General features: G+C 56.9%; 44 protein-coding genes, 1 other RNA gene and 3 pseudogenes (2 of these 48 only partly in view). 21 read left to right on the forward strand and 27 right to left on the reverse strand.

Features of this window, described 5'->3' with window-relative positions:
• A protein-coding gene (locus PSH65_RS27915) for a sodium-dependent transporter (RefSeq protein ID WP_305423631.1) crosses the window boundary here: on the reverse strand, positions 1-309 show its beginning. 1,095 nt of this gene lie to the left of the window's left edge; 309 of the gene's 1,404 nt are visible here — the first part of the coding sequence; the start codon lies at positions 307-309; its stop codon lies off the left edge, out of view.
• Positions 310-427: 118 nt separating this feature from the next.
• Between PSH65_RS27915 and smpB the strand changes: the two genes are divergently transcribed.
• Positions 428-910, forward strand: a complete 483-nt coding sequence (gene smpB / locus PSH65_RS27920; RefSeq protein ID WP_007900551.1) for an SsrA-binding protein SmpB — start codon at positions 428-430, stop codon at positions 908-910.
• Between the two features lie 146 nt (positions 911-1,056).
• Here the strand turns inward: smpB and PSH65_RS27925 are convergent, their stop codons facing one another.
• On the reverse strand, positions 1,057-1,824 hold the full coding sequence (locus tag PSH65_RS27925; protein ID WP_305423632.1) for a GntR family transcriptional regulator: 768 nt from the start codon (positions 1,822-1,824) through the stop codon (positions 1,057-1,059).
• 262 nt (positions 1,825-2,086) lie between these two features.
• On the opposite strand from PSH65_RS27925, the gene PSH65_RS27930 reads away from it, so the two are divergent.
• The 9 genes from PSH65_RS27930 to PSH65_RS27970 all read left to right on the forward strand — a co-directional run bounded on the left by PSH65_RS27930 (position 2,087) and on the right by PSH65_RS27970 (position 12,475).
• On the forward strand, positions 2,087-3,778 hold the full coding sequence (locus PSH65_RS27930; protein WP_305423633.1) for a lactate permease LctP family transporter: 1,692 nt from the start codon (positions 2,087-2,089) through the stop codon (positions 3,776-3,778).
• Between the two features lie 151 nt (positions 3,779-3,929).
• Complete coding sequence (locus tag PSH65_RS27935; RefSeq protein ID WP_018929467.1) at positions 3,930-4,754, forward strand: (Fe-S)-binding protein; 825 nt, start codon at positions 3,930-3,932, stop codon at positions 4,752-4,754.
• Entirely contained in the window at positions 4,751-6,205 is a 1,455-nt protein-coding gene (locus PSH65_RS27940) for a LutB/LldF family L-lactate oxidation iron-sulfur protein (RefSeq protein WP_305423635.1), read from the forward strand. The genes PSH65_RS27935 and PSH65_RS27940 overlap by 4 nt, the downstream gene beginning before the upstream one ends.
• Complete coding sequence (locus PSH65_RS27945) at positions 6,205-6,876, forward strand: lactate utilization protein C (RefSeq protein ID WP_305423636.1); 672 nt, start codon at positions 6,205-6,207, stop codon at positions 6,874-6,876. The genes PSH65_RS27940 and PSH65_RS27945 overlap by 1 nt, the downstream gene beginning before the upstream one ends.
• Positions 6,873-9,683, forward strand: a complete 2,811-nt coding sequence (locus tag PSH65_RS27950; RefSeq protein ID WP_305423638.1) for an FAD-binding and (Fe-S)-binding domain-containing protein — start codon at positions 6,873-6,875, stop codon at positions 9,681-9,683. The genes PSH65_RS27945 and PSH65_RS27950 overlap by 4 nt, the downstream gene beginning before the upstream one ends.
• A 128-nt stretch (positions 9,684-9,811) precedes the next feature.
• Positions 9,812-10,093 (forward strand): hypothetical protein, encoded by a 282-nt coding sequence (locus PSH65_RS27955; protein ID WP_305423639.1) that lies wholly within the window; start codon positions 9,812-9,814, stop codon positions 10,091-10,093.
• Positions 10,094-10,264: 171 nt separating this feature from the next.
• Complete coding sequence (locus PSH65_RS27960; protein ID WP_305423641.1) at positions 10,265-10,540, forward strand: hypothetical protein; 276 nt, start codon at positions 10,265-10,267, stop codon at positions 10,538-10,540.
• A gap of 97 nt (positions 10,541-10,637) precedes the next feature.
• Positions 10,638-11,031: a transfer-messenger RNA gene (gene ssrA / locus PSH65_RS27965) on the forward strand.
• Positions 11,032-11,218: 187 nt separating this feature from the next.
• Positions 11,219-12,475, forward strand: a complete 1,257-nt coding sequence (locus PSH65_RS27970; protein WP_305423642.1) for an integrase domain-containing protein — start codon at positions 11,219-11,221, stop codon at positions 12,473-12,475.
• A 640-nt stretch (positions 12,476-13,115) separates the two neighbouring features.
• Here PSH65_RS27970 and PSH65_RS27975 read toward each other — a convergent pair.
• Together PSH65_RS27975 and PSH65_RS27980 are read right to left on the reverse strand one after the other, a co-directional pair.
• Complete coding sequence (locus PSH65_RS27975) at positions 13,116-13,919, reverse strand: endonuclease NucS domain-containing protein (protein WP_122559349.1); 804 nt, start codon at positions 13,917-13,919, stop codon at positions 13,116-13,118.
• A 247-nt stretch (positions 13,920-14,166) separates the two neighbouring features.
• On the reverse strand, positions 14,167-14,901 hold the full coding sequence (locus PSH65_RS27980) for an HNH endonuclease (protein WP_192346364.1): 735 nt from the start codon (positions 14,899-14,901) through the stop codon (positions 14,167-14,169).
• A 12-nt stretch (positions 14,902-14,913) separates the two neighbouring features.
• On the opposite strand from PSH65_RS27980, the pseudogene PSH65_RS27985 reads away from it, so the two are divergent.
• Positions 14,914-15,093 (forward strand): annotated as a pseudogene (locus tag PSH65_RS27985) (transposase); the annotation flags it as partial.
• A 172-nt stretch (positions 15,094-15,265) separates the two neighbouring features.
• Here PSH65_RS27985 and PSH65_RS27990 read toward each other — a convergent pair.
• On the reverse strand, positions 15,266-16,279 hold the full coding sequence (locus PSH65_RS27990; protein WP_305423643.1) for an EcsC family protein: 1,014 nt from the start codon (positions 16,277-16,279) through the stop codon (positions 15,266-15,268).
• Between the two features lie 998 nt (positions 16,280-17,277).
• On the opposite strand from PSH65_RS27990, the gene PSH65_RS27995 reads away from it, so the two are divergent.
• From PSH65_RS27995 to PSH65_RS28010, 4 genes are read left to right on the forward strand one after another with little or no spacing between them, the layout of a single operon-like run.
• Positions 17,278-18,678 carry a YfjI family protein gene (locus PSH65_RS27995; RefSeq protein WP_305423644.1) on the forward strand — a complete coding sequence of 467 codons (1,401 nt, stop codon included), beginning with the start codon at positions 17,278-17,280 and terminating at the stop codon, positions 18,676-18,678.
• Complete coding sequence (locus PSH65_RS28000) at positions 18,662-19,018, forward strand: hypothetical protein (protein WP_305423645.1); 357 nt, start codon at positions 18,662-18,664, stop codon at positions 19,016-19,018. Before PSH65_RS27995 ends, PSH65_RS28000 begins: the two co-directional genes overlap by 17 nt.
• Positions 18,996-19,976, forward strand: a complete 981-nt coding sequence (locus PSH65_RS28005; RefSeq protein ID WP_305427061.1) for an integrase domain-containing protein — start codon at positions 18,996-18,998, stop codon at positions 19,974-19,976. Before PSH65_RS28000 ends, PSH65_RS28005 begins: the two co-directional genes overlap by 23 nt.
• Positions 19,973-20,248: a hypothetical protein gene (locus tag PSH65_RS28010; protein WP_305423646.1), complete on the forward strand. Its 276-nt coding sequence runs from the start codon at positions 19,973-19,975 to the stop codon at positions 20,246-20,248. The genes PSH65_RS28005 and PSH65_RS28010 overlap by 4 nt, the downstream gene beginning before the upstream one ends.
• A 58-nt stretch (positions 20,249-20,306) precedes the next feature.
• Here the strand turns inward: PSH65_RS28010 and PSH65_RS28015 are convergent, their stop codons facing one another.
• The 10 genes and pseudogenes from PSH65_RS28015 to zorA1 form a co-directional block, all read right to left on the reverse strand.
• Positions 20,307-21,023 (reverse strand): M48 family metallopeptidase, encoded by a 717-nt coding sequence (locus tag PSH65_RS28015; RefSeq protein WP_068935182.1) that lies wholly within the window; start codon positions 21,021-21,023, stop codon positions 20,307-20,309.
• Entirely contained in the window at positions 21,023-24,175 is a 3,153-nt protein-coding gene (locus PSH65_RS28020) for a type I restriction endonuclease subunit R (RefSeq protein WP_305423648.1), read from the reverse strand. The genes PSH65_RS28015 and PSH65_RS28020 overlap by 1 nt, the downstream gene beginning before the upstream one ends.
• A 19-nt stretch (positions 24,176-24,194) precedes the next feature.
• Positions 24,195-26,168 (reverse strand): DUF262 domain-containing protein, encoded by a 1,974-nt coding sequence (locus PSH65_RS28025; RefSeq protein WP_305423649.1) that lies wholly within the window; start codon positions 26,166-26,168, stop codon positions 24,195-24,197.
• Positions 26,161-27,555 carry a DUF262 domain-containing protein gene (locus PSH65_RS28030; protein ID WP_305423651.1) on the reverse strand — a complete coding sequence of 465 codons (1,395 nt, stop codon included), beginning with the start codon at positions 27,553-27,555 and terminating at the stop codon, positions 26,161-26,163. Before PSH65_RS28030 ends, PSH65_RS28025 begins: the two co-directional genes overlap by 8 nt.
• An 11-nt stretch (positions 27,556-27,566) precedes the next feature.
• Positions 27,567-28,550, reverse strand: a complete 984-nt coding sequence (locus tag PSH65_RS28035; protein ID WP_305423652.1) for a restriction endonuclease subunit S — start codon at positions 28,548-28,550, stop codon at positions 27,567-27,569.
• Between the two features lie 231 nt (positions 28,551-28,781).
• Positions 28,782-31,256 (reverse strand): type I restriction-modification system subunit M, encoded by a 2,475-nt coding sequence (locus PSH65_RS28040; RefSeq protein ID WP_305423654.1) that lies wholly within the window; start codon positions 31,254-31,256, stop codon positions 28,782-28,784.
• Between the two features lie 458 nt (positions 31,257-31,714).
• Positions 31,715-34,963, reverse strand: a complete 3,249-nt coding sequence (gene zorD / locus PSH65_RS28045) for a type I Zorya anti-phage system protein ZorD (protein ID WP_305423655.1) — start codon at positions 34,961-34,963, stop codon at positions 31,715-31,717.
• Positions 34,963-36,591 carry a type I Zorya anti-phage system protein ZorC gene (gene zorC, locus PSH65_RS28050; protein WP_169858932.1) on the reverse strand — a complete coding sequence of 543 codons (1,629 nt, stop codon included), beginning with the start codon at positions 36,589-36,591 and terminating at the stop codon, positions 34,963-34,965. The genes zorD and zorC overlap by 1 nt, the downstream gene beginning before the upstream one ends.
• Positions 36,588-37,331, reverse strand: a complete 744-nt coding sequence (zorB1, locus tag PSH65_RS28055) for a type I Zorya anti-phage system protein ZorB1 (protein ID WP_056741006.1) — start codon at positions 37,329-37,331, stop codon at positions 36,588-36,590. The genes zorC and zorB1 overlap by 4 nt, the downstream gene beginning before the upstream one ends.
• A 13-nt stretch (positions 37,332-37,344) precedes the next feature.
• A pseudogene (gene zorA1 / locus PSH65_RS28060) lies at positions 37,345-39,535 on the reverse strand (type I Zorya anti-phage system protein ZorA1).
• 763 nt (positions 39,536-40,298) lie between these two features.
• On the opposite strand from zorA1, the pseudogene PSH65_RS28065 reads away from it, so the two are divergent.
• Positions 40,299-41,622 (forward strand): annotated as a pseudogene (locus PSH65_RS28065) (IS4 family transposase).
• Between the two features lie 154 nt (positions 41,623-41,776).
• Here the strand turns inward: PSH65_RS28065 and PSH65_RS28070 are convergent.
• From PSH65_RS28070 to PSH65_RS28080, 3 genes are read right to left on the reverse strand one after another with little or no spacing between them, the layout of a single operon-like run.
• Entirely contained in the window at positions 41,777-42,064 is a 288-nt protein-coding gene (locus PSH65_RS28070; RefSeq protein ID WP_305423658.1) for a hypothetical protein, read from the reverse strand.
• A complete protein-coding gene (locus PSH65_RS28075; protein ID WP_305423659.1) occupies positions 42,061-42,783 on the reverse strand; it encodes an N-acetylmuramoyl-L-alanine amidase in 723 nt (240 codons plus the stop codon). The genes PSH65_RS28070 and PSH65_RS28075 overlap by 4 nt, the downstream gene beginning before the upstream one ends.
• A complete protein-coding gene (locus tag PSH65_RS28080; protein ID WP_305423660.1) occupies positions 42,783-43,322 on the reverse strand; it encodes a PAAR domain-containing protein in 540 nt (179 codons plus the stop codon). Before PSH65_RS28080 ends, PSH65_RS28075 begins: the two co-directional genes overlap by 1 nt.
• 389 nt (positions 43,323-43,711) lie before the next feature.
• Here PSH65_RS28080 and PSH65_RS28085 point away from each other — a divergent pair, with 389 nt between their 5' ends.
• The 3 genes from PSH65_RS28085 to PSH65_RS28095 all read left to right on the forward strand — a co-directional run bounded on the left by PSH65_RS28085 (position 43,712) and on the right by PSH65_RS28095 (position 45,170).
• Positions 43,712-44,086, forward strand: a complete 375-nt coding sequence (locus PSH65_RS28085) for a DUF6124 family protein (protein WP_305423662.1) — start codon at positions 43,712-43,714, stop codon at positions 44,084-44,086.
• 35 nt (positions 44,087-44,121) lie between these two features.
• Entirely contained in the window at positions 44,122-44,379 is a 258-nt protein-coding gene (locus tag PSH65_RS28090; RefSeq protein ID WP_305423664.1) for a hypothetical protein, read from the forward strand.
• A 422-nt stretch (positions 44,380-44,801) separates the two neighbouring features.
• Complete coding sequence (locus tag PSH65_RS28095; RefSeq protein WP_305423666.1) at positions 44,802-45,170, forward strand: DUF6124 family protein; 369 nt, start codon at positions 44,802-44,804, stop codon at positions 45,168-45,170.
• 385 nt (positions 45,171-45,555) lie between these two features.
• Here PSH65_RS28095 and PSH65_RS28100 read toward each other — a convergent pair whose 3' ends face one another.
• Positions 45,556-45,804, reverse strand: a complete 249-nt coding sequence (locus tag PSH65_RS28100; RefSeq protein ID WP_305423667.1) for a helix-turn-helix transcriptional regulator — start codon at positions 45,802-45,804, stop codon at positions 45,556-45,558.
• A 434-nt stretch (positions 45,805-46,238) separates the two neighbouring features.
• Here PSH65_RS28100 and PSH65_RS28105 point away from each other — a divergent pair, with 434 nt between their 5' ends.
• Positions 46,239-47,678 carry a glycosyltransferase family 39 protein gene (locus tag PSH65_RS28105; RefSeq protein WP_305423669.1) on the forward strand — a complete coding sequence of 480 codons (1,440 nt, stop codon included), beginning with the start codon at positions 46,239-46,241 and terminating at the stop codon, positions 47,676-47,678.
• On the opposite strand, the gene PSH65_RS28110 is transcribed toward PSH65_RS28105, so the two are convergent.
• Both PSH65_RS28110 and PSH65_RS28115 read right to left on the reverse strand, forming a co-directional pair.
• Positions 47,629-48,492, reverse strand: a complete 864-nt coding sequence (locus PSH65_RS28110) for a phosphatase PAP2 family protein (protein WP_305423671.1) — start codon at positions 48,490-48,492, stop codon at positions 47,629-47,631. The genes PSH65_RS28105 and PSH65_RS28110 overlap by 50 nt on opposite strands.
• A 31-nt stretch (positions 48,493-48,523) precedes the next feature.
• A complete protein-coding gene (locus PSH65_RS28115; protein ID WP_305423672.1) occupies positions 48,524-49,195 on the reverse strand; it encodes a histidine phosphatase family protein in 672 nt (223 codons plus the stop codon).
• A gap of 260 nt (positions 49,196-49,455) precedes the next feature.
• Between PSH65_RS28115 and PSH65_RS28120 the strand changes: the two genes are divergently transcribed.
• Complete coding sequence (locus tag PSH65_RS28120; protein WP_305423673.1) at positions 49,456-51,375, forward strand: methyl-accepting chemotaxis protein; 1,920 nt, start codon at positions 49,456-49,458, stop codon at positions 51,373-51,375.
• Positions 51,376-51,482: 107 nt separating this feature from the next.
• On the opposite strand, the gene PSH65_RS28125 is transcribed toward PSH65_RS28120, so the two are convergent.
• The 6 genes from PSH65_RS28125 to PSH65_RS28150 form a co-directional block, all read right to left on the reverse strand.
• Complete coding sequence (locus tag PSH65_RS28125) at positions 51,483-51,851, reverse strand: glyoxalase superfamily protein (RefSeq protein ID WP_305423675.1); 369 nt, start codon at positions 51,849-51,851, stop codon at positions 51,483-51,485.
• A gap of 167 nt (positions 51,852-52,018) precedes the next feature.
• Positions 52,019-53,476 carry an amidohydrolase family protein gene (locus tag PSH65_RS28130; RefSeq protein WP_305423676.1) on the reverse strand — a complete coding sequence of 486 codons (1,458 nt, stop codon included), beginning with the start codon at positions 53,474-53,476 and terminating at the stop codon, positions 52,019-52,021.
• Position 53,477: 1 nt separating this feature from the next.
• Positions 53,478-54,338, reverse strand: coding sequence for a MurR/RpiR family transcriptional regulator (locus PSH65_RS28135; RefSeq protein WP_305423677.1), 861 nt, complete (start codon positions 54,336-54,338; stop codon positions 53,478-53,480).
• A gap of 15 nt (positions 54,339-54,353) precedes the next feature.
• Entirely contained in the window at positions 54,354-55,703 is a 1,350-nt protein-coding gene (locus tag PSH65_RS28140; RefSeq protein WP_305423678.1) for a gluconate:H+ symporter, read from the reverse strand.
• Positions 55,704-55,919: 216 nt separating this feature from the next.
• Positions 55,920-57,365 carry a SulP family inorganic anion transporter gene (locus tag PSH65_RS28145; RefSeq protein ID WP_305423679.1) on the reverse strand — a complete coding sequence of 482 codons (1,446 nt, stop codon included), beginning with the start codon at positions 57,363-57,365 and terminating at the stop codon, positions 55,920-55,922.
• A 205-nt stretch (positions 57,366-57,570) separates the two neighbouring features.
• Positions 57,571-57,671 carry the 3' portion of a LysR family transcriptional regulator gene (locus PSH65_RS28150; protein ID WP_305423680.1) on the reverse strand. The gene runs 811 nt beyond the window's last position, so the window shows 101 of its 912 coding nt (coding positions 812-912); its start codon lies beyond the right edge, outside the window; the stop codon is at positions 57,571-57,573.

Raw genomic sequence — 57,671 nt, forward strand, 5'->3', positions numbered from 1 at the left:
GATCATCCCGGCAAATGCGCCCCAGGACCATTTCGCCGAATGCCCCGCTTCCAGCGCCAGGACCTTCAAGGCATTCGCCGGGCTCTGCCGTGCGCGCCGACCGATCAGGGTTTCGGCCAGCATCACGGGTACACCGATCAGCGCGATACAGGCCAGGAACATCAGCACAAAGGCTCCGCCACCGTAGACGCCGACCATGTAAGGGAATTTCCAAATACTACCCAGCCCCACGGCCGAACCGGTCGCGGCGAGTATGAAGACCCAGCGGCTAGCCCAACTGCCGTGGACAGAAACCTTGTCTGTCGACATCGTTATCACGCCCAAGCGTTCAAAAAAGAGGCCGCATTGTCCGGGATTCAATCAACCTGCTCAAGCACGTAGCGATACCGTAGCCGACTCGCTTGCAACTCCCTATAATGCCGCCCCTATGGCTAAACAGAAGAAACACCCAACAGGGACCATCGCGCAGAACAAAAAGGCGCGACACGATTACTTCATCGAGCATAAGTTCGAGGCTGGTCTGGTCCTGGCCGGCTGGGAAGTAAAAAGTTTGCGGGCAAGCAAGCTACAACTGGTTGACAGTTACGTACTGCTCAAGGATGGCGAAGCCTGGCTGCTCGGCAGCCACATTACGCCGCTGATGACTGCCAGCACCCACGTCATCGCTGATCCGACCCGCACCCGAAAATTGCTGCTCAACCGGCGCGAGCTGGAAAAGCTGGCCGCTGCCGTGCAGCAAAAAGGTTACGCCTGCGTGTGCCTCTCCTGGTACTGGAGCAAGCACATGGTCAAGTGCGAGATCGCTCTGGGCAAGGGCAAGAAGGAATACGACAAGCGCGATACCGAACGCGAGCGCGACGCCGGTCGTGAATTGCAGCGTGCGGTGCGAAACAAGGGCAAGGAAGATTAATTTTCCTGCTTGATCGCGGCTTTTGTGGCGAGGGAGCTTGCTCCCGCCCGGCTGCGAAGCAGTCGTAAACGATCTGCTTAACGGTCCTGGCCCAGGGGCCGCTTCGCGCCCCAGCGGGAGCAAGCTCCCTCATCACAGTGAATTGACTACATCCCCTTGCGCCGCTCCGCCCGAGCCACGCGCTGCACTTCCTGACGCACCTCTTCCAGCACTTCCTGCACATACAAAATGTGCCGGCTGGAAACCTCCCGCGCCTGCTCCGCCCTTCCTTCGATAATCGCCAGATACAATTCTCTGTGCTGCGCGATCAACATGTCGCGGGTTTCGGAACGCTGTTTGTACATGCCGCCGATGTTGGTCACCACGTTGCGCTTGAGCAGGTCGAACAAACCACGAATGGTGTGCAGTAATACCGCGTTATGACTGGCCTCGGCGATCGCCAAGTGAAAATTTGCGTCCGCCGTGCCCTCTTCCGCCCGACTCACTTCGTCATGGCGCGAATAGCAGTCCTGCAATTCATCGAAGGCTGCAGTCAGCCGCTCACGATCCACGTCCGTGGCGCGCAGTGCCGCGTAGTAAGCGCAGGATGCTTCCAGCGTATGACGAAACTCCAGCAAATCACGCTGGGCTTCGGGGTTGCTTTCCAGCAGATGCAGCAGCGGATCGCTGAACGTCGAGCCCAGGGATTCCACCACATAGTTACCGCCGCCCTGACGGCTGACCAGCAATCCTTTAGCGGCCAATTTCTGAATCGCTTCGCGCAACGAAGGGCGTGACACGCCGAACTGCTCGGCCAACGCACGCTCTGCCGGCAGGCGTTCGCCAGCCTTCAAGGTGCCCTCGAGAATCATCCCTTCGAGTTGCTCGACAATATCGTCAGACAAACGGCGCTGCCGAATCTGATCAAACCCCATCACTCAATTCTCCACGATCCCGGCGGCTCGCCGGGCTCTCTATTCTGGCCTATCGGCGCTGCGCCAGCACCTACCAGGCGACGTTTGATCGAACAGATCAGATGCGTTCTGCACCGCTCATTCGACAAAAGTTTTAGGGCGGCAAATTGACACACCGCATACAAGGCTTTTACCCTAGCCAACAGCGATTGTAAATTGGTATTACCAATTATCCAAGAACGCTGACCAGTGCCTGACCAACAACAATTAGGGGCCACCCCATATGCAAACCTGGCAACAGCTCTACAGCCCGCTCGGCAGTCTCGGCGTGTCCGCACTCGCGGCCGTCATCCCCATCGTATTTTTCTTCCTGGCCTTGGCCGTATTCCGCCTCAAAGGCCATGTGGCCGGCAGCATTACCCTCGCGCTGTCGATTGCCGTGGCAATCTTCGCGTTCCAGATGCCGGTCGATATGGCCTTCGCGGCAGCCGGATATGGCTTCGCCTACGGCTTGTGGCCGATTGCGTGGATCATCGTGGCAGCGGTATTCCTCTACAAACTGACGGTCAAAAGTGGCCAGTTCGAAGTGATCCGCAGCTCAGTGCTGTCGATTACCGATGACCAACGCCTGCAAGTACTGCTGATCGGTTTCTGCTTCGGCGCGTTCCTGGAAGGTGCCGCCGGTTTCGGCGCACCGGTAGCGATTACCGCCGCGCTGCTGGTGGGACTGGGCTTCAACCCGCTGTACGCCGCGGGCCTGTGCCTGATCGCCAACACCGCACCGGTGGCTTTCGGCGCACTGGGAATTCCGATCATCGTCGCCGGGCAAGTCACCGGCATCGACGCGTTCAAGATCGGCGCCATGACCGGTCGCCAGTTGCCATTGCTGTCGCTGTTCGTGCCGTTCTGGCTGGTATTCATGATGGATGGCCTGCGCGGCGTTCGGGAAACATGGCCGGCTGCATTGGTGGCCGGTTTGAGTTTCGCCATCACCCAGTACTTCACCTCGAACTTCATCGGCCCGGAACTGCCGGACATCACCTCGGCGCTGGCCAGCCTGGTTTCTCTGACGCTATTCCTGAAAATCTGGCAGCCAAAACGCGCCGCTGGAGCCCACATCGTCGGCGCGGTCTCGGCTTCCGTGGTGGCCAGCGCCGGTGGTTTCGGTCAACCGCGCACCACCGTGGCTTCGCCCTACAGCCTGGGGGAAATTTTCAAAGCCTGGTCGCCGTTCCTGATCCTCACCGTACTGGTCACCATCTGGACGCTGAAACCGTTCAAGGCGATGTTCGCTGCCGGCGGCTCGATGTATAGCTGGGTGTTCAACTTCGCGATTCCGCATCTGGATCAAATGGTGATCAAGGTCGCCCCGATCGTGACCGCCCCGACGGCGATTCCGGCGGTGTTCAAACTCGATCCGATTTCTGCGACTGGCACGGCGATTTTCTTCTCCGCGCTGATCTCGATGCTGGTGCTGAAGATCAATATAAAAACTGGTCTGACCACTTTTAAAGAGACTGTCTACGAACTGCGCTGGCCGATTTTGTCCATCGGCATGGTGCTGGCCTTTGCCTTCGTCACCAACTACTCGGGCATGTCGTCGACCATGGCTCTGGTACTGGCAGGTACGGGTGCGGCATTCCCGTTCTTCTCGCCGTTCCTCGGCTGGCTCGGCGTGTTCCTGACCGGCTCCGATACTTCGTCCAACGCACTGTTCAGTTCGCTGCAAGCAACCACCGCGCACCAGATCGGCGTCAACGACACCTTGCTGGTGGCGGCGAACACCAGCGGCGGTGTGACCGGCAAGATGATTTCGCCGCAATCGATCGCTGTGGCCTGCGCCGCGACCGGGTTGGTGGGCAAGGAATCGGATCTGTTCCGCTTCACCCTCAAGCACAGCCTATTCTTTGCAACGATCGTCGGCCTGATTACTTTGGCTCAGGCCTACTGGTTCACCGGCATGCTGGTGCACTAAGCACTACACGCCACACAGAAAAAACCGACGCCGGATTACGCCCCCGGCGTCAGCTATTCATAACCGGGTCTGCAAGGCTGCTGAAAGCTTGTCTCTCTATATTCAGCAGCCTCAGCGGACGGATAACCGGGACCACCCGGAGACACGCCTGATGAGCGAGCTTTTTTACAACGCTGTGCCGAACGCGACCCGCGTCGCCCCGCCACTGCCCGAGCCTCGGCAATACCCCAGCGAAAAACCGTCACGGGTGTACCTGTTCGGGACCTGCGTGGTGGATCTGTTCTACCCCGAAGCCGGGATGGACGCGATCCACCTGCTGGAACGCGAGGGCATTCGTGTTGAATACCCGCAAGGGCAGAGCTGCTGCGGGCAACCGGCCTACACCTCGGGTTACACCGAACAGGCCAGGACCGTGGCGCGCTCGCAACTGGCGCTGTTTGCCGGGGATTATCCGGTGGTGGTGCCGTCGGGTTCTTGCGCGGGCATGTTGCGCGAACATTACGCCGACTTGTTCAAGGACGAGCCGCAGACGTTGAAACAGGTTCAGGCCCTCGCGGCACGGACTTATGAGTTGGCCGAGTTTCTGCTGTTTGTCTGCAAGGTGCAGCTCAAGGACAGCGGCGAACCGGTCAAAGTGGCGCTGCACACGTCGTGCTCGGCACGCCGTGAAATGAACACCCACCTGCATGGCCGTGAGTTGTTGGCGCAGCTAAGCAATGTGGAGCGAGTCGACCACAGCCACGAAAGTGAATGCTGTGGCTTTGGTGGGACTTTCAGCGTCCGTATGCCAGATATTTCCGGCGCGATGGTGGCTGACAAGACCCGGGCGTTGAAGGAATCCGGCGCGCACAAGGTACTCAGTGCCGACTGCGGTTGCCTGATGAACATCAATGGCTCGTTGGAGAAACAGCAGGAAGCGTTGCGCGGTCAGCATTTGGCCAGTTTCCTGTGGCAGCGTACCGGAGGTGCCCGATGAGCACTTCCACGCTTATTCCTACGGTTGCCGTAGAAGAAGATTTTCGCGCCCGGGCTCACAAGGCTTTGGCTGACACGCAACTGCGAAACAACTTTCGCACTGCAATGGATTCACTGATGAGCAAACGGGCAGCGTCCTTCAGCGATGCCCATGAAAGAGAACATCTGCGAGTGCTGGGCAATGCTGTCCGCGCCCGTGCTTTATCCAAGTTGCCCGACCTGCTCGAGCAGCTTGAACAGAACCTGACCCGCAACGGTGTGACAGTGCACTGGGCGGAAACGGTGGACGAAGCCAATGGCATCGTCTTATCGATCATCCGCGCTCACGAGGCGCGGCAAGTGATCAAGGGCAAATCGATGGTCAGCGAAGAGATGGAGATGAACCATTTCCTCGAGGCTCAAGGCATTGAATGCCTGGAGTCGGACATGGGGGAATACATCGTCCAGCTCGACCACGAGAAGCCTTCACACATCATTATGCCGGCGATCCACAAGAATGCCGGTCAGGTCGCGTCCTTGTTCCACGACAAACTTGGCGTGGAGTACACCAAGGACGTTGACCAACTCATTCAGATCGGTCGCAAAGTCTTGCGACAGAAATTCTTCGAAGCAGACATCGGCGTCTCCGGCGTCAACTTCGCCGTGGCCGAAACCGGCACCCTGCTGTTGGTGGAAAACGAAGGCAACGGGCGCATGTCGACCACCGTGCCACCGGTACACATTGCCGTCACGGGCATCGAGAAAGTCGTCGAAAACCTGCGGGACGTTGTACCGCTGTTGTCGCTGCTGACCCGTTCGGCGCTCGGCCAGCCGATCACCACCTACGTCAACATGATCTCCGGGCCGCGCAAGGAACATGAACTCGACGGCCCGCAGGAAGTGCACCTGGTATTGCTCGATAACGGCCGCAGCCAGGCGTTTGCCGACAGCGAATTGCGCCAGACCCTGAACTGCATCCGCTGCGGCGCCTGTATGAATCATTGCCCGGTCTACACACGAATCGGCGGTCATGCCTATGGGGAGGTTTACCCTGGGCCTATCGGAAAAATCATCACCCCGCACATGGTCGGCCTGGCGAAAGTCCCCGACCACCCGAGCGCGTCTTCGTTATGTGGCGCTTGCGGTGAAGTCTGCCCGGTAAAAATTCCGATCCCCGCATTGCTGCGTCGCCTACGGGAAGAGAACGTCAAAACCCCGGACAGCCCGCATCAAGTCATGCGCGGTCAGGGCAGCAAATACTCGCGCAAAGAACGGTTTATCTGGAACGCCTGGGCGAAGCTCAACAGCTCGCCGACGCTCTATCGTCTGTTCGGCTTCTTCGCCACCCGCCTGCGCGCGCTGACGCCGAGCAACGTCGGCCCATGGACCCAGAACCACAGCGCACCGAAACCCGCCGCCCGCTCACTGCATGACATGGCCCGCGAGCATCTGGCCAAACAGGGAGACCGTTGATGAGCGCCAAGCAAAATATCCTCGCCAAGTTGCGCAACAGTCTGACGGGTACCACGCCGGTGCCTGACAACTTCGATGTCGAATTGGTGACCGAGCCCTACACCTACGCGCCCGATCAACGTATCTCGCAACTGCGTAAACTGATGGAAGCGGTGCACACCGAAATTCACCTGACGTCCAAAGAAGGCTGGCCCGAATTGCTGGCGCAACTGCTGCAGGATCGCCAATTGCCGAGCCTGTTGATTGCGCCGACGACACCTCACGGTCAACGCATCACTCAGCATTGGGCGAAAAATCCTGGCCTGCCAGCGCTAAAAGCCTACGACCGCCCGGTCGAGGAATGGAAAGCCGAGTTGTTCAACGATACCCCGGCCAGCCTGACCATTACTCTCGGGGCGATCGCCGCGACAGGCAGCCTGATTCTCTGGCCGACGCGGGAAGAACCGCGCCTGATGAGCCTGGTGCCGCCGGTGCATTTCGCCCTGCTCAAGGCCAGTGAAATCCGCGACAACTTCTATCAGGTGCAACAGGAATTCGAATGGGCCCAAGGCATGCCGACCAACGCCTTGCTGGTCTCCGGCCCATCGAAGACTGCCGACATCGAGCAAGTGCTGGCTTACGGTGCCCACGGCCCGAAAGACTTGGTCGTTCTGATCCTGGAGGACCAATGAGTCTACCTGTGGCTTTCCTGCGAGATGCGCAGCAATTGATTCCTGAAGCGCGACGTTTCGATGATCCGCTGTCGACTTTGGCCTTTGGCACCGACGCCAGTTTCTACCGGTTGATTCCAAAACTGGTGATTCGTGTCGAGTCCGAAGACGAAGTGGTGGCGCTACTTAAACTGGCACAGCGGGATAAAGTCCCGGTGACCTTCCGCGCCGCCGGCACCAGCCTGTCGGGCCAGGCCATCAGTGATTCAGTGCTGATCGTGCTGGGAGATAACTGGAACGGTCGCGAGATTCGCGGGCAAGGTACACAGATCCGTCTGCAACCAGGCGTGATCGGTGCCCAGGCCAACGCCTGGCTGGCACCGTTCGGACGTAAGATCGGTCCGGATCCAGCGTCGATCAACGCCTGCAAAATCGGCGGCATCGTTGCCAATAATGCCAGCGGCATGTGCTGCGGCACGGCGCAGAACACCTATCACACCCTGGCCGGAATTCGCCTGGTGCTGGCCGATGGCAGCCGTCTCGATACCGAAGACGCCGCCAGTGTCGCGGCCTTCCGTGAGAGCCACGCCGAACTGCTGGAGCGTCTGGCGACGTTGGGCCGCGAGACCCGCGCCAATGCCGAACTGGCTGCGAGAATTCGCCACAAATACCGTCTGAAAAATACCACTGGGCTGTCACTCAATGCCCTGGTGGATTTCGACGAGCCTGTGGATATCTTGAGCCACTTGCTGGTGGGCTCCGAGGGCACACTCGGGTTTATCAGCGCGGTGACCTACGACACGGTAATCGACCACCCGAACAAGGCGTCGGCGCTGATCGTGTTCCCGGATGTGGAAACCTGCTGCAACGCCGTCACCGTGCTGAAAAGCCAACCGGTGTCGGCCGTGGAACTGCTGGACCGTCGCAGTCTGCGCTCGGTGCAGGACAAGCCCGGCATGCCGGCTTTCGTACAACAGCTGTCGACCAATGCCTGCGCCCTGCTGATCGAATCCCGCGCCGCTTCGTCCTCGTTGCTGCAGGAGCAACTGGCGCAAATCATGGCGTCGCTGACTGGGTTCCCGGTGGAGAAGCAGGTGGACTTCACCGAAGACCCGGTGGAAAACGCCCGGCTCTGGGCAATCCGCAAGGACACCTTCCCTGCCGTCGGCGCGGTGCGCAAAACCGGTACCACGGTGATCATCGAAGACGTGACCTTCCCGGTGGAACAACTGGCCAGCGGCGTGAACCGCTTGATCGAGCTGTTCGACAAACATCACTACGACGAAGCGATCCTTTTCGGACACGCCCTGGAAGGCAATCTGCACTTCGTCTTCACCCAAGGCTTCAACAGCGCGGAAGAAGTCGCACGCTACCAGGCATTCATGGACGACGTCGCGCAGTTGGTGGCCGTTGAATTCGGCGGTTCGCTGAAAGCCGAACACGGCACCGGCCGTAACATGGCGCCCTTCGTCGAACTGGAATGGGGCAGCGACGCTTACCAGTTGATGTGGCAGCTCAAACGCCTGCTCGACCCCAACGGCATTCTCAACCCGGACGTGGTGCTCAGCGACGATCCGCAGATCCACCTCAAGCATCTGAAGCCGCTGCCCGCCGCCGATGAGATTGTGGATAAGTGCATCGAGTGCGGTTTCTGCGAACCGGTGTGCCCATCGAAAGGCCTGACGCTGAGCCCACGCCAGCGCATCGTGATCTGGCGTGACATTCAAGCGAAGAAACGCGCCGGCACAGACACCACCGAACTAGAACAAGCCTACGAATACCAAGGCATCGATACGTGCGCCGCCACAGGCCTGTGTGCACAACGTTGTCCTGTAGGAATCAACACCGGCGAGCTGGTGAAAAAGCTCCGCGGCCGTAAGGCAACGCATACGAAAACCGCCAACTGGATTGAAGGACATTTCGCCACCGCGTTGCAAGGCGCGCGCTTCACCCTGCACGTGGCCAACGGTGCGCGGATGCTGTTGGGAGCGCCACGCCTGGCGAAGCTTTCGGCATCGCTGACGCGGCTGTCCAAGGGTCAGGTTCCGCAATGGACCAACGCCATGCCACAGCCGGAAAGAGCCATTCGTTTCAGCCCGAGCCTGTCGGACGAGCGGCCTCAGGTGGTGTACCTGGCGGCCTGCGTGTCGCGGGTCATGGGCCCGGCGGCGGGTGATAAAGAGCAAATGTCGCTGTACGAAAAAACCCGTGGTCTGTTGGAAAAGGCCGGCTACCAAGTAGTTTTTCCGGACAATCAGGACAATCTTTGCTGCGGCCAGCCATTCGCCTCCAAAGGCTACGCCGAACAGGCCGAACACAAGCGCCAGGAACTGATCGGCGCACTGCTGCACGCCAGCCGCGGCGGGCTCGACCCGATCTATTGCGACACCAGCCCCTGCACCTTGCGGCTGGTTCAGGACTTGGGCGACGTGCGACTGGACCTGTACGACCCGGTGCGTTTCATTCGCACTCACTTGATGGATCGTCTCGATTTCATCCCCCAGGAAGCGCCGATCGCGGTGCATGTCACGTGCAGCACTCAGCATCTCGGCGAGAGCCAGGCGTTGATCGATCTTGCGCGTAAATGCAGTAAAAACGTGGTCATCCCGGAAGGCATTCACTGCTGCGGCTTTGCCGGTGACAAGGGCTTCACCACCCCGCAATTGAATGCCCATTCGTTACGCACGCTGAAGGACGCGGTGCAGCAATGCAGTGAAGGGATTTCCACCAGCCGCACCTGTGAGATTGGTCTGACGCAACACAGTGGAATTGACTACCACGGGCTGGTTTATCTGGTGGATCGTGTGACCCGGGCCAGGGCGACCTGAAGAAAAATAGAACCCTGGCGTACTGCCGCAGTCCACCGATCAAGTCCCGCAAAGCGGGATCTTCCCCGAAGTTGGCAGCCCGTTCTGATGGCCAGCAATGCCTGGCCTTTCAGTTCAAGGAGGTACCCATGAAACGCTCTGTATTGTTGGGTCTGTTCGTTACTGCCTCAATGCTGGCATCCCCCTCGTTTGCCGCCGGCGATGATCTCTGTGCAACCAACCTGCAAGCTATCGCCAATGCCAAGACTCAGACCCTGACGCCGGAAATGAGAACTCGCATTGAGGCCAGCGTCCAGCAAGCCAAGGCCTACCAGGCGCAAAACACCGAAGAAGGCACCAAGAAATGCATCTCCGAAACAACTCAAACCCTGCAGGAGATCCAGAACGCGGGCAAAGGCGATAAAGGCTGATAACGACTGAGGGTCAACCTTCGGGTTGGCCTTCTAAGCCATTCGCCCCACCTCCCGGAAAAATCTTTCACCCCATCGCCAGCAAAAACAGAACCCTTGCACGCCATCACAGTCCATTTGTTAAGCCCCAATCAGCGTGGCCCAATCCCCACCCCGTTCCAGGAGATACCCATGAAGCGTTCCGCCTTGGCTGGACTGCTCATCGCTGCAACAACGTTGGCTTCCTCCGCATACGCCTCAAACGATAGCGATCAATGCGTAATGAAGCTCCAGGAAGTCAACAGCAAGCTATCCAGCGCTGCCACGCTGGACGCCGCCACCAAAGGCGTCGTCATCACCAAAGCCGAACAAGCCAAGGCCGCTCACGCTGCCAACAACGACAAAGAATGTGTTTCCCTGACGCAGCAGGCGCTTCAGGACATTCAAAGCCACATGAATAGCCATTAGCGCCGGGCCAGATAACACGCAGGTAAAGACGGAAGGTCGACTCGCCGCGCGCATTGGCGTACACTGCGCTTGCCTGCAGGTTACACACTGCAGGTTCGGGGCCGTTTAGGATTCGACGCCGGTTGCGAAACTTTAGGTGCATGCCGAGTTGGTAACAGAACTCGTAAATCCACTGTTGCAACTTTCTATAGTTGCCAATGACGAAACCTACGGGGAATACGCTCTCGCTGCGTAAGCAGCCTTAGCCCTTCCCTCCTGGTACCTTCGGGTCCAGCAATCATCAGGGGATGTCTGTAAACCCAAAGTGATTGTCATATAGAACAGAATCGCCGTGCAGTACGTTGTGGACGAAGCGGCTAAAACTTACACAACTCGCCCAAAGCACCCTGCCCGTCGGGTCGCTGAGGGTTAACTTAATAGACACGGCTACGCATGTAGTACCGACAGCGGAGTACTGGCGGACGGGGGTTCAAATCCCCCCGGCTCCACCACTTGATCATCTAAAGACGTCCACGGACGTCTTTTTTTGTGCCTGAAATCCAGTGAAATCAAGGGTTTAAGGGCTACTGGGCTCCGCAGAAGTTTTTTGAGTTCCAGCCGTTTGGGTATTCCAAATGGTATTCCAGGCCATCCAGTGCTATTTTTTGGAATACCAAAACGGTGTCAGAGGAAGCTCTCATGCCTGCTCCAGCCCTTCGCCTTTCCGACCGCCAGCTCAAGGCAGTCAAGGCAAAAGACAAGGATTACGTCCTCAGCGATGGTGACGGCCTTCAGCTCCGAGTCAGGAACAACGGCTCGATGCTGTGGAACTTCAACTACCGCGAGCCGGTAACCAAACACCGTATCAATATGGGGCTGGGCACGTACCCAGAGCTCTCACTAGCGAGCGCCAGGAAAAAAGTGGTGGAAGCGCGCGAGCTGCTTGCACAAGGCATTGATCCCAAGGTGCACCGCAATGCACAGGACGAAGCCAAACGAGCGGAGACGGAACACACGTTCGAGAACGTGGCCACCGCCTGGTTCGAGCTGAAGAAGGACTCCGTCACACCGGCGTACGCCGAAGACATTTGGCGATCGCTCACGCTACATGTATTTCCAGACCTGAAAACAACGCCGCTCTCGAAAATTACCGCACCGATGGTCATCGAACTGCTTCGCCCAATCGAAGCCAAAGGCAGCCTCGAGACAGTGAAGCGATTGAGCCAACGGCTTAACGAGATCATGACCTACGGCGTCAATTCAGGACTGATTTTTGCGAACCCACTCAGTGGCATTCGCGCAGTGTTCAAGAAACCCAAGAAACAGAACATGGCCGCGCTACGACCCGATGAGCTTTCTGAGCTCATGATCGAAATCGCGAACGCCAGCATCAAGCGGATCACCCGCTGCCTGATCGAATGGCAACTGCACACCATGACCCGTCCTGCCGAAGCGGCCACCACCCGATGGGCAGACATAGACTTCGACAAACGCATCTGGACCATCCCACCGGAGCGTATGAAAAAGCGCCGTCCGCACACCATCCCGCTGACCGAACACGCACTCGCGTTACTGGACACGCTCAAGCCCCACAGCAGCCACAGGGAATACGTGTTCCCATCAGATAGAAATCCGCGCACCCACGCCAATAGCCAGACCGCCAACATGGCGTTGAAACGCATGGGCTTCCAAGACCGCTTGGTCAGCCATGGCATGCGCTCCATGGCCAGCACCATCCTGAACGAGCATGGGTGGGATCCGGAGCTGATCGAAGTCGCGCTGGCGCATGTCGACAAGGACGAAGTCCGCAGCGCTTACAACCGAGCGGACTACATCGAACGCCGGAGACCGATGATGGCTTGGTGGAGTGAGCACATTCAGAAAGCGGCCACCGGCAACCTGTCGGCATCTGCGATCAATCAAACCAGGGACCACAACGTCGTGCCAATACGGTGAGCGCTCACCGGACGCCGCCAGGAACCGAGAATGACTCCCCAGATGGAGTGTTGGTTGATTTGGCGACAGCGGCGACAGCGGCGAAAACCCGCGTAATACCTGGCCTGCAGCATGGCGACAAAAATGGCGACTGTCGCCACTGCAAGCCTTGTTCTTGGGGCCTTTTGACTAAGTCCATGCGAGCGGGAAGGCTCCGCATTCCCACTCGCATGGGCTCTGCGTTATGGCATCTCACTTGACCACCTAATTGCATTGCCACTGACCAGTCATTCGCATTCGCGCTGACCAGCCGTTTGCAGTTGATGGATGTCAGCGGATGCAACTCAGCCGCGAGAGCGTCAGCCAAGCACTGAAGGACTGCAACCGGCCGATTGTGTTGAAAAAGTCGACCCGGCCTGGTGACCCATGCATTGAGCGGTGAAAGCGCCTTTTTTGCACGCCGCTACGTCAAATCTGAGTCCTGAACCTTCTGCGCTAAACACAGATTTCAATCTCAGACGCGCACTTTTCTGCCGTGGAAACCGAAGCCGACTTTTTCAACACAATCGGCCAAAAAGAGACCGTGACTCTGCCGGGTCAACGCTCTATTCACGGGAAGATGTCGGCTGGTCACGGCCTTGCTAGGAGGGGTGGCGTCCGGTCAACTATGCAGGGCCACCGATCGAAGCGACACAGCAAGGTCATATTCCATCAGGCGTACGTTTGGCACCTGTGATGCCGCGTACCGTAGTTTTTGGCCGATGTCAGAAGCGACGATGACGCCATACACGCTCCTCTCGCCCGCGAGGTGCTCTTTCACCCAGCCCATGTAACGAAGGATTTGTCCCATTGCCGCGTCCGGCCCACGACCTACTTTCAGTTCGAGGACGTAGAAGTCGCCGTTCCCCGTCGCCAGGATGTCGATCGGGCCGACGTCAGTTTGGAACTCCACGCCGTCGCGATCGTCCGTGCGGTATAGCGTGAGCGGCGCATCGTGGCCAGGTAACCTTGGAAGTTTTTTAGCGAGGTAATCGCGCAGGTGTGCCTCCAGAGCGAACATGCTGTACGCCTCATCGGATGCCTCAACAGCTTCGACGATCGGCAGCGGATTCTCACCCACCCCGTCAGCGAGGCGGACGATCAGTGCGCCATCGCCAGATTGTGCGATCTCCCACACGCCGTGCTTCTCTGGTTGGTACCAAACGACCCGGCCGCGCCCAGTGCTATACAGGTAATCGTAGGCCGTGTCGGTGAGCCGTGGTTTCTTGTTCTCGTTGTAGTGAATACGTGATGGGTGATTCACCGCCCCCGAGATGATGCTGCATGTCATCGAACTGTCGTTGACGTCATGACCATACATCGACCTTACCTTTGCTTTAATCGCAGGGTATGTGCATTCCCCGTTCATCTGCTGCGCCGCTTCCCGAACCATCTGCCATACCGGCGGGCGGTTGCCATTGCTCACTGTTGTACTCCTCGTTTGTGTTCTGTTTTCGCGTAATGAACCACGCCGTGAGCGTATAGGGTTCACTTAATCGTGGTAGCAATTCGTTAGCCCTTACAGCGAGCTTTGGATAGTAAGCCGCCTTTCAAGAGAGGGCGTAATCGGTCAGTTTCGGCCTATCATGAGCGTCGATTAAATCTGGTACGGTTCAGCCCATGCCATTGTGTGCGACCTACTTCCCGGCAGCTTTGATATTGGTGGGTGTGAACTACGCGAAGCCGAACGTATCCCTATGGGCAGCAAGGTAGGGCAAATGCTTTGGATTGAGCTTGCGTAGCTTCATGGATTTCGACAGACCAAACTCTGGAGGCAGCTTTTCGGCAATGCTGGACAGCAGAATAGAGCCATCATCTTTGAATGAGATCAGACCTTGGTCAAACAGGCGATCGTAGTGTGGCGCCAGTAGCAAGCCGTTAAATGGATCGAGCTTGGAATCTGCTTCTGACTGGCTCCAGGGAACAATGTGCGATGCGACCAGCAGCTTGGGCTCCTTTACTCCGGAGAGTGCGCAAGCATCACCCCAAAACCCCATCAATTGCTTCCTGAACTTCTGCTGGCCGACGCGGGCCATGATTGTCGTTGCCCGAGCGGTAATCAGGTTAGCCAAATCTTTTGTACTCCCGACCTGGCCATCTTCATGTTCAACGGCATCGAGCACGGTAACGATGAAGCTGGATTCGGAATTTTCCAGCACGATGGGGCTGATCATATCAACGAGCGCTTTCGGGAACTTGATCTCGCGTCCGCTAGTGATCTGAAAGTAATCGACGATATCCAGTTCGAATCGTGGCTCGAATGAGATTTGTAGGAGGCGGCGTGTGCCGTCTACGAAATTGCAGTTTTCACGAACCTCGGTGTGGGAGCCCCAAAGAATGTGTTCCTTTTTACGGTCGCGGAATGGCTGTTGCCAGGATGTATCCGATAGTTTGATGAGCTTGGCCATGCCAATCCCTTTTCGAATGAGAACACCAATGGGCTGTTAAGACAGTACTTCCCGAAAGGGACTGACCTTGCTGATCACTCGCAAGCCACGCTCAATGAGGTGGCAAGGCAGCTAAATAGCCGCCCTCGGAAAACACTAAACTACGAAACGCCCGCTGAACGATTTAGCCAATCTGTTGCATCGACCGGTTGAATCCACAGCCAAAAGCAGCCAGTCAGCATCCACAAATGGGCCGATTCACCGTGTGTGGTGCTAGGTTAAGGGACAGATTTATTTACCCCAATTACCCCCAGCAAACTTAACCTGTGGCAGGGGAGCTGACGCCCTGGCCACAGGGAAATCCGGCTATCACTAAGGCGGGTCGTTATGCCGTCGCGACTTCTTTTGGTGTAAATGTATCGCGCGCTACGTTACCGATGGTGTTGGTCGTGTAGGCATCGAAACTTCCACCAATCAAGCCACCCAGCAGGGGCACGGCTTTACCGAGATTGATCACGCCTTTTTCACCAAATTTGGTGAACAACTTGAAGCCTACCTTTTTGTTTATCTCTATCAGCGTCTTACCGGAAATCGACTTCACTGCGTTCATCGCCAGCTTGTTGCCGACGGCAATGCCGATGTCTTTCAGCACTTCCTTGGCGGAGTTGGCTGTGAGGCAGGCGAAAACCAGGGTCTTTACCTTGTCATCCTTGACGTCGTAGCCACCCAAGTGGGCGATGGCGGCGATCATGCGAATTTGTACGAAAAGCACACTCGTGATGTTGGCGGGCAACGCGACGGGCAGTGTGATCAATCCACCGAGGCCGGTAATGAAGCCTGAGGTGGCCGATTTGGTGTTCTGCCAGCGAATCAGGGAATTAGCTTGATCGTAGGCAGGGCTTTCTTCCTTGGCGTAGCTGGCTGCGAGCTCCTCGGCGGAATCAAGACCGGAGAATCCATTCACAGATCTCTCGTAGGCCCAGTCGAGGACTTGCATTATCTTTTCTTGACTTATCAGTTCCATCTTCAGTCTCGGTGCATGATTGATGGCTTTATGATGCCATACATGTTCCTTTATCCGCATTACCTTGCTTTGAACAATTTTCCTTCGCCACATCCATCCGCCTGCGCCGACGGCAGCACCCCATTTACTAAATAATTGCCCACATCCGCGACTGTATACCTGCGGATTGTGGTTCGCCAACGTGCGGGGATTCTTGAGGTTCTGACCCCAGTTAGCCGTCTCCACCTGATCAGTAGACTGACCGCTATTGGCCGATTCTGTTGAAAAAGTCGACCCGGCCAAATGGGCAATGCATTGAGCGGTGAAAACGTCATTTTTGTACGTTGCTATGCAAAATCCGAGTCCTGATCCTTCTACGAGTAGTGCGGATTTCAATCTCAGACGCGTTCTTTTCTGACCCGAAAACGGAAGCCGACTTTTTCAACACAATCGGCCGTCTCCGCCGGTCGTCACTACGGCGTTTGCTGGTCACGTCGAATGCAAACGGTTGATCAGCACGAATGCAATTGACTGGTCAGTGACGATGCAAATGGGTGGTCAAGTCCATGCAATTACGCAGGCTCACATTAAAAACCGACAAACGACCACCCGGCCATGGAAAGCCACCGGCCTCCAAGGTCTTCCAGTGCTATCGATTGGCGCAACAGCCGCCCCCAAAATACGGTTGACCTCGAGCAGAACGAGCGCTAAACAAGAACTGTACCAGCGCTGTCCTCGACAGCACCCAGGTAGCCAGAACCTTTGAGGCTACGCCACATCGTGGTGGTTTTCCCCAAGTGCGATTAGCGTCCGGCGGCTCGCATGGTCACAGCGATGTGATGGATGTCTACTTCTCAACTTTGCCCACTGCGGCAACTCAGGCCTTCTCCTGGCTGCTCTGCAGCAACTTATCCGCTTGGCCATTTCTTGCGCCAACCTGTTGCCCGTCTCTTTGCCTCCTAAAGAGACGGGCGCATATCACACTGCTGCAGCCCTGCTCGCACGGGCCTTTGCAGCTTTCCCCCTCGTGACAATCGGCGTGACAAACACCGAATGCTCACTCACCACAGCGATGCCGATGATGGTTCCGCAGCCCATGAAATGGACTGCACCTGACTGACAGTCAGACATGCCCCGGTCATCGTCTCGCTGCCTTCACCCGACTCAGGATCTCGCGGCATTGGTCTCGTCAGCCAGTGCAGTCTCCACCCGCCCACCGCTACCGGTGTTCAGGAGGCCAGATCATGAGATGCCCAAGCTCCCGGTCGTAAGGAGCCGTCAGTCCCGCGTTAGTGGACAAACCTCACAGGCCGCAGGGGCCTTGATCCCTGATAACACTCAACAACCGTGGCGGGATGAGTGAGGACGAAGTCGATAATCTCAGGAGAATTGCGATGCAACTGTGCGAAGCGTTCGAGCCACCACAACCATTGCTGGAATACCAGCAGGCGCCACTGCCCTACCCGGTCGAAGCGCTCGGGGATCTGTTGGGCCCTGCGGTCGAACGACTGGCCGAGGTGATCGGCGTGCCCTGCGCCATGGCCGCGCAATCGGTGCTGGCCAGCGCTGCTCTGGTGAGCCAGGGTCATGCCAATGTCCAACTCGACGGCCGAACCTATCCGCTGTCCCTCTACCTACTGACGGTGGCGTCCTCGGGTGATCGCAAAAGCGCAGTGGACCATCTGGCACTGAAGGCCGCGCGTGACTGGGAACGACAGCAGTGGACCCTGTATGCGGAAAAGCTCAAAGCCTATCGCGCCGCTACCAGCATCATGGCCAAACCCAAAACCTCAAAGAAACACGCGGAGGCGGAAGACGGTGAGCTATCCGAGCCGGTACCGCCAAGACTGATCATTGCCGAGCCCACCATTGAGGCCCTGGTCAAAAGCCTATGCCAGGGTTTGCCCAGCATGGGTTTGTTCAATGATGAAGGTGGCCAGTTCTTGGGCAGCAGCACCATGAGCAAAGAGAATCTGCTCAAGGCGATCACCACCTTGTCGACACTGTGGGATGGCAGCCCTATCGACCGGGCGCGCTCTATGGCCGGAGAAAGCCTGCGAGCCTATGACCGCCGCCTCAGCCTGCACCTGATGCTGCAACCCTACCTGGCCAACCAGCTGTTCAAAGACCCGGTGATCAAGGGCCAAGGCATCCTCGGCCGTTGCCTGATCAGTTGGCCCGAGCGCCTGGTCGGCCGGCGGCTCTACAAAGCGATCGACCTGAGTCGGGATGCCAGAGTCCAGCGCTACCAACAACGGATCACCGTCCTGCTGCAACAGCCCTGGTCGCTTCACCGGGATGGCTCACTCAATCCCGCCACCCTGGAGCTGACTGCCCATGCCCGCCGGGCCTGGATTGATATTCACGACACCATCGAGTGTCAGTCTGGTGAGTTTGGCGAGCTGGCCGGCGTCCAGCCTGTCGCGGGCAAGGCCGCGGCAAATGTGCTGCGTATCGCGGGTGTGCTGGCCATGGTTGAAGAGGCCAGTCAGCTGGACGAAGCACACATCCAGCGCGCCTCCACGTTGATGGATTACTACCTGGCCGAGATCCAGCGCCTGACCGAACAGGAACCGGTCAATAGCCGATGCGAAGAGGCGGATCGGCTGCTGCGCTGGCTGGTGCAGAAAGGCTGGACCCACTTCACCATTCGCGACGTCAATCGCAACGGCCCTCGTTTTGCCCGCAAAAGCGCTGACCATACCGCCTCTTTATTGGTCGTGCTGATCACTCATCGCTGGCTGAGCAGCCGCGATGGAACGACCTTCGAGGTAAGCCATGTTCCGCCTCAATGACGCGGTGCGCCGCTACCAAGCGCAACATCGACCACAGCCAGAATCGCGGAGTGTCGCCGCCTCTGTCGCCACCCTGTCGCCACGCGCCAGGCCAGAAACGACGCGGGTTGTCGCCACTGTCGCCGCTGTCGCCACACCACTTCTCGACCCTACCCACATCGCCCTGCTGATCGAGCAACTGCGCGAAGAAGGGGCACTGCTGCAACACCAGGAGAACGCCCTCCTGATCCGCCCGACACACTGGCAGCAGATGGACAGGCTCAGCCCCCACTGGAAAGCCTTGCTGCTCTTTCTGCAAACAAACGAAAACGGTGATGATGGCCTTGGTCGGTCGGCGTGAGGGTCGCAACTTTGGCTATGGCCGCCAGCTGAGCTACGCCGGCCCGCAAGCACTCAAGGATCTGTTTGCCGGCGGCCACTTCGCCACGGTCAAAGCGCATAGCGATCGCTGGCAAGCGTTCGTGCGTTGGTGTCGGTCAGAGGAGGGTCCCGGTTACAACGATGCGCGCCAGATCGATCGACGGACGCTGCAGGACTACGCCGCATACCTGCGCCAGCAGATCCAGCAAGGTGAACTTTGCATCGCTACCGCGCAGAACCGCCTCAGCAGCGTCAACCGTACCCTCGCTGCGCTGCGCGGTAATCAGGACGTGAGGATCGCCAGCCCGAGTCAGGCGTTGGGACAGAAACGCTCGACCGTACGCCACCGTGCACCGGATGGCCAAGACCGCCAACAGCTGCGGCGAGTGCTTAAGGTGCTTGGCGAACGGCAACACGAGCGGGTGGCGGTGATTGTCCTGTTGGCCCGAGAAACCGGCATGCGCCTGCGCGAAGCGATCCTGGCTGACCTGCCACGACTGCAACGCGAAGCCGAACACTTAGGCCGCATCAACATTCAGGACGGCACCAAAGGCGGCCGTTCAGGGGCTTCCGCCCCGCGATGGGTTGTGGCTAATGAAGAGGTGAAGGCGGCGCTGCAGTTGGCTCGTCATGCGTCGCCGCCCCATAGTCGCAACCTGTTGGCCCGAGACGAAAGCTACGCCGCGTTCCTGCAACAGACCGTGCTCCCCGCCCGCGACACGCTACATAAACACGGGCTGAAGGGCTTTCATGAACTGCGAGCAGCCTACGCCTGCGAGCGTTACGAACAGCTCACGGGCCACGTCGCACCGGTCAATGGTGGCCACTGTTACCGCATTGACCGCGACCTTGATCAACAGGCGCGCCAACAGATCAGCCTTGAACTCGGGCATAACCGGATCGATGTGGTTTCGGCCTACATTGGAGGTCGAGCGTGACCAAGCCCTTCGATATGGCGCTGTTCCTGAGCGGCGTACTGACTGGCTCGAAGGCCACCCAGCAACGACACCTACGGCAAGCCCGAATCATGCAAGCTGCCATTCAACAGCGATGGCAGCGAGATAATCCTTGGACCTGGCAGCTCAAGCATTTGCGCTGGTTTCTCACTCAGTACCTGAAAGACCATACCGACGCCACCCGGTATTACTATCGACTCACAGCTCTATTGCTCTGGAAGCGATTAGGGAGAGTCCGAGAGCTGCTGATGTGATATTCGACGAGTCCTAGCCTAGCCCACCAGTCGCACTTACAATCGGGCTAGTGCAACCTCACTCTTTCCAAACCTCAGCAGCCAACGGCAACTCATTCAGCTCGGCACGGGCCTCACGCCACGTTGGAAAATGCTCCCCAAGGATAGAGATAAAGCGATCGTTGTGGGTGGGTTCGAGCAGGTGAACCATCTCGTGGACGACCACGTACTCAAGCAGGTCTTTCGGCTTCTTCACCAGCTCGGTGTTCAGTCGAATGTTACCTGCTTGATGGTTACAGCTGCCCCACTTGGTTTTCATCCGCTGCAGGTAATAACCAGCCACCTTCACCTTCAGCTTGCACTCCCACTTCCTGATCAATACAGGCACAACGGCGTGCATTTGCAGCTTCTGCCATTCGTGCATCACTTCTGCGCGTTTTTGTGCATCGCTGCCTGGGCGAACAGTCAAGGTAATGCGTTTGTGGTCGAGCACCACCGATGGCTTGGCATCCTGATGGTTAACCACCATCAGGTAGCGTCGACCCCAGATATAGTGGCTTTCTCTTTCCACAAACTCACGCGGCGCCTCACGCGCCTGCGCTTCCAGTTTGCTCTGCTGCTCGCGAATCCAGCCCAGTCGGGAAATAGCATAAGCCCGAGCGACTTCAAGCCGCGTGCTTGTTGGGGCGACTAACGTTACCCGCCCCTCGGGCGGGTGCACGCTCAGGTGGACATTCTTGATGTCTTTCCTGGTCACTGAAATTGAAATGTCGCCCAGCTCAATAATCTCGTTCATCAATATCCCTGTTGGTTCTTGATGATCTCGAATATTGCCGAAGTCGCTACACGGTCACGCCCCATCAGGGGAAACAGCGCATTAAGAACCTGCGCTTCCCGCGCAGGATCTCCTCGCCAGGACGAAGGGGCTGATCCGCGCATGGCCAGATCAATATCCAGAGCCAGTTTCACCTTTGCCCCTTCATCTTTCGGGCACTGGAAGGTGGTCGTTGCAATGTTGTCCAGGTTATTAAAAAGCACAGTCGCTTCCCGATGGCCGTTAAGTGCAGCCGGGGAGTTGCCTGGTCCTTTCTGCCCCAACTGTCTGACCAGCGCCTCGGCCTTACGCAAAAATTCCTCGTAAGCGGCTGCATCGTCACGACTCTGTTTGATCAGATCCTCAAGCAACCGCGACATACCCTCGTAGAACTTCGGGTCTGTCAGTTGCTCTCGAATGATGGTCTTCCGTACGTTGTTGATAATGCCTTCGGCAATCGCTCCCTTGGAGAGGTTGCCTTTGGCGTTGAGCTTTTTGGCGATGGCATCGTGAACGCCAGTCTGAACAATCAGCTCAACCAGCGAGAAATTATCGACCGTGCTCATCGGGTCGGCAGGGTCTGCCTGAATATAGGTATTGAGCAGATGCCGCATGTCCGCTTCGAAAGGCTTGATATCCAGCTCTTCGCCGGAATGTTTCTTTATCGCCTCACGAACGTCAGCGTAGAACTGCACTTCTGTCTGAAGCCTCCCGGCTTCAGCAGCCGAGTAACCGGCTTCGGTGAGGTTCTGCGCCAAGTCGGCAAACGCCCGCACAAATGAAGCCACCGCCTTGTAGAAGGACACCCGCAGTGCTTCGGTCTCATCCAGCCCATTGGCATTAGCGGCAGCACCACAGAAGTAATGGATAAACTGCTCAATCTCACGCGGTGGTGGCACGGGGTCGCACAAGTAACTCAATGCCTCACGGGCAGCGTCCAGTTGCTTTTTCCCTTCGACCAGCCAGTTCTTCAGCTCAACGTTGTTATTTCCCCCGCTGCCTGCGTCGACATCCAGCTCGTCAGAGGTGTACACCGAAATGGCGTCTTGTACGTCGCCGAACAGCTCTTTGAAATCGACGATATAGCCAAAGTCCTTGTCATCACCGTCGAGCCGATTGGTGCGGCAAATTGCCTGGAACAGGTTATGGTCCCGCAGCTCGTTATCCAGATAGATGTAGGAGCAACTAGGTGCATCGAAGCCAGTCAGCAGCTTGCTGACCACGATGAGTAGCTTCAGGTTGGCCGGTTCCTCAATGAAGCGACGCTTGGTCTCTTCTTCATAAGCGGTGGTGGTCTGGCTCGGCTTCAGCACGTACTGCGTGTAGGTATCGAACTTGTAACGCTCATCACTTTGCTTCGGCTCGCGGGAAATTGCGTTGTGATTCGGCTCATAGGACGTGACGATGCCGCAATACGTGCCGAAATAGGTGTTCTTAAACAACCGGAAGTAGTGACAGGCATCGTAGATGCTGGCGGCCACCAGAATGGCCGTCCCTCGGTCATTGTTCAGTCGTGGCTTTAAGCCAAAATCCTCAATGATACTAGCGACGATGCGCTGCTTACGCTCACCAGCACTCATGAGCGACTCCATGGTGGCCCATCGTTTGCGCAGGATCGATTTCTGGTAATTGTTCAGAGCTTTGGTTGCTCGTTCAAACCATGCATCGATTCCGTCCCGCGAAGTCAAACGCTGCGGTACGTCGCGCGCTTCATACTTAAGGTCCAACACGACCTTATCCGCCACCGCTTCATGGAATTTGTAGGTATGGATGTAAGTGCCAAACACATCGCGCGTAGTCTGCTTGTCCTTACGCAGCAACGGTGTACCGGTAAAGCCAATAAACAGCGCATTGGCCAGCCACTGCTTCATTTGCTTGTTCATGTCACCGCCTTGGGTACGGTGACATTCATCCACGAAGACATAGAAGCACCCATGCATGGGCGGTGCCGGTACGCTCAAATCAGGCTCAAACTTGTGTAGCAAGGCACATAGCAGGCGTGGTGCGGCAGCTGAGAGCTTCTGCACAAGATCGGCGCGAGAGGTAATGCGTGGCGAGGGCGAGTCGTTGCCGATTACTCCGGCATTACGCATCACTCCGGATATTTGCTTGTCCAGCTCATCGCGATCCGTGATGACCAGAATGCGCGCCTCAGGATCATGCTCCAGCAACCACTTGGCGATCAGCACCATCAGAATGCTCTTGCCACTGCCCTGGGTATGCCAGATAACCCCGCCCTCTTTACGCCGAACCCGCTCCTGTGCGGCCTTCACTGCAGCGTATTGATGAGGGCGCGGCACCTTCTTGATACCCGCATCGAAGATGATGAAGTTGCGAATCAGATCGAGTAAACGAGACTTCTCACACATCTGCGCCAGCGGGTCGTCCAGCAAGTAACCAGACAGTGGCACTTCTGCACCCGTTAGCACTTGGTAGCGAGCAGGCATCTCCTGCAGGGTATTCAACTCCTCAGGCCCAGCGTTCAGGGAAGACGCCTTCCACTCGACAAAAAACTCGGCGCGGGTAGTCGCCGTCCCGTAGCGCAAGCCCTGAGAGTCACTGCCAGCGAAGACCAACTGCACTGTACTGAAGAAACCTTTGTTGAAAATTTCCTCCTGGTTGGTGATCAGTTGGTTAATACCATCGCCCACCTCTACCGAACTACGCTTGAGCTCAATCACACCGATGGCGATACCGTTCAGATAAATCACCAAATCAGGGCGGCGCTCATGACCACCGCGCAAGGTCACCTCTTCGGCAATGGAGAAGTCATTGCGTTCAGGGTGCTCCCAATCAACCAGATGCACCGTTTCGTGGGCCTGCCCAACGGCTACCTGTACCGGCACGCCGTAACGCAGCAGTTGGTAGGTACGCAGATTAGCCTGATACAGCGTGATGCCAGTGGCATCAGCCGCAGTCATCAGCTTTTGCAACGCTGCCGATATCTGTGCATCGGAGTAGCCGCGCTGCTTCAGGTTTGCCTGCAACAGCTCGACTTCAATGTTGCGATTTTGCCCACGCTTGCTCCACTCACCCAGGTAGTTGTAGTCAAGACAACCAGGCCTCGACTTGTCCGTAAACAAAGCCAAAACACGATTCTGGGTGCGACGTTCGGAGCGAGGTTGTTGAATCATCAGGTGCATCCTGCAGGGTTTACTCGGATTCGTGTTTGCTGACGAGGCTGTTGAGCAACACGTTGTTCATTTTTTCGGAGTGGGCGCGTATGGCGTCGGCATCCCAAGATTCTGTTTCCATCATCAAATACTGTTTAACGCTATCGATGGTGTTGTTCTTATAAAACTCTTTCTTGGCCGCGGGCATGAAATTGCTCAGCCGAGAGTTCTTGCTATGGCTGATTAGGCATAGATTGCCGAACGAATTGAGCGTGTCGGCATCGAGCTGCACCTGTCCGTCTAGCGGATGCTGAGGGTAGTAATGCTCCACCGAACTACGGAAGGTGAATTCATAGGATTTAACCTTGTCATTCGTCCCGAGCTCAAGCCAAAGCAGATAGTCCAGGAAGTTGAAAATCAGGTTGTTTTCGATATTGCCGAACGTCAACCGAGACTCCACCGTCTCTGCCGCAATGCTTTCGCGGCGTGTCTGACAGGCGCCCCGATTGGTATAGATCATCGCAAAGTAATCCAGGCCTGCCTCTTGGGCCAGAAAGCGATCAAAGACAAACGCCTTTGCTACCGACTCCATGTGCCGCAGATAAACCTGAGCCTCAATCTGCTCAGCGTAAAACAGGTGAAAAAGCGCCGCATTCAGCCAGTGCTTGTAAACCAGCGTTGGCGTAGAAACATGAAACGCTGACAGCAACATCAGGATGCGGCGGTTGATGCCTTCATTGCCGTCCTCTTCTCCGAAGGTGTTCACATAACTCCCCCGTCCAGCGCTGCTGTGATCGCCGCCTTTGTTCCACTTGAAGCGTTTGAGACTCCAACCATCCGAGCCCTTGATGAACTCGCGCTTGATCACATATTGGTCAAACAGATACTTGCAACGCAGCAGGCTAAAGGTAAAACGCTTCACTGCCGCAACAGGGTCTGGCTGCTTGAGCACATGAGCCTCAAAGGTATCGAGCAGGCGTTTGTCATCCAATGGGATGTCCGCTCGCGTTTCGACACGCAGTACATGCAAAAGAAAGTTGGGAAAATTAATCACCGTGTTGAAGCGATCTGGCGCCTCCTCACCTGACTCACCCTGCTTCGCAGCGACCGGGACCTTGGCAATGATCTGATCAAGGGTCATGCGAGTGTCCTGCCGGGCAGTCACCTCCTGATTTTTGTGCAGTGCAGCTCGAAGCGAATCGAAGTCAGCGAGTTGAAACTGTCCCCAGTCCCCTTCGCCAAAAATGCTGCCACGTTGGCCAGGCGTGAAGCCCATTTGCACATAGCGTTCCATGTTGGCGCAGGCTTCCCAAACGGCATGCAGACAGTCCTGACTCTGCTCGCAGCCCTGCAACTGCTCCATCATCCGCGCCTTGAGCAGCTCGTGTTTTTCCAGCTGCTCACCGCGGTTATTCATGATCTCGAAGTAATGGTTCAGGTCCGTATCCGCCGGCACTTTCACACGCATGATTTGCACGTAGCCAAACAAGTAGTCGGCGAATTGCTGAGGTAAAACTCCGTTTTCTTTCAGCTTCTGCGGCAAGACTTTCTGGATAAGGCGGTAGCCATTGAGGATGCCGGTATTGATCTGCTTCTTAGTCAAAAGCTCGGCAGGGTCGTCGTTGAATTTCCCCTCGAAGATGGCCGCAAAGGTTGCGCGCGAATGCTCGCGGCTATCGAAGTGGATACTCAGGTTTGAATACCAGGCAAGCTCGACAGCCTTGGTGTTTTTCAAATACGACGTCAGCAACGACAGGGTCGTCAGCCGCTGTTGGCCGTCAATGGTTTCAAATACCGGTGATTTGCTGTCCGGGCGCTCATATACCACCAAGGTGCCAATGTAGTAATTGCGCGCTTTATCGTCCTTCTTCGGTAGGTAATCGATCACGTCCTGAATCAGCTGCGTGATTTCGCCCTCCTCCCAGGCGTAATTGCGCTGATACATCGGGATGACGTACTCGTCCCGACCGCTGAGCAGCGCCTTGATGGAGAGCTGACTGATTTCCCTACTCATAGTATTTCATCGCCTTGAACAGAGCTTCGATCTCATCGGTTCTGGTTGACTTCTGGCCGCTCAATACCGGCAGGCTGCAATTAATAAAGTCAGCAGGACGTGTGGCTTCCTTGATCAACCTGAAAAGATTGTTCTCCAACACGTGGTTATCCATGCTCGCCAGCTGCACCACCTGCATCTTCAGGCGCAGGCTGTAGGCCCAGATGAATATCTTCTCGATGGCCCGGGAGATATCTGCGTGACCGAACTTGTCGATGTAGTAAATCAACAGGCAATCGAACATCGCCCGTACGTAGCAATCGCCGGTGCGGGTTCTTGCCGGGTAGCTATTGAGGGTTTTCATGATGGTTTGCGCATAGCCATCGAGTCCTTCAGTGCCCACCAGTTCATGCCCGCTCCAGGACTCGGCGCTGATCCGCGCCACCTTGCCCTGATAGTGGCTGATCAGCTCAAAAAAGCGCCGGCCATTGATGATGATCTGATCCAGGTGGAAGGGAAAACCACGCTCGCGCGAGTCGATCCTGCGCTCGTATTGCCCGTTGTAGTTATCGATAAAATGGTGGGCGATACGCAGCTGCTCCACATAGGGGTAGCTGGCCACCGTATCGATATTCACGCCTTTGAATAAGTCGCTGTCATCCTTGCTGAAGTAACGCGCAGAAACCCCTTTCGACCAACTACGGATGCGGTACAGGTACTGGGAGAACAGTGTGGCCAAAGCCTTGGTGTCACTGTTTTCCCAATGCGCTACTGTGGCCGCCTTCAATGGCTCGTCACGCGGGCTGAACTCACGCAGATGGTAAGCCTTGAGCAAGTCATGAGGCTCCAGGTCCCGGCCCCGCGCATTCTGCGAGTCGAAGAACTGGAAGGCTTCCGACACATCGTTCAAGGCCACCGCCACGACCTGGCACTTGTTCAAGAAGAAGTCGATATGTGCCTCGGTAAAGTCCGCACGGGAAACGATGCGGGCCACCTCAAGGTAATTGCTATGGATGTTCTTCTGCGATATCTCGCTGGTAAAACTGGGGTTCACCATCGCTTGTTCAAGTTCGAACAGACGTTCCCGCAAGTCTTTGCGTTCGAGCTTTTTTTCCTTGTTCCGCTGGATCAACGCACGGACCGCCAGCAGCAGGCTAATGGTCCGCTGCTGGCCATCGACGATGTTCTTGGTCTCACCTTCGTGGTGAAACACGATGGTGCCCAAGCGGTAAGCGGACTTGTCCTTATGGATGGCGATATCGGAGAACAGTTGATTGATGTTCTTGCCAGTCCACTTGTAGGGGCGCTGGTACTGGGGGATATCCAGCGCAGAATCCATGAGCAGTTCGTAAACGCTGATGATCTTGCTGGATAGTTCGGTAGCCTGCTGCGCTGGGGTCGCGTCCATGCTCAGGTTTGTCATAGCAGTCGGGTTCTTCCGGTTAGCAGTTCTTGCATCATGCCTTGCTTTAGAGCGAGGGTTTTGGTTAGGCGATGCTCTAGAGCGGCCAGTTCTTCGTCCATGTCGGACAGCACATTAGCGATGGCTGATTGTTCAGGAGGCGGTGGAAGTTGTACCTCTACAGTCTTCAGCGACTCCTTATTGAGGGTGTACCCCTTTACAGCCTGCTTACCGTAAAGTGAGAAGTCAGTTCTCCCGAGTGCGTAATAAAGGTAGTCCCCACTAGCTTGAAGATTCTTAAAGCTACAAATCGCCTCATTCGTGTAAAGATCACAACCCGCAAAACACAATCGCCCAATAGACAATTTGAAGCTCATCAAAAGCGTGCCTTTAGGTATGACTTCCATAGCCGACGCAGCTAGCTCGGTGATTTCCTCTTTAGACTCCGAAACCACTTTGCTCTGAAGATCTGATATAGAAAGCCACTTGTGACCTCGCCCCCAGAGTGCTTTGTTTAAGCGGGGCGGTGTACGCCCCATTGCGATTTCGCAAATCTCCCCCAACCGCTTCACTTCCCACTTACCGCGGAAGCCCGGAAGGCGAATTTTGCCGGTTAGAAGTTGCTGCATGGTGGCCTGTTTGAGGCCGCGCTTCTTGGTAATGAGCCGCTCAAGCGCATCCTGCAGCGCATCCATATCACCTAAAGCCGTCACGATGGAGCGCTGCTCTGCTTCTGCGAGAGGAAGTACTACCCAGAAATCTTTCAGATTACGAAGAGTCAACCCCGGCTTGCTTTGCCCTGACTGGCTTGCCCAAATCTGCCTGTTGCCAGGCGAGCCCGGCGAAAGAAAAAGACAGGCGTACCGCCCTAGATTCGTCTCGGATAACCGCACGAGCCCAACATGCTGACTGATGTATGCCTCATCGAACTCGTGCTCAACGAGCGCCACATTCCCAACACTGTTTCCAGTAATTGTTATCAATAAATCATTGCGCTTCACCCGAGTCCGACTTCCCTCCGCCCCTTGTGGCGGGATCACGAACTGACTGTCATCAAAATCGAGGCGACCTGCACGAACGTTCTGACTACGAATGAACAATGCTCCTTGGTCAGAATAAAAAGCTGCCCAACCCACGAGAACCGCTCGTGATGAACTCAGACAATTCACCAAGCGGCTTTGCCGTCCACTCCTTCGGAATAACCCCGACCTCCGTCTGCTTGTACTCCGGCTTCACTGCCATACCGCCCCCATCTTTTTCAGATGCTCTTCAACGCGACTGGCAAGGGTGGCGACTTCATCGGTGAGCAGCGGCAACGGGGTGGCGTAGCGTTCGCTCAGCTCACGAATGCGCCCGGTCAGGGTTTGAGATACAAGATCCAGTTCGCCCTGTACGGCTACGGCCAGGGTAGATAGCCATTTATCGTCCACCACAAGGGTTTTGATCTCACCCTCGCTAAGCAGCGGGTATTTAGCGTGGATTTTATTATCGAGCTCTTCCTCGGCCCTTTTGAGTTCAGCCTTAAGGGTGCTTTGCTGATCGATCAACGCGTCGTATTCGGCCAATACCTTGAGTTCATCCTCATAATCCGAATCATTTCCAATCTCGCGCTGGCGTGCCTTGATGGCTTTGGCCGTGACCTTTTGTTTATCACCCTCGCCTTCGACCACTTCGCTGAGCGAGCCATCCTCGCCGCTGTGCTCTTCAAGCATTTCACTCAAGCTTTGCTCGACGCTGGCAAGCCGGGTTTCAAGGTCTTCAATGGCGTTGCGCTCGGCCATGAAATAGCGGGCAATCAGAATCTCGACCGGAATCAGGTCGGACTTGAAGCGGCGCTTGCCCAGGCAGTAGTCATGCTTCTCAGCCCAACCCAACTTGTTGTTCTTATCCTTTACCTTGAGGATTTCGCGCGCTTTGGCGGCGGCTTTCCAGCCGTCGGCGCTGATCAGGTAGCAGTCGTCCTGCAGGGTCTCGGCCCAGTAGTCCATCAGGTGCTGATAGATGTCGTAATGGTCAAGCAAAGGCGCTTTGGCGAAGGCACTGAGCAGGTCTTCGGACAGTGTGGCAATCAGCTCCTTGGGGTGGCTGTTGACTGCAAAACTCTTCAACTGAGGGGTACTGCCCGCCAGCCAGTGGTTGAACAGCTTATCGACGCCAGCTTTGAATGCAGTGAACTGCGGATGGCCGAAAATGACCGTTTTCACCTCAGGGCTCACAAGCTCAAAGTAACCGGGATGGCTAGCCGGCTTGAACAACGCCGCACGCAGGGTTGGCATCACCTGCCAGTAGCTGTCAAAGGCGTCGATGTCACGCTCGGGAATGCCACCGCGCAAATGGCCGTCGATATCCTGAATGTCCTCAGGCTCGGCACTGTCGATGTAGCGCGGCAGGTTGAGGTTGAAGTCGTTCTTGGGATCGCTGATTTCATCGAAGGTCACCATGCGCGCGTAGCGCGGCACATCTGCCATTCGGGTAAAGGCATCGACGATTTTATGCACATCCTGATCGCGCAAGCGATTCTTCGGGCCGTCCTTGATAAAGCCCTTGGCGGCATCGATCATGAAAATGCCTTTGCGGGCGCTGGCGTTTTCCTTGTCCAATACCAGAATGCAGGCGGGGATGCCTGTTCCGAAAAACAGGTTGGCCGGCAGGCCGATAATGGCTTTGAGGTAACCAGAGCGCACCAGCTGCTCACGGATCACCGCCTCGGCATTACCGCGAAACAGTACGCCGTGGGGCAGAATGCAGGCACCTTTACCGGTACTTTTCAGCGAGCGGATGATGTGCAGCAAAAAGGCATAGTCGCCCTGTTTGGCTGGCGGCTCGCCCCAGGCAAAACGCTGGTACGGATCTTTGGCGGGTGTCAGGCCGACGCTCCAGGACTTGACCGAGAACGGCGGATTGGCCACTACGTAGTCATAGGTACGCAGCTGCTCGCCGTCCTTGAACTTGGGCGAGGACAGCGTGTTGCCCTGCAGAATGTTGGCTGTCGGGAAGTCATGCAGGATCATGTTCATGCGGGCGAGACCGGCGGTGGTCACGTCCATCTCCTGCCCTTCCAGGGTGATGTGCTTGCCGGCCTGATCGGCCACTTTCAGCAACAGCGAGCCTGAACCGCAGGTGGGGTCATACACAGTTGTAGACCCCACAGCATTGGCCGGGCTAATACCAATGACCTTGGCGATGATGCGGCTGACTTCAGAGGGGGTGTAGAACTGCCCCTTGCTCTTGCCGCTTTCGCTCGCGAAGTGGCGCATCAAGTATTCGTAGGCGTCGCCGAGAATATCGTCGTTTTCGGCGCGGTTCTTCGAGAAATCCAGCTCGGGTTTCTGGAATATGGCCACCAGATTGGTGAGCTTTTCCACCATATCCTTCCCCTCGCCGAGCTTATTCGGGTCGTTGAAGTCGGGAAAATCACTGCGGGCTAGCCGGGTGTTGGCGTCAATCAGCGGCTGAATGATCTGTGTATTGATCTTATTGCCAATATCGGCGTTGCCCTTAAGAGCAACCATGTCCTTGAAACTGGCACCCGGTGGAATATTGACCGGTGGTGCGAAGTCATCCGAGCTACCGTACTTGTCGGAGATGTACTTGATAAACAGCATGAACAGGACGTAGTCCTTGTACTGGCTGGCATCCATCCCACCGCGCAGCTCGTCACACGAGGCCCAGAGGGAGGAGTAAAGATCGGACTTCTTGATAGCCATTGGCAATCCTGACTGGGTAAAGAATAAGTGCGCAGGCGCCCCCTGTTATGCGCTCGGGATAATGCCCATGGCGCCGGCGTTAGACGGGGGTCGACAGATATTTGTAGCGAAGCGGAGCGGAGCTTTACCTGCGGTTAATGGGTGAACCTTATCTACTTCGGTTTCGTCGGGCCAGCATTTCGCCCTTATTTCTGGTCTTCATCCACTGCCACAAGTCAATCAACCGAGAAGTCGCAGAAAGTGGGCGGCAGACTTGGATGCCGCGCACAGTAAGCCGGCGAGCCTCCGGCGCCAATACTGGACGTGTGCACAGGTAAGTAATCCGCTCACATCCCGATAGCACTATGCCGCTAGGCAAGCGCCACTTCGCTGGTTTTTGATCATTTGCAAAGCTCGGGATGAACTTGCCTGTATCCATAATTGACATCTCGCCCAGCACTGATTTTCCGCAGGCGGGCTCAGCGTGCTTTCAACAACGCCTCAAAATCCGAAGCCTGAATCTCCGAAGCCCCACTCAACATGTCCCGCGCCAACGCCCGTCGCTTACTCAGCAGCTCATCCAGCGTCGCCTCAAACGTCGGCATCGCCGCATCCCGAACCGTTGGGTAGTACACGTACACATCCTTCTCCTGCCCAATCCGATAGGCCCGATCCGTCGCTTGATCTTCCTTGGCCGGGTTCCAGCAACGAGTGAAGTGAATGACGTGGTTGGCCGCTTGCACGTTCACCCCAAAACCGACGGCGATGGTCGACAGGATGATGACTGCGAAACCAGGTTGCTCCTGGAATTGGTCGATCAGCCTCTGGCGGCTATTCGCGCTCTGACTGCTGGTACTGGTATCACCGTTAATGACGGTAGCGCGAAACCCGAAATGCTCTTGAATCGAGTGTTGCAACTCTCGCTGAATATCACGCAACTCGGTAAAGACAATGACCTTGTCGCCGTTCCCGGCTCTTTTGATCGACTCAAGCGTCTGCATCAACCACTGCAGCTTCGGCGAGTTGTCGCGCAGTCGTTTGTCTGGCTGAACGCTGTAAGGATGAGCACAAATGAGCTTGAGCTTGTGCAGCAACCCGAGCATGCCGGAGGTCTTTTGATCGAGCTGTTCTTCGATCTGCTGCTTCTGGCTGTACGCAGCTATTTCGGACAGGTACAGATTGCGCTGCAAGGCGTGCATGCTCAGTGAACGACATGCCGTGTCTTCGATTTTGGCAGGCAGGTCCTTGGCAATGTCTTGCTTGGTACGGCGCAGAGTCTGTGGGTCGATAAGCACGCGAAGGCGCTCCAGGGCAACCGTGTCACGCTCCAACGCGGCTTCGATTGGACGCTGATACTCGCGCCCGAACTGGTTCAAACCGCCCAGGAAACCTGGCTGAATGAAGTCGAAGAGGCACCAGAGATCTATCAGGGTGTTCTCGACAGGCGTACCGGTACACGCCACTCGAAATCTCGCCGGAATGGCTTTGATCGCCTGAGTCACCAGTGCCGCGGGGTTTTTCAGTTTCTGCGCTTCATCGCATACGACGATCGACCATTGCTGACGCGCCAGGGAAAACTCCTGATCGCGCAGTGTCTCGTAAGTCGTGAGGACGATTCGGGCGTCGCCCATCCAACCTGGGCGTAGCAAGTTTTTGATGCCTTTGGCTTTCAAGTCGGCAGGGATTTCTTCTTTCTTGAACTTCACTGCACTCAAGGCTGAGCCATAGAGCTTCAGCACTGGCAGCGCGTCAGCGAAGAAGAACCGGTAAAGCTCTCGCTCCCAGTTATCGAGCAACGAGACTGGGGCGACGATCAGTGTCGGCTTGTCCTGTGGGTACTTTTCCAGGTACCAGACCAGGAAAGTGAGCAACTGGATCGTTTTCCCCAGCCCCATGTCATCAGCGAGCAAGCAGCCTGACACGTCTGATGGGGACAAACGGAACAAGTGCTGCAGCCACGCCACGCCTTGAAGCTGGTGCTCACGCAGGACGACTTCAGGCTTGAGCAAGCCGGGCAACTCTGGGACTGCGTCCAAAGCGGCGCGAAGGGCTGCCTGACGAATCTGAACGTAGGTCGGTTCGTCAATGTTGTGGCCGATTTGCAGTACAGCGCGGCCCACTTTTTCCTGTTGCTGGACCAGACTGGTCTCGACAGGGGCGATCTTCTTCGACCAGGCAGCAAACAGTTGCTCGGCGGCGGCAATCGAGAGCGGTGTTTCGGACTCTGGCAAACAGACCGTTTCATCACCGGCAGCGCGAGCTTCGTCCAGTCGCTGTTCAAACGCTTCGAATTGAGCGCGGTCGGAAGGATCCCAACGCCCAAAGATCTCTGCGTCAATGCCCAGCGCCGCCACATCCTTCGGCAACCAGCTCTCGGTCGCCTCTTTTACGAGGAAAGGCGAAGTAATTCTTTGCGCTTCGCCGATGCCAGTTACACGATCGCCGTAAAGGGACAGGTCCAGGACAGAATCGAACTCGATACCCGCCGCTTCGTTTTGCCAACGCTTAAGCAGGTCGTTGATACCTGCCAACTGGCGTAAATCAAAATCGCTGAGCTCCAACTCATAGCCCTGCCAGAAACCGGCAGGCATGCCAGCGGCCAATTTCAGCTGCAGTTCATGCACGAACGGTGCGAGTTCATAGGCTGCTTTAAATTCAACTTCGATGGGCGCTTGCGGTGTTGGCGAGATTGGTTCGAGCGTCAGGTTTACCTGCTCAATGTGCTGTCCCGCTTCATCCAGTTTGGGTTCCAGATAAAAGCGATGAAAGAAGATCCCGGCCTCGACCAGTTCGTCTTCATAGCTCTGCGCATCCAGCACTTGTGCGGCACCATCGCCGAGTGCGCTGTAAGGGTTGCGGACGAAGGAAAGTGCATCGTCCCCAGCGACCCGACGCCCGGGCAACGAGCGCACATAGTCCAGTACAGATTTGACTTCAGGCTCAATCAGGACGTGGGTCAACGATCCATCATCACCGGTCACCCGGTATCGATCCTGAACCTGCTTGGCACCGTCGAAAATATCAAGCCAGTTTGCCGGTTGGCCTTCGAAGCTTGGTTGCAGCTCGATAACCGGCGTATTACCGACTGTCGATTTTCTCGGGTTGAGTCGCAGACTTTCAGGTTTGATCACGACGGTCTTATCCAGGAAGCCATCCATGCCGGCGCCCGCCTTGCGGGCCAACTTCCTGATGCTGGCCCAGCCGATCTGGTTGGTTACTTCACCCGGCTCATTTTGTTGAGCCAGGTAAAGTTGCCGTACTGCGCCAGTCAGCTTCCAGCACGACTCAGGCAAAATCTCCGCTTTTGCGTGGTACTGGAGGATGGCGCCCGTGCGCTGCACCTGCACATTGGCGTTGGATTGCGGATCACGCCATCCACTGACGGATACTTTGAAATCGTCGGAGGCAAGGCTGCCTTGGCTGCTCAGTTGAGGAATGAGAGCTGTCTTTGGCGGCAACCCCAATAGCAGCAGACTTGTTAAATGCTCTGGTTCATCTAGAAGCCGATAGAGTTCATCCCACGTCAGCAGCCAGCGATCGCTGAGTTGGGAGACGAACTCCTCTTCTTCCAGCTGATCCAGATAGCTCGCCAGCGGCCAGGACTCAGCGTTATCCGCCAAGCTCAAGGGATAGCAAATGCCCTGCTCCTCGATGGAAAAAACAGGCTCAGTATTTTCTACCGGCGAATTCGGCTGCAGGCCAATGCCTTTGAGGAAACGCTTGAGCATTACTGCCTCCAGAACCGGAGTGGCTGTTGATTGACGGGTTTGAAGCCTAGGCGTTGGAGCGCAGCAACGGCGGCTTGATCATTGTCATCAAGCTGGACCTGAAACGCACCGCCGCGCGCGCGCTGGTCGTAGACTTTGTGTTTGACCGACTTCAGGGCGTTACGGACTTGGTCTTCAAAAGGCAATGGTTTGGCTGAACCTGGCGCTCCGGCCTGACTTTGAATGCGTATGCCTAATTTTTCGAGCTTGTCATCGAACTTGCTCAGCCAACCCTCGATGCGGTCCGGACGGCCAGGCGCAGGTGAATGGGGCATCCACTCTATCGTTCGATGGCGCTGCTTAAGTTCTTTGGTGAGTTCAAGCTGGGACTTGTCTGGGTTAAACGGCGAATCCTCCGCCTTGTACACAAAGCAGGCATTACCCGTTCCCGAAAACTCCACGAAAAAGTAGCCACCAAGCTGCATCACCACAGCATTGTTGTGCCCAGGACCGCCTACCAGCTTGCTCAAGCGCCCTTTGTTCTTCTCACGAAAATGGACGAAGTCCCGCCCACTGTCATGCCAGGCATCCGAACCCATGACGATTCGGGTGTAGCTCATTTGGTTGGCAAATCTTAACCAGTAATACAGACGCGACTGATCAACCTCGGAGTCTCCCTTCAACAGGTTGAAGAAGTGCTCAAGATCTTCCTTCGCGAACCACGCAACGACCATTGCACAGACATCTTTTTCAACGTACTGCAGCCAGCTGTTTTGTCTGGAACGGATCTGAGGGCTGCCCCAGTTGTCGAGGGCGACCTGTTTGAGCAGCGACGACGGTTTCTCTCGATACGCTGCCAAGTGATAACGCGACAGGCATGCACTCAGAATGTCGTTCATGTACCGCGGATGCTGCCGGCCGATGTCGACAAGGTCGGCTAAGCGCTGAGAAAACTCGGCGTCATCCAACATAAAAATACGAGAGATAAGTACGTTAAAGATCCTTCGCCACAGCCAACTGCTGTCAGGGATCTGCGCAATCGTCTGCAATGCCGAAAGGTCGCTGATCTCTCCCTTGAACATCTGGTCACCCAGCCTGGCACCTGCCTGCTCGGAGAAAAGCTCCTGATGCTGCTGGACGATGTGAACCCATTCCTTCTCGCGTTTTTGCTGGCCTCTGACGCATTCGAAGCCAAGCTGAACGTCTTCCCGCAACAGACACCAGTTGGCGCTCTTATCAGGCGTGGCGGCCTCGTACCCAAAGTAACTAAAGCACAGCGCCAACCAGTCTCGGCGGCTCAGCCTCCGCTTTTCGATACGGTGATGGATTTCTTTGTGCACTCGGCCAAAAAGCTGGTCATCGTCCAGTATCGGTCCGACTCGCTCACTCTTGTCCGAGAGACCGGCAAAAACCAAACGCCATTCTGAGGCGTTGAGTGGGAGTACATTGCGGAATTTGTTTATCGCAGCGCGGCGCTTTTCCTGAGGTGGCGGCAAAGCTTTTTCAGCGCGTTCGAATCTTTCGTAAAGATCAACTCCCGCAGCCCCCAGACGGGGGAATCGCGCCAACGGTTCAGGCGCCGGCCCCGTGCGATGTGCCAACAGACTCAGGTTAATAGCGGCGGAAAGCCTCGCGATTGGGCTGGTCATCGGCTCATCGCCAACTGACACTTTTCCATATCAGTGTTATTGAACACCGGTACCTCTGGCTTGAGGTTGTCCTCCTTTTCCTTCAAGCCAAAGAACTGCATGCGCAACTCCACTCGCCGGCTTTCTTCCTTGGTGTCCTTTGCATTGTTGAACGACACACCGCCCGCCAGGAAAATCGATCTGATTTGCTGTTGGTGCTCTGGCGACAATCCGACTTGGAGCGGGCTGCGGCTATCGAGCAGACTACACATCACCCACTCTGAACGCTGCAGTGAAAGGTGCAGGTTATAAAGATAAGAACCGTCGGTGTCTGTCGATCCCTCGATCACAACCTGTTTGAACCACTTTCGGCCTTCTTCACTGTTAGCCGCGTCCAGAATCATCGGCACAACCTCCTGAAGTGCCGACTGGCCATCGTTGCTCAGTGCGTACTGGTTATGCCCAAATCGGCCAGCATCGCCGAAGCTAATCCGATTGTCCTTACAGTCCACAACGATGGTTTTACTGGCAGTCTTCGCCTTAAGGCTCAGGTGCTCGCAGATCTGACTGATGTCCCTATTACGTTGCTTCTCTCCCTGCTCCGCTTGGTTAATACGCTGCGTCACAGAACTCAAAGCCGCCACCATGACCACGAGAAATAGAATCATCATCGCAGTCATCAAATCAGCGAAGGAGATCCAGAACGGCTTCTCTCCCTCGTCTTTTGAACGGACAACCGAAGGCATTTGCTTACCAAACATCGACTAGCCTCCGTTACTGCCTGATTCGTTCCATGATGTCGCCGAAGTCTTCGAGACTTTCCTTGACCCCTTCTACACCGCCAGCGAGGCTCTTGACTGCTTTATCGAGCTCGGCATCCAGACTACCCAGCGTTTGTCTCAAGGTCCGATCCATACCATCACCGAACTCTTTAAAGCCGTTACCCAACACACCACTGATGTTTTCCAGGTATTCATAAACTTCACGGTTAAGCGCCTGCATCCGCTCGCTTTGCACCTTCAGGTCCTGGAGATACTGGCTGCGGCCGCTGGCCTCCCCTTGCGCGCTTGCGACAACCCCTTCGATGACCGCGAGAGTTTTCGCCAACGCTTCACGATTGTTTCGATAGTCCGCGACCACGGTGTTCAACTCACGTGATGCCTGTGCAAGCTCAGTACCTGCGCCCTGGACTGTGCCCATCAGCCCCGCAGTCGACTCACTGGCACGCGCAACGCTTTGTCCGGCCGTTTCAAACCGCTCAGCCGCCGCCCGCATCTTGTCTGCGCCTAGCTGCATGCTCTGCAAATGCTGCTCTGTTTGGGCACTCAATGCCTTAACGGTGTCCTGTGCAGATTTCTGTTGCTCTGACACTGTTTGCAGCAACGCCTTGACCTGTTCGTCAAGACCGCCCACCAAGTCACGGGTGCCTTGATGCAGGTCAGCCTGTGCAGCGCGGGTGGTTTGATCCATCTGCTGCTGGCCGTGCTCCAATTGCTTGAAGACTGCCGAGAGTTGCTCACCCAGCACCTCAACGGAGCCCGCAATTTTCGCCATGGTTTCCTGTTGACCTTGGCCGATGTTCTGCTTGATCGACTCAACAAAAGCCTGGAGATTCTCAGCCATTGCCTGTTGGCGAGCCTCGCTTTGAGCAAACAACTTCTCCAACTGCTCGGCCATTCGAGCACCTGCCCCCTCCCCTTCGTTGCCGATACGGACAACCGAAGCCTGGAGATTGGCGAGCATCTCGTTCATCCCCGCTTGCATGGCGTTCTGTCCGGCCTGCATATCGGAGAGTAACTGAGCGATCATAGTCGAGCTGTTTTGGGTCGAGGACTCGCTAGCCGAACGCATATCTTGGATCAGCGTCGAAAAGCCTTGCTGCATCGACTGCATGGCGGCAACGGACTGACCCATCAATTCGTGTAGACCGTTGAACTGTTGGCCGAACGTACCTTCCAGCTTGTTCATAAAGGCAACTAGAACATCCTGAAGAAGGTTCTGTACTTGCCCTGACTGGTCGCCACTGGCGGCCTGAACCGCGCCCGCGATAGCTTCAAGGGGGGATTTGAGACTGTTCTCAATCGCACTGCTTACCTGATCGGCCAACAATTGCCCAGAGTCACGGTAAGTCGTTGACAAGGTATCCGCTAATTTGAGGCTTTCGCGGACTTGGGTATCAACGAGGTTCTGCAGCATTTCCCGCAGATCGGTTACCAGGCTATCCTTGAGCTGACGGGTTTGCACGGAGCTTTCAGCACTCGAGCGCACGAGCTCCGCTAGATATTCCTCACCGACACCGCTGTCGAAAAGCCCGTCGATGGTTTCGAACGCTTCAAGAAGCCTGTAGCATTGGCCCAGACGCCACTTTTCAGTAATCGTGACGGCTATAGAGGCCATGATTGAAATAAAGGAGCCGATGAACGCAAACAACACGTCCTTGAGCAGCTTATCGACGCTGGCATTTACCTGCTCGGGGGTGCTTGGATCAAAATGCTGTAGGCCTAGCATCAAGCCGAAGAAGGTGCCGACAATACCGATGCCGGTCAAAATACCAGGCAGGTTGTTTATAAAACTCGGTTCCCAGCGGGGTATCAACCACGCTTTGAGGTGAGAAAAAATGCGCGGCTCCGGCGGTGGCGCGCGACCGGACAAGAACCTGTTCGCCTTCTTGAAACTCAAACTGGTCGTGCAGCGTTTCAGCGTATTCGTGCCAAGAGTGCTCCAGCTTGCTTCCATTGAACAGTCGCTCCAATTCAGAGCGCCGTTGAGACGGGGCGAGCGCTTTCACACCGTGCACACGTTTAGTCAGTTTTTTCAGCTGACTGCTAAGTTTGAAGGATGGACAAAAATAACGGACAAAGTACCAAGCGCACAAAATGAAAACGAAGCCAACTACCGTTATTGGCGCGATCAGCTGCTCGGAGCTTGCTGCACCCCATAGATGCAACAGCGTCGAAAAATCCATACTTTCCGCCTTCAATTTAGCAATTTTTTGATGTTCGGGACGCTTGCAACAACCACATTGATGCGTCAATCGCCAATCCCGTTGGTGATCGATGACAGCACCTTGCTCGGCACGCGTTTTTCAGGGCACAACAAAGTCGGAAAGGAAGGACGGTAGTTTCACTACGACTGATCAGGAACCTTCCGTGGACAAATGTTAGAAAATCATGTCCTTATGCCAGCACCTTAGCCTGAGCCTTGACCGTCGTAAAGCCGGACGCGATCAATGGATCCCTGATCTGAGAGATCCGATAGGCTTATCGGGTGTGCTCCGCCACCACTTGCGAACCATCAGCTCAATACGAGCGACATCTTGAGGAGTTGGAGCAAAAGCGCATTTGCCGTACGCGACAGCAATAAGGCACGCGCCGACTCGCCAGAGCGGGTGAAGGAATGAACCAAGCGCCAGCAATCGCTATCAGTAGCCGCTGGTTCCACTCAAAAGCGAAATCAGAAGTACAGCTGTGGAATTGAGCTTTGGTCGACGTAAAGGCAGGAATTTAAGAAGATTCGCGAATGGTATTCCATAAGGTATTCCAATAGAAAATCCAACCGAAAATAATCAATAAAAATCAATACGATACATAATCAATTCAGATTACCCCGGCCCACCAATCCGAAAACGACAAAGCCCGCCAAGTGCGTAATGCTGTTCACTTAAGCATTTGAGTCTCAGCTGGGCTTATCCGAAAATCCGATGCCAGATATCTGGCATCGGATTTTTTATGTCTGTTCAACAGGACCTGCTCGACCTCGGCGACCTTTTCAACTTCTGCGACCTGAGCACCTTCACCCAAAACATCCCCATAGAGTGGGTCGCGTCTGCGCTGGATCTTTCCAGTCAGGCCACCATTCGTCGACGTCGCCTGCCCGCTGACCAAGTGCTTTGGCTGGTGCTCGGCATGGCGCTGTTTCGTGATGAACCGGTTCACGAAGTGGCCAGACGTTTGAACATCTGCGCCCAAGGCCTGGCCTCTGACCACCTGTTGGCCCGTAGCGGTCTGACCGAAGCGCGTAAGCGGCTCGGCGCCGATCCCGTTGAGTGGCTGTTCCGCAAGACGGGAACCCAATGGGGCGCGGAGCGCTATGACGGTGACGCCTGGCATGAACTGCAGGTGTTCGCAGTGGACGGAGCACTCTTGCGCACCCCGGATACGCCCGAGCTTCGGGACCACTTCGGGTCGGGAAACACCCCGAGCGACCGCCAGACTCCGTTTCCCATGCTGCGCCTGGTGGCGTTGAATGTACGTTCGCACGTGATCCTGGATGCGCAATTGAGCCCTTACCGACGCAGTGAAATGCGCTTGGCCGACGAGTTCCTGCAGCAGATCCCCGATCACTCGGTGACGTTGTTCGACAAAGGATTCTGGGGGCCGAACTGCTGTCGAGCCTGATCAGTGCTGTGTAGCAACCGTCATTGGTTGATCCCGGCAAAAAAGGAATGGTCTGCGAGAAGTGACCCCTACAGCCACGACGATCGTTGGGTGCGCATGAAAGTCTCGCCGCAGGCCAGGAAGCGAAACCCGACCCTTCCAACGCATTGGGAGGCCCGCGAAGTCAGTTATGAAATTCAAGGCAAGCTAAAGACCGTCATGACGTCATTGCCGGCTAACGCCTACAACGCCAAGGCCGTGGCCAAGCTGTATCAGGAACGCTGGGAGATCGAATTGCTTCAGGGACATCAAGAGCTCGATGCAGCAGAACGCAGTGACCTTGCGTAGCAAAAAAGTCGACTTGGTCTATCAGGAGGTTTGGGGACTTTTGTTGGCTTATAACGTGATTCGTCGGGAAGCCAGCCAGGCGGCGGTGGCGTTTGGCCGAGCCCCCTCGGACATTCGTTTCAAACCGGCTTGCCAGTACATTGCCGTGCAACTGATAGTGATGGCAGCGGCCAACCCGATTTCAGCCACAGGCAGACGATTGGCAGAGTTAAGGGCAGGTATCGGAGGATTGTTTCTGGATCACCGTCCAAGACCTTCAAGGCCAAGGACGGTGAAAATATCAAAGACCCGGTTTCCAGTAGACCGTAAGGCTGCTCCGCTTAAGTGAACAGCATTACGCCAAGTGCGGGCTTTGTTGCATCTGGCGTTTGGTAAATTGTCAGCTATCCCGCATCCCTTGAGCGAGGCTTGCCCGCGAAGAGGCCAACCAGATCAGCACAAATCACCCATGGCCAAAGATGCAACCGTCGCCGCGATCGACTCTATTTTTTTCTGCACATCTCAACATCGCTCTGCATTTTCAGCTCAGTGTCGATTCCCAGCCGATACCGGCAGTAGTCAATGATCCACTTTCGCTCTTCGTCCGTGAGTCGCTCGACTTGCCTGATCTCTCCATCGTTGGCGTGGATGTTGTAAAATTTCATCTGAAACGTCGGGTGTTTTTTGATGAAAACAATGGTCTCAATATCGCCATCTTCAAGTGCTTCGTAGTAGCCGACGTAGAGCACAACCAATACCGCCAACACTGCAGCAATCAATAGCTTTTTCATTCTTGCGGCGCCGGTGGAGGCAACAGTTGAGTCTTGGTTCGGAGGTTTCTAACCAATTCCATACCAATATTTCCTGGACAGATTTTTCCCTCGGACGCTTGCCCTGGATACTCCCTATGACCACCAAAGTGCTTGATGACGAACACGCTCTTCAGCGCGTCGATCAAGTGCATCAACGCGACGATTTGAGCATCCGGAATCACGTTTGTGGTGCTGTAGCCGATGCTGTCGAGGGCAACTCGTCCTTTCGCGACCCAGTCGCCCCCCTCCTCCGGTGTCGTCAGGTTTTCCAGTAACACAATGCCGATCAAACCAGTGTTGAACTTCAAAACGCTCGAACCCTGAAGCCGAATGTCACGACCTTCGAAAATCTGTCCGGTGCAATCGATCCCGTAGTGGTAGCCGATATCGTCGTACTTCTGACTCAGGTGGCCTTTTTGGATCTCCTGCATCTGCTCTGCACCGGGTGTGCAGCTATGGCTCCGCCCGGCATGGTGCAGGGCAATCATGCTGTAGTCCCAATCCATGACCATATCCGGCTTGCCTTTCACCGCGCCCCAAGATGATCGCTCGACGAACGTCGCGTTCAGTGATCGAACCTTTTTGATAATCGCCTCCCGTGTAGCGGCCCGGTCGTTCACAGTGATTGGAATCGGACACATGAACTCGCCAGGTTTGATCTCCTGTGCAGTTGCTTGAGTCGCAAACAGAGCGGCCATCAGCGCTCCTCCGACAGTTCATGAAGCGTTCGGGCCGGAGCGTTGAACTTGATGTGAAGGGAGATTTTTGCGTCTGGCGTGGGTGTCTTTACATGCGCTATGCCGTTGGCATCGGTCACGCCGGTTGTCTCTACGCCGTTGATAGTCGCCACATAGTCGCGGAAGGACAGCGGATCGCCTGTTTCACTATCAGTGATACTGAACGACTGCCCGTAGGCTTTCTGAATGGAGAGAGGCACGGGAGGTATAAACGGTGCCGGGGTATGCGAGTCGCCAATGATCACCGTGCCTGAGCCATCGATCACGACGTCTCCGTGAGTGCCCACGGTATCGACTAGAGCGGCGTTTTTGCCGTTGATGAACACAGTAGCTGCTACGCCTGAGATCAAGGCGCTGCCACAGGTGCAGGAATCGCCTTTACGGGCGGCGGCGAGCCCGTCGAAGAATACGTCAGAGGATCCGGAGGCGATGGCTTTGGCGCCATGTCCGGGCATTGGGCAACTGGTCGGATCGGTGATACGTGCGGCTGGCTTTGCCATGCATGACTCCCTGTCAGCGGTGTTCAACGATGGTCGACTTTAGCAGAATTGTTCTAAACACAGGCTCATCCGCTCCGTCCTAGGAAATTTCCCGCAAAACGCATCGACTTCCATGAACTAGCGGGCGCTGCTCATCGAGGATAGCCTTCAGGTGTCGCTGCAAATCAGCGATTGGGCTTTGACAGGCCGAAAAGTGTAACCTTTCACTCCTCCTGATCAGGCAGCATGCTCACGCGCATGCGGTCTTGTTTATGGCGGCTGTGCGTGGGGCATCTTCGGATGCACCGGGTTCTTACACTACCGGTCTGTCAACCCGCGCACAGCTGCCACCCAACTCTGTTTGACAGCAGAGAGGTGGCTGCCTCCAAAACTAGTGTAGGAGCATCACCATGAAGAAGATCACCCCCAATCCTCCAGAAACCGATACCCCTTCAGAAGCCGAAACCCTCGACCTGACCCAACTCTCCAAAGCCACCCAACGCGCCGTCAGCGCCCGCTTGCGCAACCCGAAACAACCCGATCCCGTGAGCCATATTTTCACCATTCTCCCCGACGTCGACACACCCACCCTGCTCGCTCACGCCAGCGAAACCCTGGCCTCCATGAACGTCATGACCACCGACCTGGCCGACCAGCTCGAAGGCTCCCATCGCAATGTGGCATTGGCGATTCAGCAACTGGCCGTGCTGGCCGAGATGTTGATCAATCGAGCGCTGGATAACCTCGATTCGCCCACGCCGGCGGTCACGCCCGTCTGCCGCTGAATGATCGCGCTCGCTGATCGAATGGAGGTTTTGTCATGGATCGATACATGCCGGTCACCGGCATCGACTGCACCATCGCGTCGCTGCTGATCGACACCGAAGCGCCGCTGGACGTGCTGCATGAAACGGCGGCCTACCGCATCCGCACCGCGACTCAGTTGCTGGAGAGCTTCGCCGTCAGCGAAGGCGTTCACAGTGAGCTGGCGCGGGTGTTGGTAACTTCGTTGCGCGACGGCTGCGATTTGCTGGATGTGGTTGGGCGACGGTTGCAGATGCAGGTTTCGGCGTTATAACGAACCCCGCACAGGAAGACGTTTCTGCTCCTCACACAACAAGGCACCTGACGAAAATATCGCAGGTGCCTTTTTTCGATTGAGCGGATAGAGATGTTCTGAATGCGTGACATCTGGAGCAAAATGTTACGCATACGAAACAATATGGCACCTGATGACTCAACAATAGGTTTCATAATCTGTAACTTACTGTCGACTCAATGGACGCGCAGCAGACACGCTTTCGCTCTAGTGTGGAAAAGGGTTTCGCTGTCGGACTTGAACCACGTCCCCCTGGGAAATTTCCCGCAACCCGTAGCGACTTCCATGAACTGGCGAACAAAGTTTCCGGCCGATAGTCTTCACGCTTCGCTGCAAACCCTGCGGACGGTTTTGACAAGCCGAAACAGCGTAAGGATCCCTAACCCCCATGGAACGCCCTTATGAAAAAAATCACCCTGACATTAGTTGAAAATCCGGCCACTTCAGAGCCTGAAACCCTTGAGCCAACCCAACTCCCCCAAGCCACCGAACGCGCCGTCAGCGCCCGCCGGCGCAACCTGAACAGGAACATCTTCAGCGTCCGCCCCGACGTCGACACGCTCACCCTGCTCGCTCATGCCAGCGAAACCCTGGCCTCCCTCAACGTCATGACTATGGACTTTGCCGACCGACTCGAAGGCCCACAGCGTAATGTGGCACTGGCGCTTCAGCAGTTGACGATGCTGACCGAGCTTTTGGTCAACCGAGCGCGGGACAACCTCGATCCGAACGCGTCGGTGGCCGTAGGCGAGCCTCCCGTCCTTCACTGAAGGATCGCGCTCGTTGATTGAGCGACGGCTACAGACGCAGATTTCGGCGTAGAAAAGCAAAATGGGCGACCTCATTGAGGTCGCCCATTTTTGTTGATGCCGTCGTTGCTACTTCTTGAAGCCCAAGTCCTGAATGCCCTCATCGCCGCTCAACGTAGTTCGGGATGGAGCGCACATCGATGTTAATGCGCTATGCCGGCAGGTCTTTGTTGCTACCCAAAAGTCAGTGCAAATGGCGCCGCCGCTTTTTGGATGGCACTGACTACATGAGGGGGCTGTTGGGCAACGCATCTTCATCGTAGCGGTAAATGAAATCCTCAGAGCTGGTGAGGATTCGGCCGCTGCTCCCCTCGGGGGTACTGACTTTGAGCGAGGTCATTTTCATTTAGAACAGCTCACCAAGTTCTTCCAGAGTCGGCATGGCTGCCGGAATGACAGCAAGTTCGCAATCCAGAGCACCTAACACCCGCGCATAAGCACTCATGCTCACGGAAAGAGAGCCCTTCTCTACTGCGATGACTTTCTGCCGAGTCAGCCCGGCGAGTTCGGCAAGATTTGCTTGCGTCAGGCCACGATTCATACGCTTTTCGCGTATTTGCTTACCTAAGCGGCAGATCAACAAAGAATAATCCATGTTCCGTTACCGTGACATTTACATTCAAATGTACCGTATGCATAACATTAATACGACTCTAGAGTATTTCACTCACTCAGAGGCCGATTGGCGGCGGATCCATTCACCTTAAACATGAGGTACCGGACACGCCGGAGGGCAGTCATCCACATGAATTTTTCTTCACCCCACCGCCTCTCTCCAACCTGTACATTCCTCTCGCTCATTCAAGAAACTACGGTTTGCCCGCCCTCCCGCGGGCTTTTTTTTTGTCTGTCGTTTTGTTAGCGGTGATCTCAAGTGACCGGCGCACGGGCGCGGGTGCCTCAGCGGTACAAACACGAATCCTGCTCCGCACACCGCGCCAGATAACAATGCAAGGCCGTTCACGATTCGTTCAACATTCCCCCCCTATGCTCAAGCTTCCCGGTCCCCTGCTCGGTAGCCAGAAACTCATGTCACGTCCCGCCTCGTCGCTGTTTCTGCTCGCCGTTCTGCTGTTTTTCTTCGCGTTGGGCAATCACCAGTTACAAGGCTCCACGGAGGCCCGGGTTGCCGGGATTGCCATGCAGATGCATCTGGATAACGACTGGGTGACGCCTCGTTTGTTCGGCGAACCGTTTCTTGAAAAGCCGCCCTTGAGTTTGTGGCTCGATGCCGGGGCGATTCGCGCATTTGGCGGTACGCCTTGGGCGGTGCGGCTGGCGTCGGCGTTTGCCGGGCTCTTCAGCGTGATGCTGCTGTACGCGATGCTGCGACGGTTCGGCCGGCCCGAGGCAGTTGCGTGGACGGCGGGGATACTGCTGGCGACCATGGCCAGCTACTGGAGCAATGTGCGCGGCGTCGGTGAAGACGCGTTGCTGGCCCTTGGTGTGACCATGGCGCTCTTGGCGTTCTTTCAGGGGCAACGGCACTCGTCCGTTGGCAACGCGTTACTGTTTGCTTCAGGGATCGCCATCGCGACCTTGAGCAAGGGCGTACTGGGGCTGGCGATGCCGGGTGTGGTGATCTTCGCGTACCTGTCGGCCGAAACCGTGATGGACAAACGCCTGAAACTTTCGGACTGGCTGCGCCCCGGTCTGTTGACGCTGCTGGGGCTGGTGCCGTTGATGATCTGGCTCGCGCTGCTGTATCAACGCGGTGGGGCGCATGCCGTGGGGGAAGTGTTGCTGACCAACAGCGTCGGGCGCTTCAGCGGTTCCTTCGTCGAGGCCGGGCATTACGAACCGTTCTACTACTATCTGGCCAAGCTGCCGGAGGCCTTCCTGCCCTGGAATATTCTGGTGTACCTGGGGTTGTGGCATTTTCGCAAAAGCCTGATGGCCAATCGTTACCTGTTGTTCTTCACGGTGTGGCTGCTGGCGCAGTTCGTCATGCTGACCCTGGCGTCGAGCAAGCGCACGGTGTACCTGATGTCCATGACGCCTGCGGCGGCGGTGATCGCTGCAGAGTATGCGAACGTGCTGTTCGAACGACTCAAGGCCCACATCGAAGCCCCGACCTGGCTGGGAGTCATTGCCCGGCACCGTCGCGGTGTTGTCATGAGCGTACTGACCGTGGTGATCGGCAGTTACCCCGCCGCGGCTCAATGGGCATTGCCTCACGCCGATCGCAAACTGTCCTTCCTGCCGCTAACGGAGCAGATTCAGACGTTGCGGGCCAGCGGGCAACAGGTCGCGTTGTTTCAGGCCAACGAACGGGTGGGCGGCGCCAGCGTTTTCTATACCCAACGCGTGCTCGAGGGCCTGGATACCGAGGCGCAATTGCATGAGTTTCTGCGCGCTTCATCTTCCAATGTGGCGCTCATGGCCGGGGCACATGAACCCGCCGCGCCCTTGAAAGTGCTCAAGACCATGAAGGTGGGACGTCAGGCTTACTACTTTGTAACCCTGTAAACGGCTCAACAACAGGTGACGCAACCTTCTGCAGTACAGGCAGCTCCAGCCGCGCCCGCCCATAAAACGCCAACGCCGTCAGCAAACATGCCAGCCATACAAAGATTCCGGCCCAGAAGGTGTGGGACATGTAGTGCCACCCCTGTAGAACCCGCGTTGTGCCATAAACGAAACCGAGCAGCAGCGAGCCGTGCATCAGCGCTTTGGAATACCGCCAGCGATAGCGGCGCGCCACGAAGTACAGCGCGAGCATGGTGAAGCCGCCCGACGCATGTCCACCCGGCCAGCAACGACCGTCGCCGGCGACTTTCAGCAAATCGAAATTCTGGTACCACTCCTTGTGTTCGATTTTTCCGGCGTACTGAGTCGTTTCGACCGGGCAATACACACTGGTGTGGCCTTTGAGGTAGTGGATAACGCCAGTGCTGATGGAGAACGCGAACACCACATAGAGGAAGTCCCGACGGTGTTTACTGGCGAACCGAAGCACCGGTGCGATTTTGATTTTTTCCAGAAGTGCGATGATCTTCGAATGTTTTTCAGCCTTCAGACGCGGCCAGAGAAACGACAGCAAAGCGCCGATCATCGCGACCTCACCGGTCCAGTTCGGAATGATCCGCGCCCATTTATGGGTGATTTTCTCGAACAGATGAACATGCTGTAACGGAAACACCTGTGTGGCCGGATCATAAAAAAGATCGCTGAAGGCGATGTCGATTCTAGTCAGGTCAAACAGCAGGAACACCACGACCGCGCAGGCCAGCGGAATACCAAAGTTCACCCAGTAAAAGCGGTAACGGGAAGAAGTCAGCATCGTACGTCCTGATCCAGAGGGATGATGAAACTCACTCGGTGGTTACCGAACGCCAGTCCGAAGCCTCGATGAAACCGAGCATGTGTGGCGGCTGAGACTTTTTGGCGGAGATAAACAGCGAGGCGCCGTAACCAAGGGTCGCGGTCGGTAACTTGAGGTCTTTTTCCAGTTGCGCCATGCATTCGCTGTGGGTCACCAGAATCAGGTTGCGTCCGGCCTTTTTGTGCGCCAAGGCATCGCGCAGCATGCTGCCTCTGCAGTGGACCAACCAGTCTTCGTCGACGCCGACCTTGTTGAACATGTAACCGGCGGTTTGCGCCGTGCGCATCACCGGGCTGTTGTAGATGTCGGCCCGATCCAGGCCCAAACGCTCGAACTGCGCACCAACACTCACTGCCACGCTACGGGAGCGATCGGTGATGCCGTCATTGCCGCTCAGGCAGGCAGCCGTGGAGTGATCGCAGCGCTCGACGTGGCGCACCAGCACAATCATGTCGCCCTTGGCCCAACCGGTCGCCAACGCGCGAGCACCCGCCACGTTGCCATGGGCCAGGTCAGGGACGGCGGCGGGTCGCAACAGCCAAACCGTTAGCGGGATAACCAACAAGGCAGATGCCAGCACGACTGCGGCATTTCGATAACGGGCTAAACGGCTCAGATCGATCGAGCGTTTTATCCCGAACAGACTCAGTCTCAATTCCACATCAGGCCGCCTCGCTGGCATGCACCACTGTCATTCGTTGTCGCGAGGGTAAAGAGGCGCGCGTCGGTAGCCGGTGAAACCCATGTGAAAAAAAGCTTAAAACCCGCCTAAAAATCTTGTTACAGAATCCACCCAACAAAATCCTTTCAGCTCTCGCGATTACTGCCGATACAGACCTGCTAACCCTTTGCTGGCTCTTAAAACAACAATCTTCCAGCCAACCGACGATCAAGAAGCACAACGTTCCTGGAGGAATATTGATGAATAGCTGGTTCGGTAATATCAGCGTGAACCTGAAACTGGGCCTGGGATTCGGCCTGGTCCTGGCACTGACCTGCGTCCTCGCCCTGACCGGCTGGACGAGCCTGGGCGGGTTGATTGACCGCAGCAACTGGATGAGCGACATCACCGCGCTCAACGCTGGCCTGACCAAGCTGCGCGTGGTTCGCCTGCAATACATGCTGACCAACGGCGACGAAACCGCCGCACAGAATGTGCAGACAACCCTCGACGGCTTCATCGCTCAGCAACAAGCGTTGCTGTCGAGCTTCAAGAGCCCGGAAAACGTCAAGCTGCTCAAAGAGCAGAGCGCGACCATCAGCGCTTACCAGATATCCCTGAACAAAATGCGCAGCGCCTACCGCACCGGTAACAGCGCCCGCGACGCCATGGGCGCCAATGCTGAAACCGCCAGCAAGTTGATTGAAGCGATCAGTACCCGCGTGCAGCAAATGCCCCTGAGCGACCAACGCTTCGAACAGTTCCAGGCCATCACCGCGGCCAAGGAAGCGTTCATCCTGGCTCGCTACGAAGTGCGTGGCTACACCGCCAGCACCAACGCCGAGACCGAGCAAAAAGCCGTCGCCCAACTGGACACGGCCATCGCCAGCCTGAAACAACTCAGCGTGTATTTCGCCGAGACCCAGCAAGATGCTCTGAGCCAGCTGGAAACCGCGCTGAGCAACTACCGCAGCGCCTTGCAAGCGTATAAAGCCGCCAACACCGATGCGGTGCAGGCACGCAAGGAAATGACTGAGCAGGGCGCCACCATCGTGAGCCTGAGCGATCAGCTGTATCAGATACAGCTCGACCGCCGCGACGCCGAAAGCGCCCAAGCCCGCACGCTGCAATTGATCAGCACCTTGCTGGCGTTGCTGGTGGGCGTCATTGCCGCCGTGATCATTACCCGTCAGATCACCGGCCCGTTGCGCGATACCCTGGCCGTGGTCGAGCGCATCGCCAGCGGCGATCTGTCCCAGGACGTCAAAGTCACTCGCCGCGACGAACTCGGCGTGTTGCAGCAAGGCATCGCACGCATGGGCGTGACCTTGCGAGATTTGATCAGCGGTATCCGCGATGGCGTCACCCAGATCGCCAGCGCCGCCGAAGAACTGTCAGCCGTGACCGAGCAAACCAGCGCCGGGGTCAACAGCCAGAAGATAGAGACCGATCAGGTGGCCACCGCCATGCACGAGATGACTGCCACGGTGCAGGAAGTCGCGCGCAACGCTGAAGAAGCATCCCAGGCCGCAGCCGCCGCGGATGGCGAAGCGCGAGAAGGCGATAAAGTCGTCAACGAAGCCATTGCCCAGATCGAGCGCCTGGCCAGCGAAGTGGCGCGCTCCACTGAAGCCATGAGCGTACTACAGCAGGAAAGCGACAAGATCGGCAGCGTCATGGACGTAATCAAGGCCGTGGCCGAGCAGACCAACCTGCTGGCCCTCAACGCCGCCATCGAAGCGGCCCGTGCCGGTGAAGCCGGTCGTGGTTTTGCCGTGGTGGCCGACGAAGTTCGCGGCCTGGCCCAGCGCACGCAGAAATCCACCGAAGAAATCGAAGGCCTGGTGGCCGGCCTGCAGAACGGCACGCAACAAGTGTCGGCCGTGATGAACAACAGCCGCGCCCTGACCGACAGCAGCGTGGCGCTGACTCGCAAGGCCGGCGTGTCACTGGAAAACATCACCCGCACCGTGTCGAATATCCAGTCGATGAACCAGCAGATCGCTGCCGCCGCCGAGCAACAAAGCGCCGTGGCCGAAGAGATCAGCCGCAGCATCATCAACGTACGCGACGTGTCCGAACAGACCGCCGCCGCCAGCGACGAGACCGCGGCGTCCAGTGTCGAACTGGCGCGATTGGGTAATCAGTTGCAGATGATGGTGAGTCACTTCCGGGTTTGACGTTAAGTCAGCGGTGAATGACAGATCCATTCGCGGGCAAGCCTCGCTCCTACAGGGATTGCACATTACCTGTGGGAGCGGGCTTGCCCGCGAAGGCGATCTAACGCTCAGACACTAATCGCATTGGTAAACACCAACCGATTCCCGAACGGATCACTGATGGTCATATCCTGGCTGCCCCACGGCATGGCCTGAATTTGCGGGCGGGCGAACTGGTACTCCTTGGCCAGCAATTGCTGCTGAAAAGTCTCCAGTTCATCGGTCTCAATCCGCAATGCCGAGCCCGGTGTGCTGTCGCCGTGGTGTTCGGACAGATGCAGCACGCATTCGCCACGGGATATCTGCAGGTACAGCGGGAAGTTTGTTTCGAAACGATGCTGCCAGTCGACCTTGAACCCCAGAAAGTCGACGTAGAACTCCAATGCCTTGGTCTCATCGAAAATCCGCAGGATCGGGGTGGTTTTGCCGAAGCTCATGGAGTTGCTCCCAGACTGAAAAGGCCCAGAGTGTAGCTGGGCTGGATGTCAGCGCTTCGGCCTGGTTGCGGGATTCTTTAATGTCGCAGTGCCATCATCGGACGTAAATCAAAAGATCGCAGCCTTCGTCAGCTCCTACAGGGGCTGCGATTTTTCAGCATCACCGATCACCGAAACCCTTCACGCAAATCCCCTTCCCGCGCCAGAAACCGTCCCTCTCTTCTCCCGTTCGCCTGACCTTCGCTGTAACTCAAAACACCATTTATCCACACCCCATCAATCCCTTCCGCCGCCCGTTGCGGATCGTTGAAGTCCGCCACATCGCGAATCGTCGCAGGATCGAACAGCACCAGATCCGCCCAATACCCTTCGCGAATCTCGCCGCGGTCCTTCAAACCGAATCGCGCCGCCGATAGCCCGGTCATTTTGTGTACGGCGGTGTGCAGCGGAAACAGTCCCACGTCGCGACTGAAATGTCCGAGCACCCGCGGGAAAGCACCCCACAACCGTGGATGAGGAAACGGGTCTTCCGGCAAGCCGTCGGAGCCGACCATCGACAGCGGGTGCGCGAGGATTCTTCGTACATCGGCCTCGTCCATGCCGTAATACACCGCTCCGGCCGGTTGCAATCGGCGAGCGGCCTCGAGTAACGGCACGTCCCACTCGGCGGCGATGTCGATCAAATCCCGGCCACCCATTTGCGGATGCGGCGTGGACCAGGTGATGGTGATGCGATGGGCGTCGGTGACTTGCTTGAGGTCCAGCGTCGAAGAGCTCGCCGCATAGGGATAACAATCGCAGGCCACCGGGTGGTTTTTTGCGGCGTGTTCGAGGGAGGCCAGCAGTTGCGGACTACGCCCCCAGTTACCGGCGCCTGCACATTTGAGGTGGGAAATGATCACTGGCGTTTTCGCGTGGCGACCGATCTGGAACGCCTCGTCCATGGCCTCCAGCACCGGTTCGAATTCACTGCGCAAATGGGTGGTGTAAACCGCTCCGAATGCGTTCAGCTCTTCGGTTAATTGCATTACTTCTTCGGTGGAGGCGCAGAAAGCGTTGGCATACGCCAGGCCTGTGGATAACCCCAAGGCACCGGCCTCAAGACTGTCGCGCAGTTGCCCGCGCATCGCGCTGATTTCATCGGCGGTGGCCGTGCGAAACAGGTCGTCCAAGTGATTGCTGCGCAGCGCGGTGTGGCCCACCAATGCGGCCACATTGAGCGTGGTATTCGCCGCTTCGACGGCGGCGCGATAGTCGCTGAAGCGCGGATAGACGAACGCAGCCGCCGTGCCGAGGAGGTTCATCGGGTCCGGCGGCTCGCCACGCAAACTCACTGGCGATGCGCTGATCCCGCAGTTGCCGACGATCACCGTGGTCACGCCCTGGCTGAGCTTGGGCAGCATCTGCGGCTGGCGGATCACCACCGTGTCGTCGTGGGTATGCACGTCGATGAAACCCGGGGCCAACACCCTCCCGGCCGCGTCGATTTCTTCGGTGGCACGAGCGTCGTGCAAGTCGCCGATACGCTCGATTCGACCGTCCAGAATCGCCACATCAGCGGGGTAACCGGGGGTGTTGCTGCCATCAATAATCAGCGCGTTGCGGATCAGTGTGTCGTACGTCATGTCAGTCTCCCAGGGGCAAGTGATCGTCGCCGCCGCGGTAGTCGTCCAGGGCCAGTTTGATCCGCCGCAGACGTTCTTGATTGTCTTCAGGACTGGCCAGCGCCAGCTCGGTAGCGAGCACGTCGATGGCCAGCAGCATGCCGTAGCGCGCCGCCGTGGGTTTGTAGATGAAGGACGTCTCGGCGCTTTGCAGCGGCAACAGCACATCGGCCAGTTGCGCCAGCGGCGAGTCAGCCCGGGTGATCGCGAGAATTCGCGCGCCATAGCTGCGAGCCAGGTCCACTGCTTCGAGCAGCTCGGGCGTGATGCCGGTCAGCGAGCAGGCGATGACCGCGTGTTCGGCACCGAGGCTGGCAGCGGTGACGCGCATCATCACCGGGTCGTGACACACCGCGATCGGGTAGCCGAGGCGCACCAGCCGCACTTGCAGTTCATCACTGCACAAGGTCGAACAGCCGCCCATGCCGAAGGCGTGAATCATCCGCGCCTTGCCCAACAGTTTCACCGCCTCGGCGAAGCGCGATTCATCGAACGCCGACAAATGCTGACGCAAGGTCGACTCAATATCGCCGACGATCTGCCCGTAAAACGCCGACTGTTCAGGCGTTCCCGCCGGGTCGAGAAAGCGACTGCCGACACCGCTGGCCTGGGCCAGTTGCAGGCGCAAATCCCGCAGGTCGCGGCAACCGACCGTGCGCGCAAAACGCGACAACGTGGCGGTGCTGACTTCCGCCCGCTGCGCCAGTTCGTCGAGGCTGGCGGAGGCGGCAAATCCTACGTCGTCGAGCATCAGCCGAGCGATGCGTCCTTCGCCGGCGCTGAAGGAATCCTGACGGGCGCGGATCTGGTAGAGGATGTCCATGGCGGATGGCTCCGACTAAAGCAGGTAAGAAAGACCTACGGTCAAACCAAAGGCGACCACCGAGATGATGGTCTCGAGCACCGTCCAGGTCTTGAAGGTCTGGGTGACGGTCATGTTGAAGTATTCCTTGATCAACCAGAAGCCGCCGTCGTTGACATGGGAAAAGATAACCGACCCCGCCCCCGTCGCCAGCACCAACAACTCCGGGTGGGGATAACCCAGACCAACGGCCACCGGCGCAACAATCCCTGAAGCGGTGGTCATGGCTACCGTGGCGGACCCGGTGGCGATGCGCATCAATGCGGCGAACAGCCAGCCCATCAATAGCGGCGACAGCTGGAATTCATCGGCCAGGCTGACGATCTGATCGGTGACACCCGCGTCCACCAGAATCCGGTTCAAACCACCGCCGGCGCCTACCAGCAAGGTGATACTGGCGGTCGGCGCCAGGCATTCATTGGTGAACTTGAGGATTGATTCACGATTGAAGCCCTGGGCCAGGCCGAGGGTCCAGAAGCTCAGCAAGGTCGCCAGCAGCAAGGCGATGACCGAGTTGCCAATGAACAATAAAAACTGGTTGAAACCACTGCCCGGGGTGGAAATCAGATTGGCCCAACCACCGATCAACATCAGTACCACCGGCAACAGAATGGTCGTCATGGTGATGCCGAATCCCGGCAGGCTATCGCGCGGTTCACGCTCCAGGAACTGGCGCTCCAAAGGGTTATCCGCCGGCAACTGAATGCGTGGCACGATGAATTTGGCATACAGGGGACCGGCGATGATCGCGGTCGGAATGCCGATCAGAATCGCGTAGAGCAACGTCTGCCCCACCGATGCCTGATAGACCTGCACCGCCAGCATCGCTGCCGGGTGCGGCGGTACCAGCGCATGGACCACCGAGAGCCCCGCGACCATCGGCAAGCCGACCATCAGAATCGACACGCCCACCCGCCGCGCCACGGTGAACGCGATGGGCACCAGCAAGACGAAACCGACCTCGAAGAACAGCGGCAGTCCTACAAGAAAGGCGATACAGACCATCGCCCAATGCGCGTTTTTCTCTCCGAAACGGTCGATCAACGTACGCGCCACCTGCTCGGCGCCGCCAGACTCGGCCATCATCTTGCCGAGCATCGTGCCCAGCGCCACCACCAGCGCAATGTGCCCCAGCGTCTTGCCAACCCCGGCCTCATACGCGCCCACCACACCCGACGGCGGCATCCCGGCCAGCAGTGCCAAACCGATGGACACCAGCGTGATGACGATGAAGGGATTAAGCCGGTAACGGGCGATCAGAACGATCAGCGCAATGATGGCGATGGCGGCGTAAACCAGCAGCCAATAGCCGAAGGAAAGCGTCATGCGGTACTCCTCGAAAGGGTCACGTCGAATGGGTTGTGAAACTCATAAATCATTTCGACGAGCTACTTTCAAACGAAGTGAAAGTAATTTTCGTGGAGGGATAAGGGATGTCGTGCAGCGGTATGAGAGGTTGTGAGTTATGAAAATTCGGTAGTGAAACTTTCATCCCTCTACGATCGTTCCCACGCAGAGCGTGGGAACGATCACTCATTGATTTCAGTCGTGATGTTCACTGGCACGTTTGAGCAGTTTCTTGCACCGTTCGGACAAATGCAGCACGCGTAGCTGCTTGCCAGCCTTGGCGTAGCGCTCGCGCAATGTCTTCAGGGCAGCAATGGCCGAGTAGTCGACGAAGCTCAGGTGGCGACAATCAAGGGTCACCTGGGCCGGGTCATTGGCAGGGTCGAACTGATTGAGGAATGGCGTGGTAGAGGCGAAAAACAGTGTGCCGTGCAGGCGGTAGAGTTTGCTGCCGTCGCTTTCCTGATAGCTGTCGGCATACAGCTCGCGGGCCTGTTGCCAGGCAAAGTTGAGCGCCGCAATGATGATCCCGCACATCACGGCGACGGCCAGATCGGTGAACACCGTAATCACCGTAACAGCAAGGATCACCAAGACATCGTTGAGCGGCACCTTGTTCAACACCCGCAGCGAAGCCCAGGCAAAGGTCTGCTGCGACACCACGAACATCACCCCCACCAGGGCCGCCAGCGGGATACGCTCGATCAGCGGCGAAAGAAACAGAATGAACAGCAGAATCATCCCCCCGGCCACGGCACCGGACAGCCGACCGCGACCGCCAGAGCTGAGGTTGATCATGGTTTGCCCGATCATGGCGCAACCGCCCATGCCACCGAACACGCCAGAAACTATGTTGGCGGCTCCGAGCGCCACGCACTCACGGTCCGGATAGCCACGACTCTCTGTGATCTCGTCGGTGAGGTTCAGGGTCAACAGGGTTTCCAGCAAGCCGACCATCGCCATCAATATCGCGTAGGGGACGATGATGCGCAGGGTTTCCAGACTCCAGGGGATGTCTGGCAGCGCGAAGCTCGGCAAACCACCGGCAATATGCGCCATGTCGCCCAGGGTTCGTGTCGGCAAGCCGAGCAGGTAAACCGCCACCCCAACGCCCAGAATCGCCACCAGCGCCGGCGGCACGGCACGTGTCAGGCGCGGCATCAGGTAGACGATGGCCATCGTCAGCGCCACCAGCCCGATCATCATGTACAGCGGATCGCCACTGAGCCAGGTTTCACCGCTTTTGAAGTGCTCCAACTGGGCCAAGGCGATGACGATCGCCAGGCCATTGACGAAGCCGAGCATCACCGGATGCGGCACCATGCGTACCAGTTTGCCCAGCCTCAACAGACCGAACGCCAGCATGATCAACCCGCCCAGCAGCACAGTCGCCAGCAAGTACTGCACGCCGTGCTGCACCACCAGCGCGACAATCACCACGGCCATCGATCCGGCGGCACCAGACACCATCCCCGGCCGCCCACCGAACAGCGCAGTCAGGGTGCAGATGACGAAAGCGCCGTAAAGCCCCATCAATGGATTGAGGTGGGCCACCAGCGCGAAGGCGATGCATTCGGGCAGCAGGGCGAAAGAGGTCGTGAGCCCGGCCAGGACATCGGCGCGCAGACGTTTGGATTTCATGGTTTACCTAAAAATACAGGCGGGAGAAGAGAGGGCGGATGTTACGGAATTGAGGGCGGGCCGGCCAGTGAATGGGCCGCCAGAAACGCTTTCGCGAGCAAGCCCGCTCCCACAGTGGACTTGCGTCGATTCACGATGATGAGGACGACACAGAACCAATGTGAGAGCGGGCTTGCTCGCGAAGAACGATGACACGGTCTACGCATCACCCCTTGAAATCCGCAATCGCATAAGCCGCCAATTTGCCCTGGATGAAGTCCAGGAAGCACTGAATCCGTAGGGCAAGTTGCGAGTTACGGTAGTACA

The sequence above is a fragment of the Pseudomonas sp. FP603 genome, assembly GCF_030687415.1.
GTDB classification, from domain to species: Bacteria; Pseudomonadota; Gammaproteobacteria; order Pseudomonadales; family Pseudomonadaceae; genus Aquipseudomonas; species Aquipseudomonas wuhanensis.

What these genes read in the sequence shown, in the direction of transcription:
- smpB (WP_007900551.1), top strand. Translation starts at nt 428, where the DNA reads ATGGCTAAACAGAAGAAACACCCAACAGGGACCATCGCGCAGAACAAA.
- PSH65_RS27925 (WP_305423632.1), bottom strand. Translation starts at nt 1,824, where the DNA reads ATGGGGTTTGATCAGATTCGGCAGCGCCGTTTGTCTGACGATATTGTC.
- PSH65_RS27930 (WP_305423633.1), top strand. Translation starts at nt 2,087, where the DNA reads ATGCAAACCTGGCAACAGCTCTACAGCCCGCTCGGCAGTCTCGGCGTG.
- PSH65_RS27935 (WP_018929467.1), top strand. Translation starts at nt 3,930, where the DNA reads ATGAGCGAGCTTTTTTACAACGCTGTGCCGAACGCGACCCGCGTCGCC.
- PSH65_RS27940 (WP_305423635.1), top strand. Translation starts at nt 4,751, where the DNA reads ATGAGCACTTCCACGCTTATTCCTACGGTTGCCGTAGAAGAAGATTTT.
- PSH65_RS27945 (WP_305423636.1), top strand. Translation starts at nt 6,205, where the DNA reads ATGAGCGCCAAGCAAAATATCCTCGCCAAGTTGCGCAACAGTCTGACG.
- PSH65_RS27950 (WP_305423638.1), top strand. Translation starts at nt 6,873, where the DNA reads ATGAGTCTACCTGTGGCTTTCCTGCGAGATGCGCAGCAATTGATTCCT.
- PSH65_RS27955 (WP_305423639.1), top strand. Translation starts at nt 9,812, where the DNA reads ATGAAACGCTCTGTATTGTTGGGTCTGTTCGTTACTGCCTCAATGCTG.
- PSH65_RS27960 (WP_305423641.1), top strand. Translation starts at nt 10,265, where the DNA reads ATGAAGCGTTCCGCCTTGGCTGGACTGCTCATCGCTGCAACAACGTTG.
- PSH65_RS27970 (WP_305423642.1), top strand. Translation starts at nt 11,219, where the DNA reads ATGCCTGCTCCAGCCCTTCGCCTTTCCGACCGCCAGCTCAAGGCAGTC.
- PSH65_RS27980 (WP_192346364.1), bottom strand. Translation starts at nt 14,901, where the DNA reads ATGGCCAAGCTCATCAAACTATCGGATACATCCTGGCAACAGCCATTC.
- PSH65_RS27995 (WP_305423644.1), top strand. Translation starts at nt 17,278, where the DNA reads ATGCAACTGTGCGAAGCGTTCGAGCCACCACAACCATTGCTGGAATAC.
- PSH65_RS28000 (WP_305423645.1), top strand. Translation starts at nt 18,662, where the DNA reads ATGTTCCGCCTCAATGACGCGGTGCGCCGCTACCAAGCGCAACATCGA.
- PSH65_RS28005 (WP_305427061.1), top strand. Translation starts at nt 18,996, where the DNA reads ATGGCCTTGGTCGGTCGGCGTGAGGGTCGCAACTTTGGCTATGGCCGC.
- PSH65_RS28015 (WP_068935182.1), bottom strand. Translation starts at nt 21,023, where the DNA reads ATGAACGAGATTATTGAGCTGGGCGACATTTCAATTTCAGTGACCAGG.
- PSH65_RS28020 (WP_305423648.1), bottom strand. Translation starts at nt 24,175, where the DNA reads ATGATTCAACAACCTCGCTCCGAACGTCGCACCCAGAATCGTGTTTTG.
- PSH65_RS28025 (WP_305423649.1), bottom strand. Translation starts at nt 26,168, where the DNA reads ATGAGTAGGGAAATCAGTCAGCTCTCCATCAAGGCGCTGCTCAGCGGT.
- PSH65_RS28030 (WP_305423651.1), bottom strand. Translation starts at nt 27,555, where the DNA reads ATGGACGCGACCCCAGCGCAGCAGGCTACCGAACTATCCAGCAAGATC.
- PSH65_RS28040 (WP_305423654.1), bottom strand. Translation starts at nt 31,256, where the DNA reads ATGGCTATCAAGAAGTCCGATCTTTACTCCTCCCTCTGGGCCTCGTGT.
- zorD (WP_305423655.1), bottom strand. Translation starts at nt 34,963, where the DNA reads ATGCTCAAGCGTTTCCTCAAAGGCATTGGCCTGCAGCCGAATTCGCCG.
- zorC (WP_169858932.1), bottom strand. Translation starts at nt 36,591, where the DNA reads ATGACCAGCCCAATCGCGAGGCTTTCCGCCGCTATTAACCTGAGTCTG.
- zorB1 (WP_056741006.1), bottom strand. Translation starts at nt 37,331, where the DNA reads ATGTTTGGTAAGCAAATGCCTTCGGTTGTCCGTTCAAAAGACGAGGGA.
- PSH65_RS28070 (WP_305423658.1), bottom strand. Translation starts at nt 42,064, where the DNA reads ATGAAAAAGCTATTGATTGCTGCAGTGTTGGCGGTATTGGTTGTGCTC.
- PSH65_RS28075 (WP_305423659.1), bottom strand. Translation starts at nt 42,783, where the DNA reads ATGGCCGCTCTGTTTGCGACTCAAGCAACTGCACAGGAGATCAAACCT.
- PSH65_RS28080 (WP_305423660.1), bottom strand. Translation starts at nt 43,322, where the DNA reads ATGGCAAAGCCAGCCGCACGTATCACCGATCCGACCAGTTGCCCAATG.
- PSH65_RS28085 (WP_305423662.1), top strand. Translation starts at nt 43,712, where the DNA reads ATGAAGAAGATCACCCCCAATCCTCCAGAAACCGATACCCCTTCAGAA.
- PSH65_RS28090 (WP_305423664.1), top strand. Translation starts at nt 44,122, where the DNA reads ATGGATCGATACATGCCGGTCACCGGCATCGACTGCACCATCGCGTCG.
- PSH65_RS28095 (WP_305423666.1), top strand. Translation starts at nt 44,802, where the DNA reads ATGAAAAAAATCACCCTGACATTAGTTGAAAATCCGGCCACTTCAGAG.
- PSH65_RS28100 (WP_305423667.1), bottom strand. Translation starts at nt 45,804, where the DNA reads ATGGATTATTCTTTGTTGATCTGCCGCTTAGGTAAGCAAATACGCGAA.
- PSH65_RS28105 (WP_305423669.1), top strand. Translation starts at nt 46,239, where the DNA reads ATGTCACGTCCCGCCTCGTCGCTGTTTCTGCTCGCCGTTCTGCTGTTT.
- PSH65_RS28110 (WP_305423671.1), bottom strand. Translation starts at nt 48,492, where the DNA reads ATGCTGACTTCTTCCCGTTACCGCTTTTACTGGGTGAACTTTGGTATT.
- PSH65_RS28120 (WP_305423673.1), top strand. Translation starts at nt 49,456, where the DNA reads ATGAATAGCTGGTTCGGTAATATCAGCGTGAACCTGAAACTGGGCCTG.
- PSH65_RS28125 (WP_305423675.1), bottom strand. Translation starts at nt 51,851, where the DNA reads ATGAGCTTCGGCAAAACCACCCCGATCCTGCGGATTTTCGATGAGACC.
- PSH65_RS28130 (WP_305423676.1), bottom strand. Translation starts at nt 53,476, where the DNA reads ATGACGTACGACACACTGATCCGCAACGCGCTGATTATTGATGGCAGC.
- PSH65_RS28135 (WP_305423677.1), bottom strand. Translation starts at nt 54,338, where the DNA reads ATGGACATCCTCTACCAGATCCGCGCCCGTCAGGATTCCTTCAGCGCC.
- PSH65_RS28140 (WP_305423678.1), bottom strand. Translation starts at nt 55,703, where the DNA reads ATGACGCTTTCCTTCGGCTATTGGCTGCTGGTTTACGCCGCCATCGCC.
- PSH65_RS28145 (WP_305423679.1), bottom strand. Translation starts at nt 57,365, where the DNA reads ATGAAATCCAAACGTCTGCGCGCCGATGTCCTGGCCGGGCTCACGACC.